This window comes from Pseudooctadecabacter jejudonensis (assembly GCF_900172275.1).
Taxonomy (GTDB): domain Bacteria; phylum Pseudomonadota; class Alphaproteobacteria; order Rhodobacterales; family Rhodobacteraceae; genus Octadecabacter; species Octadecabacter jejudonensis.
In genome coordinates this window covers 109,775-166,652 of record NZ_FWFT01000005.1, presented here as the reverse complement: position 1 = coordinate 166,652, position 56,878 = coordinate 109,775, and the positions used below count along the sequence as shown (strand labels likewise).

At 60.5% G+C, this 56,878-nt stretch carries 57 protein-coding genes and 1 tRNA gene (2 of these 58 cut by a window edge); 45 read left to right on the top strand and 13 right to left on the bottom strand.

Annotated features, from left to right (window positions below):
* The 12 genes from PSJ8397_RS14385 to trmD form a co-directional block, all read left to right on the top strand.
* Positions 1–111: the 3' end of a hypothetical protein gene (locus PSJ8397_RS14385; protein WP_143515487.1), read on the top strand. 387 nt of this gene lie to the left of the window's left edge; the window shows 111 of its 498 coding nt (coding positions 388–498); its start codon lies off the left edge, out of view; it ends in the stop codon at positions 109–111.
* A 67-nt stretch (positions 112–178) separates the two neighbouring features.
* Positions 179–700: a hypothetical protein gene (locus tag PSJ8397_RS14380; protein WP_085865319.1), complete on the top strand. Its 522-nt coding sequence runs from the start codon at positions 179–181 to the stop codon at positions 698–700.
* Positions 701–899: 199 nt separating this feature from the next.
* Entirely contained in the window at positions 900–2,402 is a 1,503-nt protein-coding gene (gene ffh / locus PSJ8397_RS14375; RefSeq protein WP_085865318.1) for a signal recognition particle protein, read from the top strand.
* Complete coding sequence (locus PSJ8397_RS14370) at positions 2,399–2,731, top strand: NIPSNAP family protein (protein WP_085865317.1); 333 nt, start codon at positions 2,399–2,401, stop codon at positions 2,729–2,731. The genes ffh and PSJ8397_RS14370 overlap by 4 nt, the downstream gene beginning before the upstream one ends.
* Before the next feature lie 115 nt (positions 2,732–2,846).
* Positions 2,847–3,269 carry a YeeE/YedE family protein gene (locus tag PSJ8397_RS14365; protein ID WP_085865316.1) on the top strand — a complete coding sequence of 141 codons (423 nt, stop codon included), beginning with the start codon at positions 2,847–2,849 and terminating at the stop codon, positions 3,267–3,269.
* Complete coding sequence (locus tag PSJ8397_RS14360; protein WP_085865315.1) at positions 3,269–3,697, top strand: DUF6691 family protein; 429 nt, start codon at positions 3,269–3,271, stop codon at positions 3,695–3,697. Before PSJ8397_RS14365 ends, PSJ8397_RS14360 begins: the two co-directional genes overlap by 1 nt.
* Complete coding sequence (locus PSJ8397_RS14355) at positions 3,694–4,248, top strand: GNAT family N-acetyltransferase (RefSeq protein ID WP_085865314.1); 555 nt, start codon at positions 3,694–3,696, stop codon at positions 4,246–4,248. The genes PSJ8397_RS14360 and PSJ8397_RS14355 overlap by 4 nt, the downstream gene beginning before the upstream one ends.
* Before the next feature lie 82 nt (positions 4,249–4,330).
* Positions 4,331–4,633 (top strand): chorismate mutase, encoded by a 303-nt coding sequence (locus PSJ8397_RS14350; protein ID WP_085865313.1) that lies wholly within the window; start codon positions 4,331–4,333, stop codon positions 4,631–4,633.
* 13 nt (positions 4,634–4,646) lie between these two features.
* On the top strand, positions 4,647–5,045 hold the full coding sequence (gene rpsP, locus PSJ8397_RS14345) for a 30S ribosomal protein S16 (protein WP_085865312.1): 399 nt from the start codon (positions 4,647–4,649) through the stop codon (positions 5,043–5,045).
* Positions 5,046–5,116: 71 nt separating this feature from the next.
* Positions 5,117–5,635 carry a ribosome maturation factor RimM gene (gene rimM, locus PSJ8397_RS14340; RefSeq protein WP_085865311.1) on the top strand — a complete coding sequence of 173 codons (519 nt, stop codon included), beginning with the start codon at positions 5,117–5,119 and terminating at the stop codon, positions 5,633–5,635.
* Positions 5,635–6,429 (top strand): hypothetical protein, encoded by a 795-nt coding sequence (locus tag PSJ8397_RS14335; RefSeq protein WP_085865310.1) that lies wholly within the window; start codon positions 5,635–5,637, stop codon positions 6,427–6,429. Before rimM ends, PSJ8397_RS14335 begins: the two co-directional genes overlap by 1 nt.
* Complete coding sequence (trmD, locus tag PSJ8397_RS14330; RefSeq protein WP_085865309.1) at positions 6,426–7,250, top strand: tRNA (guanosine(37)-N1)-methyltransferase TrmD; 825 nt, start codon at positions 6,426–6,428, stop codon at positions 7,248–7,250. Before PSJ8397_RS14335 ends, trmD begins: the two co-directional genes overlap by 4 nt.
* On the opposite strand, the gene PSJ8397_RS14325 is transcribed toward trmD, so the two are convergent.
* On the bottom strand, positions 7,247–7,567 hold the full coding sequence (locus tag PSJ8397_RS14325; RefSeq protein WP_085865308.1) for a PilZ domain-containing protein: 321 nt from the start codon (positions 7,565–7,567) through the stop codon (positions 7,247–7,249). The two genes, trmD and PSJ8397_RS14325, sit on opposite strands and share 4 nt — an antisense overlap.
* A gap of 78 nt (positions 7,568–7,645) precedes the next feature.
* Entirely contained in the window at positions 7,646–9,085 is a 1,440-nt protein-coding gene (locus PSJ8397_RS14320; RefSeq protein ID WP_085865307.1) for an FAD/NAD(P)-binding protein, read from the bottom strand.
* Positions 9,086–9,473: 388 nt separating this feature from the next.
* Here PSJ8397_RS14320 and rplS point away from each other — a divergent pair, with 388 nt between their 5' ends.
* The 4 genes from rplS to PSJ8397_RS14295 all read left to right on the top strand — a co-directional run bounded on the left by rplS (position 9,474) and on the right by PSJ8397_RS14295 (position 11,204).
* Positions 9,474–9,860 carry a 50S ribosomal protein L19 gene (rplS, locus tag PSJ8397_RS14310; protein ID WP_085865305.1) on the top strand — a complete coding sequence of 129 codons (387 nt, stop codon included), beginning with the start codon at positions 9,474–9,476 and terminating at the stop codon, positions 9,858–9,860.
* 11 nt (positions 9,861–9,871) lie between these two features.
* On the top strand, positions 9,872–10,093 hold the full coding sequence (gene rpmE, locus PSJ8397_RS14305) for a 50S ribosomal protein L31 (RefSeq protein ID WP_085865304.1): 222 nt from the start codon (positions 9,872–9,874) through the stop codon (positions 10,091–10,093).
* Positions 10,094–10,285: 192 nt separating this feature from the next.
* On the top strand, positions 10,286–10,594 hold the full coding sequence (locus tag PSJ8397_RS14300; protein WP_085865303.1) for an ArsR/SmtB family transcription factor: 309 nt from the start codon (positions 10,286–10,288) through the stop codon (positions 10,592–10,594).
* On the top strand, positions 10,581–11,204 hold the full coding sequence (locus PSJ8397_RS14295; RefSeq protein WP_200811324.1) for a YdeI/OmpD-associated family protein: 624 nt from the start codon (positions 10,581–10,583) through the stop codon (positions 11,202–11,204). The genes PSJ8397_RS14300 and PSJ8397_RS14295 overlap by 14 nt, the downstream gene beginning before the upstream one ends.
* 125 nt (positions 11,205–11,329) lie before the next feature.
* Here the strand turns inward: PSJ8397_RS14295 and PSJ8397_RS14290 are convergent, their stop codons facing one another.
* The gene (locus PSJ8397_RS14290) at positions 11,330–12,649 is read right to left on the bottom strand and encodes a DEAD/DEAH box helicase (protein ID WP_085865302.1); all 1,320 of its coding nucleotides are present in this window, start codon (positions 12,647–12,649) and stop codon (positions 11,330–11,332) included.
* Between the two features lie 342 nt (positions 12,650–12,991).
* Here PSJ8397_RS14290 and PSJ8397_RS14285 point away from each other — a divergent pair, with 342 nt between their 5' ends.
* Entirely contained in the window at positions 12,992–13,801 is an 810-nt protein-coding gene (locus tag PSJ8397_RS14285) for a division plane positioning ATPase MipZ (protein WP_085865301.1), read from the top strand.
* Between the two features lie 63 nt (positions 13,802–13,864).
* Here PSJ8397_RS14285 and PSJ8397_RS14280 read toward each other — a convergent pair whose 3' ends face one another.
* Both PSJ8397_RS14280 and PSJ8397_RS14275 read right to left on the bottom strand, forming a co-directional pair.
* Positions 13,865–14,941, bottom strand: a complete 1,077-nt coding sequence (locus PSJ8397_RS14280) for a class I SAM-dependent methyltransferase (RefSeq protein ID WP_085865300.1) — start codon at positions 14,939–14,941, stop codon at positions 13,865–13,867.
* 21 nt (positions 14,942–14,962) lie between these two features.
* On the bottom strand, positions 14,963–17,113 hold the full coding sequence (locus PSJ8397_RS14275; RefSeq protein ID WP_085865299.1) for a heavy metal translocating P-type ATPase: 2,151 nt from the start codon (positions 17,111–17,113) through the stop codon (positions 14,963–14,965).
* 181 nt (positions 17,114–17,294) lie between these two features.
* Here PSJ8397_RS14275 and PSJ8397_RS14270 point away from each other — a divergent pair, with 181 nt between their 5' ends.
* The 11 genes from PSJ8397_RS14270 to PSJ8397_RS14220 all read left to right on the top strand — a co-directional run bounded on the left by PSJ8397_RS14270 (position 17,295) and on the right by PSJ8397_RS14220 (position 31,883).
* The gene (locus PSJ8397_RS14270) at positions 17,295–18,683 is read left to right on the top strand and encodes an aminotransferase family protein (RefSeq protein WP_085865298.1); all 1,389 of its coding nucleotides are present in this window, start codon (positions 17,295–17,297) and stop codon (positions 18,681–18,683) included.
* A 101-nt stretch (positions 18,684–18,784) separates the two neighbouring features.
* Positions 18,785–20,761, top strand: coding sequence for a trypsin-like serine peptidase (locus PSJ8397_RS14265; RefSeq protein WP_085865297.1), 1,977 nt, complete (start codon positions 18,785–18,787; stop codon positions 20,759–20,761).
* 111 nt (positions 20,762–20,872) lie between these two features.
* Positions 20,873–22,336, top strand: a complete 1,464-nt coding sequence (gene pdxR, locus PSJ8397_RS14260) for a MocR-like pyridoxine biosynthesis transcription factor PdxR (protein WP_085865410.1) — start codon at positions 20,873–20,875, stop codon at positions 22,334–22,336.
* Positions 22,337–22,511: 175 nt separating this feature from the next.
* Complete coding sequence (xsc, locus tag PSJ8397_RS14255) at positions 22,512–24,290, top strand: sulfoacetaldehyde acetyltransferase (protein ID WP_085865296.1); 1,779 nt, start codon at positions 22,512–22,514, stop codon at positions 24,288–24,290.
* Positions 24,291–24,362: 72 nt separating this feature from the next.
* Positions 24,363–25,301, top strand: a complete 939-nt coding sequence (locus PSJ8397_RS14250; protein WP_085865295.1) for a phosphate acyltransferase — start codon at positions 24,363–24,365, stop codon at positions 25,299–25,301.
* 3 nt (positions 25,302–25,304) lie between these two features.
* The gene (locus tag PSJ8397_RS14245) at positions 25,305–26,378 is read left to right on the top strand and encodes an acetate/propionate family kinase (RefSeq protein ID WP_085865294.1); all 1,074 of its coding nucleotides are present in this window, start codon (positions 25,305–25,307) and stop codon (positions 26,376–26,378) included.
* Entirely contained in the window at positions 26,378–27,139 is a 762-nt protein-coding gene (locus PSJ8397_RS14240) for a sulfite exporter TauE/SafE family protein (RefSeq protein ID WP_085865293.1), read from the top strand. The genes PSJ8397_RS14245 and PSJ8397_RS14240 overlap by 1 nt, the downstream gene beginning before the upstream one ends.
* 16 nt (positions 27,140–27,155) lie before the next feature.
* A complete protein-coding gene (locus PSJ8397_RS14235; RefSeq protein WP_085865292.1) occupies positions 27,156–29,993 on the top strand; it encodes a molybdopterin oxidoreductase family protein in 2,838 nt (945 codons plus the stop codon).
* Positions 29,990–30,220, top strand: coding sequence for a hypothetical protein (locus PSJ8397_RS14230; protein ID WP_143515486.1), 231 nt, complete (start codon positions 29,990–29,992; stop codon positions 30,218–30,220). The genes PSJ8397_RS14235 and PSJ8397_RS14230 overlap by 4 nt, the downstream gene beginning before the upstream one ends.
* On the top strand, positions 30,217–30,987 hold the full coding sequence (locus tag PSJ8397_RS14225; RefSeq protein ID WP_085865290.1) for a 4Fe-4S dicluster domain-containing protein: 771 nt from the start codon (positions 30,217–30,219) through the stop codon (positions 30,985–30,987). The genes PSJ8397_RS14230 and PSJ8397_RS14225 overlap by 4 nt, the downstream gene beginning before the upstream one ends.
* Positions 30,987–31,883: a dimethyl sulfoxide reductase anchor subunit family protein gene (locus tag PSJ8397_RS14220; RefSeq protein WP_085865289.1), complete on the top strand. Its 897-nt coding sequence runs from the start codon at positions 30,987–30,989 to the stop codon at positions 31,881–31,883. The genes PSJ8397_RS14225 and PSJ8397_RS14220 overlap by 1 nt, the downstream gene beginning before the upstream one ends.
* Positions 31,884–31,966: 83 nt before the next feature.
* Here PSJ8397_RS14220 and PSJ8397_RS14215 read toward each other — a convergent pair whose 3' ends face one another.
* Together PSJ8397_RS14215 and PSJ8397_RS14210 are read right to left on the bottom strand one after the other, a co-directional pair.
* Positions 31,967–33,028, bottom strand: a complete 1,062-nt coding sequence (locus tag PSJ8397_RS14215; RefSeq protein ID WP_085865288.1) for an ABC transporter ATP-binding protein — start codon at positions 33,026–33,028, stop codon at positions 31,967–31,969.
* A gap of 14 nt (positions 33,029–33,042) precedes the next feature.
* Positions 33,043–33,831: an IclR family transcriptional regulator gene (locus PSJ8397_RS14210; protein ID WP_085865287.1), complete on the bottom strand. Its 789-nt coding sequence runs from the start codon at positions 33,829–33,831 to the stop codon at positions 33,043–33,045.
* Between the two features lie 134 nt (positions 33,832–33,965).
* Here PSJ8397_RS14210 and PSJ8397_RS14205 point away from each other — a divergent pair, with 134 nt between their 5' ends.
* The 11 genes from PSJ8397_RS14205 to PSJ8397_RS14155 all read left to right on the top strand — a co-directional run bounded on the left by PSJ8397_RS14205 (position 33,966) and on the right by PSJ8397_RS14155 (position 46,301).
* Positions 33,966–35,225 (top strand): ABC transporter substrate-binding protein, encoded by a 1,260-nt coding sequence (locus PSJ8397_RS14205; protein WP_085865286.1) that lies wholly within the window; start codon positions 33,966–33,968, stop codon positions 35,223–35,225.
* Positions 35,226–35,344: 119 nt separating this feature from the next.
* Positions 35,345–36,259 (top strand): carbohydrate ABC transporter permease, encoded by a 915-nt coding sequence (locus PSJ8397_RS14200; protein ID WP_085865285.1) that lies wholly within the window; start codon positions 35,345–35,347, stop codon positions 36,257–36,259.
* 104 nt (positions 36,260–36,363) lie between these two features.
* Positions 36,364–37,212, top strand: a complete 849-nt coding sequence (locus PSJ8397_RS14195; protein WP_085865284.1) for a carbohydrate ABC transporter permease — start codon at positions 36,364–36,366, stop codon at positions 37,210–37,212.
* Positions 37,213–37,345: 133 nt separating this feature from the next.
* Complete coding sequence (locus PSJ8397_RS14190; protein ID WP_235000786.1) at positions 37,346–39,388, top strand: alpha-galactosidase; 2,043 nt, start codon at positions 37,346–37,348, stop codon at positions 39,386–39,388.
* Positions 39,385–40,278 (top strand): 2-dehydro-3-deoxygalactonokinase, encoded by an 894-nt coding sequence (locus PSJ8397_RS14185; RefSeq protein WP_085865282.1) that lies wholly within the window; start codon positions 39,385–39,387, stop codon positions 40,276–40,278. The genes PSJ8397_RS14190 and PSJ8397_RS14185 overlap by 4 nt, the downstream gene beginning before the upstream one ends.
* A 3-nt stretch (positions 40,279–40,281) precedes the next feature.
* A complete protein-coding gene (locus PSJ8397_RS14180) occupies positions 40,282–40,890 on the top strand; it encodes a 2-dehydro-3-deoxy-6-phosphogalactonate aldolase (protein WP_085865281.1) in 609 nt (202 codons plus the stop codon).
* Complete coding sequence (locus tag PSJ8397_RS14175; protein ID WP_085865280.1) at positions 40,887–41,711, top strand: SMP-30/gluconolactonase/LRE family protein; 825 nt, start codon at positions 40,887–40,889, stop codon at positions 41,709–41,711. Before PSJ8397_RS14180 ends, PSJ8397_RS14175 begins: the two co-directional genes overlap by 4 nt.
* 67 nt (positions 41,712–41,778) lie before the next feature.
* Entirely contained in the window at positions 41,779–43,710 is a 1,932-nt protein-coding gene (locus PSJ8397_RS14170; protein WP_085865279.1) for a beta-galactosidase, read from the top strand.
* Positions 43,707–44,651: an aldose epimerase family protein gene (locus PSJ8397_RS14165; protein WP_085865278.1), complete on the top strand. Its 945-nt coding sequence runs from the start codon at positions 43,707–43,709 to the stop codon at positions 44,649–44,651. Before PSJ8397_RS14170 ends, PSJ8397_RS14165 begins: the two co-directional genes overlap by 4 nt.
* A gap of 70 nt (positions 44,652–44,721) precedes the next feature.
* Positions 44,722–44,798 (top strand) — tRNA-Met (locus PSJ8397_RS14160).
* A gap of 117 nt (positions 44,799–44,915) precedes the next feature.
* Positions 44,916–46,301, top strand: a complete 1,386-nt coding sequence (locus PSJ8397_RS14155) for an FAD-binding oxidoreductase (RefSeq protein ID WP_085865277.1) — start codon at positions 44,916–44,918, stop codon at positions 46,299–46,301.
* 44 nt (positions 46,302–46,345) lie between these two features.
* On the opposite strand, the gene hemC is transcribed toward PSJ8397_RS14155, so the two are convergent.
* Positions 46,346–47,311, bottom strand: coding sequence for a hydroxymethylbilane synthase (gene hemC / locus PSJ8397_RS14150; RefSeq protein ID WP_085865276.1), 966 nt, complete (start codon positions 47,309–47,311; stop codon positions 46,346–46,348).
* A gap of 94 nt (positions 47,312–47,405) precedes the next feature.
* On the opposite strand from hemC, the gene hemE reads away from it, so the two are divergent.
* Both hemE and PSJ8397_RS14140 read left to right on the top strand, forming a co-directional pair.
* Positions 47,406–48,434, top strand: coding sequence for a uroporphyrinogen decarboxylase (hemE, locus tag PSJ8397_RS14145; RefSeq protein ID WP_085865275.1), 1,029 nt, complete (start codon positions 47,406–47,408; stop codon positions 48,432–48,434).
* Between the two features lie 92 nt (positions 48,435–48,526).
* Positions 48,527–49,759, top strand: a complete 1,233-nt coding sequence (locus PSJ8397_RS14140) for a lytic murein transglycosylase (protein ID WP_085865274.1) — start codon at positions 48,527–48,529, stop codon at positions 49,757–49,759.
* A 101-nt stretch (positions 49,760–49,860) separates the two neighbouring features.
* Here the strand turns inward: PSJ8397_RS14140 and hemF are convergent, their stop codons facing one another.
* Positions 49,861–50,757, bottom strand: coding sequence for an oxygen-dependent coproporphyrinogen oxidase (gene hemF / locus PSJ8397_RS14135; protein ID WP_085865273.1), 897 nt, complete (start codon positions 50,755–50,757; stop codon positions 49,861–49,863).
* 106 nt (positions 50,758–50,863) lie between these two features.
* On the opposite strand from hemF, the gene PSJ8397_RS14130 reads away from it, so the two are divergent.
* The gene (locus PSJ8397_RS14130; RefSeq protein ID WP_085865272.1) at positions 50,864–51,253 is read left to right on the top strand and encodes a hypothetical protein; all 390 of its coding nucleotides are present in this window, start codon (positions 50,864–50,866) and stop codon (positions 51,251–51,253) included.
* A 10-nt stretch (positions 51,254–51,263) separates the two neighbouring features.
* Here PSJ8397_RS14130 and PSJ8397_RS14125 read toward each other — a convergent pair whose 3' ends face one another.
* From PSJ8397_RS14125 to clpS, 3 genes are read right to left on the bottom strand one after another with little or no spacing between them, the layout of a single operon-like run.
* Positions 51,264–52,067, bottom strand: a complete 804-nt coding sequence (locus tag PSJ8397_RS14125; protein ID WP_085865271.1) for an SDR family NAD(P)-dependent oxidoreductase — start codon at positions 52,065–52,067, stop codon at positions 51,264–51,266.
* A 43-nt stretch (positions 52,068–52,110) separates the two neighbouring features.
* A complete protein-coding gene (locus tag PSJ8397_RS14120) occupies positions 52,111–53,049 on the bottom strand; it encodes a class I SAM-dependent methyltransferase (RefSeq protein WP_085865270.1) in 939 nt (312 codons plus the stop codon).
* A 21-nt stretch (positions 53,050–53,070) separates the two neighbouring features.
* The gene (clpS, locus tag PSJ8397_RS14115) at positions 53,071–53,412 is read right to left on the bottom strand and encodes an ATP-dependent Clp protease adapter ClpS (protein ID WP_085865269.1); all 342 of its coding nucleotides are present in this window, start codon (positions 53,410–53,412) and stop codon (positions 53,071–53,073) included.
* A 105-nt stretch (positions 53,413–53,517) separates the two neighbouring features.
* Between clpS and PSJ8397_RS14110 the strand changes: the two genes are divergently transcribed.
* The 3 genes from PSJ8397_RS14110 (at position 53,518) to PSJ8397_RS14100 (ending at position 56,567) form a co-directional block, all read left to right on the top strand.
* Complete coding sequence (locus PSJ8397_RS14110; RefSeq protein WP_085865268.1) at positions 53,518–54,213, top strand: HAD family hydrolase; 696 nt, start codon at positions 53,518–53,520, stop codon at positions 54,211–54,213.
* Between the two features lie 239 nt (positions 54,214–54,452).
* On the top strand, positions 54,453–55,862 hold the full coding sequence (locus PSJ8397_RS14105) for a D-alanyl-D-alanine carboxypeptidase family protein (RefSeq protein WP_085865267.1): 1,410 nt from the start codon (positions 54,453–54,455) through the stop codon (positions 55,860–55,862).
* Positions 55,863–55,880: 18 nt separating this feature from the next.
* A complete protein-coding gene (locus PSJ8397_RS14100; RefSeq protein WP_085865266.1) occupies positions 55,881–56,567 on the top strand; it encodes a fumarylacetoacetate hydrolase family protein in 687 nt (228 codons plus the stop codon).
* A 21-nt stretch (positions 56,568–56,588) separates the two neighbouring features.
* Here PSJ8397_RS14100 and PSJ8397_RS14095 read toward each other — a convergent pair whose 3' ends face one another.
* Positions 56,589–56,878, bottom strand: partial view of an ABC transporter ATP-binding protein gene (locus PSJ8397_RS14095; RefSeq protein ID WP_085865265.1) — the final stretch only. The gene runs 1,294 nt beyond the window's last position; 290 of the gene's 1,584 nt are visible here — the last part of the coding sequence; the start codon falls outside the window, past its right edge; its stop codon occupies positions 56,589–56,591.

The window sequence follows — 56,878 nt, the reverse complement described above, 5'->3', positions numbered from 1 at the left end:
GACGGCGGCATGGACGAGGGCAGCTACAGTCTAAACACTTACCCCCTCGCCCGTACAAAACTCGACCCAATCGTGGATGCGGCCAACACATGGCTGGACCGCACCCCATGAAGCTGACGCAATCGACGGACGACACGTTTGTCATCAACCTGCGCGGCGGGCGCAGGGCCTCCCCCCCATGAGGGTCGTTCACAACACGCCCGACCGCCTGGTCATCAACGGCCTGCGCTGGAAAAGGGCGCTGGTCTTCGCCCTTCTGACATTGGGCGCCCTTTGGGTGGGCTGGCACATCACCACGTTGCCAGATGGAACCATCGGTTGGCTGTTGCTGTGGTTGCTCTTGACTGTGTCATGGCTGCTGCCCCTTGCGCTGTTTGCCGCTGAACGGTCTCAACTGGTGCTTGATGCGCCCAGCAACACCGCCACCCTCGTACACCGCTCCGTCATGGGCCTGCACCGCAACACCTGGCCTTTGGCTGAGGTCCAGTCGACCCGCGTGTTGCGCCACCGCCCCCGCGGCCCCGCAGATGAAGACCCAAAACGCCACATCACCCTCTACGTGCGCCAAGGCATGGACAAGGGGCGCCACCGTCTGTCCAATCACCTCATGCCGACCCAAGACGCGATCGCGGTCTCCACCACCGTCAGCGACTGGATGCGCAACTGGCGCGCGCTTGACTCCGCCGCCTCTGCACCCTAAACGCCACCCAAACCATCCGGACAGCACCAGCCGTCCGGTCCTTGACCACCCAAGGATCGCCCCCCGTCAGCGCGTTGCGCCCACGGGGGCCAAACTTGTTTGGTCGTGCCCTTCGACCATCAACGGGGGGGCAGTACCGCAATGAACCGTCAGGCCCTATATAGGTCGGACAAACGACAACGACGCGAAAGGTGCGCATATGTTTGAGAACCTGTCAGAACGCCTCGGCGGCGTCTTCGACCGCCTCACCAAACAAGGTGCGCTGTCTGAGGATGACGTCAAAACCGCCCTGCGTGAGGTCCGCGTCGCCCTGCTTGAGGCAGACGTCTCCCTCCCCGTGGCCCGCGATTTTGTCAAAGCCGTGCAGGAAAAGGCCACCGGCCAATCCGTCACCAAATCCGTGACCCCCGGCCAGCAGGTCGTCAAAATCGTGCACGACGAACTGGTGCATGTCCTCAAGGGCGACGATGACGCCGGCACCCTGAAAATCGACAACCCACCTGCCCCCATCCTGATGGTCGGCCTGCAGGGCTCCGGTAAAACCACGACAACAGCCAAACTGGCCAAACGTCTGAAAGAACGGGACGGCAAAAAGGTTCTGATGGCGTCGCTGGACGTGAACCGCCCCGCCGCGATGGAACAGCTGCAGATCCTTGGCGTGCAAATCGGCGTCGACACCCTGCCCATCGTCAAGGGCGAAGATCCCGTCGCAATCGCAAAACGCGCCAAAACGCAAGCAAACCTTGGCGGCTACGATGTCTACATGCTCGACACCGCCGGCCGCCTCAGCATCGACGAAGAACTGATGCAACAGGTTGAGGCTGTGCGCGACGTCGCCAACCCCCGCGAAACCATGCTAGTGGTCGACGGCCTGACAGGTCAGGACGCCGTGCACACCGCGGAAAACTTCGACGACCGCATCGGCATCACCGGCGTGGTCCTCACCCGAATGGACGGTGACGGCCGCGGCGGTGCAGCCCTGTCCATGCGCGCCGTTACAGGCCGCCCCATCCGCTTTGTGGGCTTGGGCGAAAAGATGGACGCGATTGAGGAATTCCACGCCGACCGCGTCGCGGGCCGCATCCTCGGCATGGGCGACATCGTCTCTCTCGTCGAAAAAGCCCAGGAAACAATCGAGGCCGAACAGGCCGAAAAGATGATGAAGCGCTTCCAGAAGGGCCGTTTCAACATGAACGACATGAAAATGCAGCTGGACCAGATGCTCAAGATGGGCGGCATGGAAGGCATGATGGGCATGATGCCTGGCATGAAGAAAATGTCGAAACAGGTCGAAGAAGCAGGGTTTGACGACAGCGTCCTCAAACGTCAGATCGCGCTGATCAACTCCATGACCAAAAAAGAACGCGCCAACCCCCAGCTTTTGCAAGCCAGCCGCAAAAAACGCATCGCCGCAGGCGCAGGGCTTGAGGTCCGCGAACTTAACCAGCTGATCAAAATGCACCGGCAAATGTCCGACATGATGAAAAAGATGGGCAAAATGGGCAAAGGCGGCATGCTGAAACAGGCCATGAAAGGCATGTTCAGCAAAGGCGGCATGCCCGACATGAACGACCCCGCAGCCATGGAAGAGGCCGCCAAGAAAATGGGCGCGCAGCTTCCCGGCGGAATGGGGGGGCTGCCAGGCCTCGGCGGCGGTGCCGCCCTTCCCCCTGGTCTTTCGGGGTTCGGAAAAAAGAAATGATCACATGCACCCTGCGATATGAGATCGATCCAGATCAACTGGACGCGTTCGAGGTCTACGCCAAAGCGTGGATCCATCTTGTCGACAAACTCGGCGGGACACATCACGGCTATCACCTCCCTCACGAAGGCCCGAACGATATCGCCTACTGCCATTTTTCATTCCCGTCGTTGGCGGCCTATGAAGACTACCGCACCCGCATGGATCAAGACCCCGCCTGCCGCCGCGCCTACGCGCACGCGCAAGCCACCAAATGCATTCGCCGCTTTGATCGCTCCTTCACCCGCCCCGTCCTGACCGGCGCCTCGGTTGAGGAGCTCGGCCTGTAATGCGCGTCCTCTTCATCTGTCCCAATAAACTCCCGCCGGAGGCCAAAATCTTTCAAAGATTTTGCACCCAAAAATTCTGTGAATTTTTGGGCCCGCCCGCCGCAGGCGCAGACACATGATCCCGACGGACTGGATATTCGGCCTCATCGGAGGTCTGATGATCGGCAGCGCAGCCGCGCTCTATCTGCTGGTGAATGGCCGCATCATGGGCGCGTCCGGCATTCTCGGCAGCATCGTCGACGCCACCGGCCCCACGTGGGAAAAGGCGTTGTTCATCGCGGGCCTGATCGCGGCTCCGCTTCTTTACGGTTTCGCATTCGGCTATCCGGCTACAAATCTCACCTCCAACCCTGCGCTTCTTGGTGTTGCCGGCCTCTTGGTGGGCTTGGGCACCCGTATGGCAAATGGCTGCACCTCCGGCCACGGCGTCTGCGGCATATCTCGGTTCTCGGCCCGCGGGATCACCGCCACCGTCGCCTATCTTGTCGCGGGCTTTGCGGCCATGTTCGTCGGACGCCATCTATTGGGGGTGTTTTGATGCGGGGTCTGTTCGCCCTTCTTGCTGGCGCCTTGTTTGGCGCGGTCCTCACCGTGTCGGGCATGACCGACACCGCAAAGGTGCAAGGATGGCTGGACCTGTTCGGCAACTGGGATCCGACGCTGGCCTTCGTGCTGGGCGGCGCCATTCTGCCCATGCTGCTGGCATGGCGGATTGCTGCGCGCCTTGAAAAGGCCGTGCTTGGCACCGCAATCCCCACCCCGTCCGAACCCGTCATTGACCGCCGTTTGATCGCAGGCTCGGCCCTGTTTGGCACCGGTTGGGCCATTGTGGGCCTGTGCCCTGGTCCCGCCATGGCCGTCCTTGGTTACGGCGGCGGTGACGCACTGTTGTTCTTTGGCGCGATGGCCGCAGGCATGTTGGGCAACCGCCTGCTTGCCCTGCCCGCAAAGGCAGCAACACCATGACCCAGACCTACACCATCCCAACCCTTCAGACGGATCGTCTGACGCTGCGCGCACCCCGCGCTGATGATTTCGCGGCCTTCTCAAAATTTGCGCTCTCTGACCGCACCGATTTCATCGGCGGCCCGTTCACCATCAAGGACGCGAACCGCATGTGGGGAAGTCTGGCAGGCCAATGGGTGCTGCGCGGCTATGGCTCGTTTGTGGCCTGCCTGAAGGATGGCACACCCGTCGGCTCATTGGGCTGCTGGCACCCGATGATCTGGCCCGAACCCGAATTCGGCTGGACCCTGTGGTCCGCGAATCACGAAGGCAAAGGCTACGTCACCGAAGCCCTGCGCACGATCATGCCCTGGGCGTGGGACGTAACGGGCTTCACCACGTTCGTCTCCTACATCGACGCCTCCAACCTCCCGTCCGCTCACGTCGCCCGCGCCTTGGGCGCAACCTTTGACCAAGCGGCAACCGACGCCCTGAATGGGCCAGACTCGTTGTTCTATGACCCTGACGAAGAAGACGTCCACGTCTACCGCCACGTGAAAGGGGCCGCCTGATGCCAGCCCTGTTACCATACGCGTGCCATACGCCAGCCATACGCAAACCAGCACCCAGTGGAGGCTCGAAATGACCCCCGACATGATCGACGCGACAACCCGCGCCGCCGACGTCCTCAAGGACCACCGCGACAGCATCGACCGCCTCGATGCGATCCTCGTCTATACCTTGGGTGAGCGGTTCAAACATACTCAGGCCGTGGGGAAACTCAAGGCCAACCACGACCTTCCCCCGTCCGATCCCACCCGCGAAGCGGCGCAGATCGCACGGCTCGAAGATTTGGCAAACCGGGCCGATCTGGACCCCGAATTTGCCAAGAAGTTTCTCAACTTCATCATCGCTGAAGTCATTCAGCACCATCAAACACACCAATCAAAACCCTAAAGGATTCAATATCATGGCTATGAAAATTCGCCTCGCCCGTGGTGGCTCCAAAAAGCGCCCCTTCTACCGTATCGTGGCTGCAGACAGCCGCATGCCACGTGATGGCCGCTACGTTGAAAAGCTGGGCACATATAACCCCCTGCTGGCCAAAGACAGCGAAGAGCGCGTGAAGATGGACATGGAACGTGTTCAGTACTGGCTCGATCAGGGCGCCCAGCCCACCGACCGTATCTCCCGCTTCCTCGAAGCTGCTGGCGTGACCGAGAAGAAAGAACGCGCCAACATGAAAAAAGCCGTTCCAGGCAAAAAAGCCCAGGACCGCGCCGAAGAGAAAGCCGCCAAAGCCGCCGCAGCCGCAGAAGCAGCCGCCGCCCCCGCGGAAGAGGCAGCTGCAGACGACGCAGCGGAATAATCCGGCCCTTGGTGGGGCGGGTGGCGACATCGTCGCCGTTCGCCCCACCCCCTCCCACTCAAAGGCACACCATGTCAGATGACCCAATCATCGTCGGCTCCATCTCGGGCGCATTTGGCGTCCATGGCGACGTGCGTTTGAAATCCTTTTGCGCCGATCCCGAGGCACTGGCGGACTACACCCCTCTGACGCGCTCCGATGGCAAAACCATCACCACGATTGTGGTGAAGGGCCAGACAAAGGGCGCGTTGATCGCCCGCATCGACGGCATTACCACCAAGGAAGAAGCCGACGCCCTACGCGGGGTGGACCTCTTGGCGGATCGCACGAGCTTGCCGTCTTTGCCAGACGATGAATTCTACCATACTGATTTAATGGGCCTTTTGGCTGTGGACACCGGCGGTGCCGAATTGGGTCGCATCAAGGCGGTGCAGTCCAACGGGGCTGACGACCTGCTTGAAATTGTGGCGCCCGGCCTCAAGGACAGTGTTCTTGTGCCCTTCACCCGCGCCATTGTTCCAACCGTGGATTTGGCAGCGGGCCGCGTCGTGATTGACCCTCCCGGCGGGCTGTTTGCGGACGCGGACTGATGGCGCCCCGCCGTATCATCGTCCACCCCGGGTTTCACAAAACCGGAACCACCACCGTCCAAACCTATCTGCGCGAAAACGGCAAACACATCTGGCCACGCAGTGCCCTTGTTTTGCCAGGCCGGACCCGCGGTGGTGCTGCGCGAATGGCTGTGCGGTATTCGCGGTTTGGCACGGCGGACCTGTTGACCGGTTTTCGGGACGAACTGCACCGCACGCTGTCGGCCCTTGATGTGGGCACATCTCGCAAAGTCCTGATCTCAGACGAAAATCTGCTGGGCCGGATGCCGGGACGCGACGGACAACAAGGCTACGGCGCGGCCCCCGCCCTGATGGCTGCGGCCGAAGATGTCATTCACATGGTCTTTGGCAACGACGCTGAGGTCAATTTTCATCTCTCGACGCGCGGCCCCGAAAGCTGGCTGCGCTCAACCTTTCGTCACAACCTTTTTCACAGCCGCGTTGTGCTGGACTTCGACGATTACCGCGCGTTGTTTGGTGCCGCGTCGGACCTGAAATCTGTGGCCCAGGATATCGCAGGCGCGGTCAAGGGCCGCGTTCAAATCCGCGACATCGACGGGTTGGACGGGCCAGAAGGGCTGGCCGCGCCTTTGATCGACCTTCTTAACTTGCCCAGACATTTGCGGGGCAGGCTGACCCTGAAGGACCACATGAACGCAGGTCCGCCCGAAGCCTTGGTGGATGAACTTTTGGCGATCAATCGGTCGGCCATTTCGGATCGCGCGGCGCAAACGGCCAAGGCAAACCTGCTTGAGGAAGACAAAACCCCATGACGGACACCCCAGATAAACCGGCCCCTCTCGGCAAGTCCATCGGTCGAAAATCCATCCAGCTCAGCGCGAAACCGCAAGAGCTGATGACCGACAAGCCCAGCCTTGCCAAAGCGTGGACGGCGCAAGTGATCACGCTGTTCCCCGATGCGTTTCCTGGTTTGTTGGGGGAAAGCCTGACGGGCCGTGCGCTGAAAGACGGGCTTTGGCAATTGCAAACGACTGATTTGCGCCGGTTCGGCGTGGGCAAACACCGCAATGTGGATGACACACCGTCAGGTGGCGGCGCGGGTATGGTTCTGCGTGCCGACGTGGTGGCGAACGCCTTGGGCGATGCGCGCCGTCGCGCGCGCGGGCGGATGCCGCTGTTGTACCTCAGCCCGCGCGGCGTGCCCTTCACCCAGAAAATCGCCCAAGACCTGAGCCAGCAAGACGGTGTGACGTTGCTGTGCGGTCGGTTCGAGGGCGTTGATCAACGGGTTTTGGATCATCACCAGATCATGGAGGTGTCGATGGGGGACTACGTTCTTACAGGGGGAGAATTGCCCGCCATGACGCTGATTGACGCCTGCGTCCGGCTGCTGCCCGGTGTGTTGGGCAATGCCGAAAGTGCTGTGGAAGAAAGCCATTCCAACGGCTTGCTGGAACACCCCCAATACACCCGCCCCGCCGAGTGGGAAGGCCACACAATTCCTGATGTCCTGACCTCGGGTGATCATGGCAAAGTGGCGCGGTGGCGTCGCGAGATGAGTGAGGCAATCACCCGCGAACGTCGCCCAGATCTATGGGAGCGCCACCAGCGTAAAGGCCCGCTGACGGATTAACCCGCGAAACCGATTTTGCGCGGTCGCGTGTGGCCCCCGATCTGGTTGACCCCAAACCTGATCCGATCAAGCGCGGGTTTGGACAGCGGCGGCGAAAAAGCGATCCCCGCCTTGTCCTCCGTCGCCCATTTCACCTTGGCCACGTGGCGCGTGTTGGTATGGCGCAAGGTCAGCATCTGGCCGGTTTTGGGCGCTGGCTGCATGTTCAAGCAAGCCCCGGAAGAGCTGATACTGGTGATCACGGCTCTCACGCCCGTCCCCCCGATATCGACCGTGACGGGAAAGCGGGTTGGGTAACGATGTGCACGATATTTCATTCCGAACCTCCGAAAAGTTGGAGGGAGGATCGGGGAGAATCAGAAATAAAACCTTAAAAGCCCACTAAATTTATCATGCTATTGTGTGGTTTTCGCCTGCGCCCGCCGGACATAGGTGCGCAGCATGTGCGCATCATAAAGTGGCATCGCCATAACCTCGTCACCGATCTCGGTGACGCTGGGCGCGAGGAAACGAACGCGCGCATCTTTGGTCTGGCACCCCGCACCGACCTTCAAACCGCGGTTGATGGGGGCCACCCCGACCATACCGTCGCGCAGCAACCCTTCGGTCAACGGATCATAAACCGAGTGGGGGCCCGCGCCTGCGCAATTGACGACAAATCCGGTGTCCATTGTGGTTTCGCGGCCATCGACGTCCAGCAGCCGCACACGCGCGCCGGTGTCCAGATGATCAACCCCCGCGACCATGCCTTGTACCATCCGCACCACACCCGCATCGATCAAGCGGTGCATGTCCCAGATGGTGTCGCGCGTGCCGCCGCGCAGCCAGTGCCGCAAGGTTCCAGGCACGCGACGTGCCTCGTTGATATCAGGCACAAAACTGTGCAGGGGATTGGCCAGAAAGTGCGCGCGAAACCCTGCGCGGATCTCACGTGTTTCATCGCCTGCAGCCTTCGCTGCATCAATTTCCCGCGCGACTTCGGACAAGAAACCATCGGCGGTTTCATGCCCGGTGGTCAGGTTTGGCTGGGTCATACGGCGCGGCATGCGCGGGACAAGCGGCGGCGGAACCTGTCCATCTGGTGCGCAGACCACAAACTTGATCTGATCGTCGGGGATGAGGCTTTGGCACAAACGCAGCACATCCAGCATGGCTGCGTTGCCGCCAATGCAGCAAATCTCGGCCCCCGCCTTGATGTGCTCCGCAATGCGGTGTTCGTGGCCAAAGACGCTGGGCGCCGCAAAGGGGCCATCATGACCTTCGATGTCCATCGTAGAAGGGCCGCCGGGCGCGACGTCGACATGATGGGCATAGGCCACGTCACCGGTCGCTGTCTCAACCTCGATCGCGGTGGGGGTGGTCCGCAGGGCCACGGCGTCGCAATCATGCAAGGTCACGCAGACGCCCTGTGTTTCTAACTCCGCTCTGCGGACGGCCAAAACTTCGGCCATGAAGTCCCCGTAGAATTCACGCGGCGCGTTCACTCCGTAGATGTCGCCCGCGTCAACCAAGGGTCCAGCGGCGGCCAGCCAGTTCGGTGACCGCCCTGACATCGTCGCGGCAATTTCGTCCCACTTGTCCGCAAGCCATTTGGCAAAGGCAGGGTCGATATCATCCGCCGGGGAATTCAGCAGATACGCGAACCGCCACGGCGTTCCAGCCTCTCCTGCGGCATAGGCAGCCCCACGCCCCAGTGACGTGGCCGCGCGCCCCATGACGATCACATGATCGCCCTGCGCAAAGGTGCCGGTTTCAAGAAAGGCAAGGGCCGTGATGCCATCCCCCACGATCACATGGGCCGGCCGATCCTTGGTCAGATCAGTAAGCTGGGTCATTCAAATATCACTTTTGGTTTGGCGACCACGTAGCTTGCCTATAGCGAGAGGTCAAACACCGGCGCCCCGTCTATCGCGCCCGCAAGCAGGCAACGTGGGGTCATGTAAAACGGGGCGCCGGATGCCATCCCCGTCGGTGAGACATTGCCCTTGATCACATGGCCCCTGCCCCGTATACGCCGCCTGTCCGCGTCTTGAATGAGTCGCAGGGCCTGTTTGGTATTGGACGCGACCTCTTCACCGTGAATCCGCCAGATAGCATAGCACAGGCCGTGAACCCTCCGGTGGGCGACCCAGTCTTTGATAAGACGGGCGACCCTATGAAGACCGAAGCTCTGGCAGCCAATCACATCCGCGGGCAAACCGCGCGTTATAGAGGAGAAGGTCAATGAACCTGATCGCTGAACTTGAGGCGGAACAAATCGCCGAACTGGGCAAAGAGATCCCAGATTTCAAAGCGGGTGACACCATCCGTGTTGGTTACAAAGTGACCGAAGGCACCCGCACCCGTGTGCAGAACTACGAAGGTGTCTGCATTTCCCGCAAGAACGGTAAGGGCATCGCTGGCTCTTTCACGGTGCGCAAGATTTCTTTTGGTGAAGGCGTGGAACGTGTGTTCCCGCTGTATTCCACCAACATCGACAGCATCACAGTTGTGCGCCGTGGCCGTGTGCGCCGCGCCAAGCTGTACTACCTGCGCACCCGTCGTGGTAAGTCCGCACGTATCGCTGAAAAGACAAACTATCGCCCGCTGTCCAGCGGCGCAGACGCATAAGGACGGACGACATGAAAAAAGACATCCATCCCGATTACCACATCATCGACGTCAAAATGACCGATGGCACTGTGTACCAGATGAAATCCACGTGGGGCGCCGAAGGCGACCAGCTGGCGCTGGACATTGACCCAACTGTGCACCCCGCATGGACCGGCGGCGGCGCACGCCTGCTGGACACCGGCGGCCGCGTGTCCAAGTTCAAGAAAAAATACGAAGGTCTGGGCTTCTAAGCTTTGGCACTTTGCAAATAGAAACGCCGCCCCTCGGGGCGGCGTTTTTCGTTGGGGGCGTGGCGCGCAGAAACTCTCAGGTTTGAGCCCAACTTGCTCATTGGTCAGAGTGTAGCGAACGACCGCTTGCCCATAACTTAGGGGTATTCCTTCGTGTATTGATCGGGCGTGTCCTCTCTTTTACTTAGGCATATGTCTAAGTATGATACCGTCCTTGATCCTTACTTCGCAGCACTTGGCGATCCGACACGGCGCATGATCCTTCAGCGCCTTGCGCGGGGCAAGGCGTCGGTCAGCGAACTGGCCAAGCCTCACAACATGGCGATGCCATCGCTGATGGAGCATCTGAAAAAATTGGAAACCGCCAACCTCATCACATCGAAGAAGGAAGGGCGCACCCGGATATGCGAATTGGCTCCAAAGGCTTTCACGCCTGCACAGAACTGGTTGAGCGAGCAATGCGCGATCTGGGAAGAACGGCAGGCCTATGATGATCTCTGACATTGAGGACTATTTTGCGAAGGGCTGTGGACGTTGCCCTCGGTTTGAAACCAAAGACTGTTCGGCCAAATTCTGGGCAAACGGTCTGGCCAGGCTTCGTGCAATTTGCCTGTCAGTTGATCTGATTGAGACGGTGAAGTGGGGACATCCCTGCTATATGCACGCGGACCGCAACATCGTTATCATCGGTGCGTTTCAGGACAACTTCCGTCTCAGCTTCTTTAACGCGGCCTTGTTGCAAGACCCCGACGGGGTGCTGGAGACGCAGGGCCCGAACACAAAACACCCAGACATGATCCGCTTCACCTCGCATAACGGACCGGACGCGATGGAGGCGACGATCCGGGCCTATCTGTTAGAAGCGAAAGGTTATGCCGTTGAGGGAAAGAAGCCGCCACGGGATGATAGCGTACTGGAACTGCCTGAGGAACTTGTCGAGGCGCTGGATGCCGATCCCGAGCTTGCCGAGGCGTTCCATGCCCTGACGCGCGGACGACAGAACAGCTATGTCATCAACCTGAACGGCGCGAAAAAGCCCGAGACACGGGTGAGCCGGATCGAGAAATTCCGCGACAAGATCATCCAGGGTAAAGGTGTGCACGATCGCTGACGCTGTCGTCCGAACATGGCCGAGAGCGCAACTGCGAAGCAGACATCGACACAGTCGCCACTGACATCAGTTTTGCCCCGCAAAGCTGAAGGCCAGCACTTCCGCCCAACCGACGTCCGTTTTTCTCACCCTGCCTTCGGCTTCCGCCGCCGCCCGCCACCAGGTTTGCCACCACCGGGCTTGCCGCCGCCACCGGGGCGGCCACCGCCACCGCCGGGTTTGCCTTGACCGCGCGGGCCGCCTCGGCCTCCACCGCCGCCGCCGCCACCACGACGGCCACCGCCGCCGCGCTTGGGTTTGGCTTCTTCCTCGTCGCGGGCCCAGGGGCGGCCACCGGCCACGGGGATGTCGGCCTTCATGGCCTTTTGGATATCGCGCAACTCGCCCATCTCATCGGGTGCACAAAAGGCCACGGCCATACCGTCCGCACCCGCACGCGCCGTCCGGCCAATCCGGTGGACATAGTTTTCCGGCACATTGGGAAGGTCGTAGTTGTAGACGTGTTTGACCTCAGGAATATCCAGACCACGGGCCGCCACATCGGTGGCCACCAGCACCGTCACCTTGCCTGCCTTAAAGTCCGTGATCGCGCGGTCGCGTTGGCCTTGGGACTTGTTGCCGTGGATCGACGCAGAGGCAAAACCCTTCTTCTCAAGCAGCTTATGCAACTTTTCAGACCCGTGTTTCGTGCGACCAAAGACAATCGCCCGTTCATCGCGGTGCTTGTCCATCAGTTCGATCAACAAATCAGTCTTGGCCGCCTTGGCCACGAAATGCACCGATTGTTCGATCCGGTCCACCGCCTTGCCCGGCGCGTTGACCTGCACCCGCATCGGGTTGTTGAGATAGGCCTGAGCCAATTCGTTCATCTGCTTGGGCATGGTTGCCGAAAACAGCATGGTCTGGCGATCCGGCGCCAAGAGCGGCGCAATTTGACGCAGCGCATGGATGAACCCCATGTCGAGCATCTGATCCGCCTCATCCAGCACCAGAAAATGCGTCTCATCCAGCCGCACGGCCTTACGGTCCAGCAGATCAATCAGACGGCCCGGTGTGGCCACCAACAGATCACACCCCCGTTCAAGTTTGCGCATCTGGCCCACGATGCCAGCCCCACCCACGACCAACATGGTCTTCAGATGCGTGCCGGTGGTGTAGGCGGCCAAATTCTCCTGAATCTGTTTGGCCAACTCACGCGTGGGCGCAAGGATCAGCGCGCGTGCCGTCTTGGGCGCGGGCTTGCCCTGCTCTTTCAGAAGCATGTTGATCATCGGCAGACCAAAGGCCGCTGTCTTACCACTGCCCGTCTGGGCCAGACCCATCACATCGCGCCCGTTCATGGCATGGGGGATCGCTTGCGTCTGGATCGGGGTGGGGTCGGTGATGCCCTGTTTTTCAAGGGCGGCAATCAGGCGGGGCGCAAGGCCCAACATATCAAAATCCATCAATCGTCTTTCTACGGACCACAAGGCCCGACATAAACCAAGGGGCATAGGCCCGATGGCATCGGCACACGGGCCGATCAACTTGCGGGAACTGCCCGCCACAGAACGCCTGGCCCGAATGGCCAAAGGCACCCCTGCGTGAGTTTGGGAACCAATCTGATCAGGCCTCTTGCGCAAAAAACTGCGCCTGCTCACGCGGCAGCCGGCCTTGATCCGTTGCACAGGCACATGGGGCGTGCAGCGGGGCAAGTCAATCCCTCTTTGCCTTGCGCCCGTCAGCCGGTAAGGTTACGCGAGCGGTCCGGACAGCCGATCCGGAGGACAACAAAAGGGGCCAAGGCAGTGGCGCATATCATCGTCGTGGGGAACGAAAAGGGCGGCGCGGGCAAATCGACCGTGTCGATGCACGTGGCCACCGCATTGTCGCGGATGGGGCACAAGGTTGGCACGCTTGATCTGGATTTGCGCCAGAAAACGCTGGGCCGCTACGTGGACAACCGCACCAAGCATCTGGCCGAACAGGGCCTGGATCTGCCCACCCCCACCTATCACGACCTGCCGGAGGTCGATCCCGCGTCCCTGCGCGAAGGCGAAAACATCTTCGATCACCGCCTGTCCGCCGCTGTGGCGGGGTTGGAGCCCGACAACGATTTCATCCTGATCGACTGCCCGGGCAGCCATACACGGCTGTCTCAGGTGGCGCATTCGCTGGCGGACACGTTGATCACGCCGCTGAACGACAGTTTCATCGACTTCGATCTGCTGGCCCACATCGACAGCGACGCCGAAACGATCACCGGCCCGTCCGTCTATTCCCAGATGGTCTGGAACGCGCGGCAGCTGCGCGCGCAGGCGGGGTTCGAACCGATTGACTGGGTCGTTGTGCGCAACCGGATGGGCGCACAGAACATGGTCAACAAACAAAAGATGGAAGCGGCGATTGATAAACTCAGCCGTCGCATCGGATTCCGCACAGCGCCCGGGTTCAACGAACGCGTCATCTTCCGTGAACTCTTTCCCAGAGGGCTGACCCTGCTTGATCTACGCGATCTGGGGGTAAAGGGGCTGAACATTTCAAACGTCGCCGCACGGCAGGAACTGCGGGAGCTGATCAAGGCCCTGAATCTCCCCGGTGTGACGGTGGACTTTTAGTCCGCCTGGCCTCGCCGCACAGCAATCTGACCCTCGCCCTCGCTCTCGCCCTCGACTGCGCGTTTAATCAAACGCGGGATTGCGCCAGTATTGGGCGCCATCCTTCAGCACCAACGGCCATGTCCGGCCCGTTTGCGTATAGGCATCACCAAAATGCATCTCGCAGGCCTTTTCTTTCATCAAGACCCACCCGCGCCCCATCAAAGACTGCGCAACCTCCCACTCAACCGACCTTGAATGGGTTGCGACGTACATCCGCCGACAGAACTGATCCAACTCATCAAGTGCAGCCGCGATCACCATGGCTTCCGAATTTTGGATGTCCACATGCAGGAAATCGACAATCGGACCGTCCTTCAAAAGGCCAGGCAGCCCCTTTGAGGCGACTTTGATATGCTCCCGATGTGCGCCGCGGTAGTCCTTGCCGATGGTCGCCGGATCGTCACGATCAAAAATCGCGGCAAAGCCCATATCATGGGTGCTATCGGGCAAAACAGGAAAAAGGGCCGTCCCATCAAACGGACCAACAACCGCGTGGTGTGCCGTCAACGGCACATCGTCAACGCCATTATCCTTGCGGTGGCGGGTGATGAATTCAAATCGCTGACGGTCCCCCTCGACGGCTGTGACATGAATGTTCGAAAGACCTTGGCGCTTTGCGAAAACAGCACCTGCTGTGATCCACGGGCCCCAACCCGCCCCAAGTTCCATGATGTGAAAGGTGTCATTGGGTTTCGATACCCTGATGCTGTCGAGCAAGGCAAACCACTCCATCGCGTCGTGTTCGAAACACCCGCGAAACGTCCAAGGCTGCACTGTGCCGTCCAATGGGGCCCATTTGGTCGCTGTATCGGTTTGTGTCCGGATCCCGAAACAGTCGGTCACATAACCGTCCGCCGCCGTGGCGTTCGGGTCAATGTGGTCTGTGCAAAACAAATGATCGTTCAGGCCAAGCCCCGCTGGAAGGTGAAAATCCTGCGACACGGCCCATGCAAATCTGCGGTCATTGCGCACCGACGCGACAAGGTCTTCCAACGATGTGCTCGCCTCGGCCAAGGCGCGCAAATCCGCCGTGTCTTCCGGCGGAAGATCCCCAAAGGAGGCCATGAAGTCGATCACATCAACTGCGAGTGGGGTCATGTTGGTCTCCGATGTGTTGGGCTAGGATTTGCGCCCCACCAAACGCAATCGCAACGCATTTGTCACCACTAAAACACTGGAGGCTGCCATGGCGAGGGCCGCCAGCTGTGGGGACAACAGGCCAAGTGCCGCGACAGGGATCAGCACGACGTTATACCCAAACGCCCAACCGAGGTTTTGCCAAATGTTGCGCAAGGTCGCGCGGCTGACCTCAATCGCGTGCATCACGCCCATGGGATGACCGGACATCAGCACCACATCTGCGGCCTCAATCGCCACGTCGGTTCCGGTGCCCATGGCAATGCCGACATCGGCGGCCGCCAGCGCAGGGGCGTCGTTGATCCCGTCGCCCACAAAGGCGACCGGCCCGCCCGTTTGCAAGACAGCCAAAGCCTGTTGTTTTCCGTCCGGACGCACATCCGCCACCACGTTTGTGATGCCAAGGTCAGACGCGACGGCTTGCGCGGCCTGCGCTGTATCGCCAGAGATCATCGCAACGTCCATACCGCCCGTCGACAGCCCAGCCACGGCCAGTGCCGCGTCCTGTTTCACCGGATCGCGCAGGCCGAGGTAGCCTGCATAAACACCGTCGATCGCCACATAGACGGGGGTGTCAGACGTATCGGATATTTCAGTGATTGTGATGCCCTCGCGCGCCATCATGCCCGCATTGCCCGCAACAATGCGCGCGCCGTCCACCCTCCCCGTGACACCCAAGCCGGGGACGGTTTGGACGTCTTTCGCTATTCCAATATCGCGGCCTGCGGCCTCAACAATTGCAGCGGCCAACGGATGGGTGGATGCTGCCTCAAGGGCCGCAACACGGGCCAGATCGGCGTCGGACAGCGTCCGCGCCACAACCTGCGGCGTGCCTTGTGTCAACGTGCCGGTTTTGTCGAAGGCCACGACATCGACACCCGCCAAAGCCTGCAACGCATCGCCGCGCCGAAACAGAACCCCCAGTTCTGCCGCCCGTCCTGTGCCGACCATGATCGACATGGGCGTGGCAAGGCCCATGGCACAGGGGCAGGCGATGATCAGAACACTGACACCCGCAACCAACGCCTGCGGCACTGAGCCTACCAACATCCAGACAACCACCGTCAGCGCCGCGATGCACATAACCGCAGGCACAAACCACAATGTGATCCGGTTCACCAAATCCTGCACGGGCAACCGCGCGCCCTGCGCCTCGGCCACCATATCAATGATCCGCGCCAGGGTCGTATTCGCCCCCACGGCCTCCGCTTGCATGACCAGGGCCGTTGTCCCGTTGATTGTGCCCGCTGTAAGTGGATCGCCTTCGGCTTTTTCGACCGGAACAGGCTCACCCGACAACATCGCCTCATCCACGACGCCCGCCCCCTGACGCACCACGCCATCGACGGGCACCCGTGCGCCCGCGGACAGATGCACGATGTCGCCCACGACAACGTCAGCCAAGGGCACGTCAGCCACGGCGCCGTCCCGTTCCACCCGCACCACATCGGGCCGCAGGCCAATCAAACGGCTGATGGCCGCACCGGACCTCCCCTTGGCGCGCGCCTCTAGCAGACGCCCCAAGAGGATCAACGTCACGATAACCGCTGCGGCCTCAAAATAGACCTGTACCGCACCGTCGGGCAAAACCGCGGGCACAAAGGTCGCCACGGTGGAATAGCCAAAGGCCGCGCTCGCCCCCAGCACGACAAGGCTGTTCATATCCGGCGCACCGCGCAGCAATGCAGGCACCCCAAGGCGGTAGAACACGCGTCCGGGGCCCGCCAGAACGGCCCCCGCCAAAACGAATTGCACCATCCACCACGCGCCAAGGCCAAAGGTCCCCGCGATCCAGTGGTGCACCGCAGGCACGGCGTGTCCGGCCATTTCAATGATAAAGATGGGCAATGTCAGCACAGCGGCGATCCAGACCGACCGGCGCAAGGGGCCTTCATCCGCCTCTGACAAGGTCGCTTCACCCTCGGGTGCGCGCAAAGTCGCGGGGTAGCCTGCCTCCGCCGCGGCGGCGGCGACCACATGGGCCGGCACGCCCTGCGCCGTAACCGTTGCCGTGTGGTTGGCGAAGTTCACCGCCGCCGATGTCACACCGGCAACGCCGCCCAACGCCCGTTCGGCCCGCGCCGCACAGCCGCCACAGGTCATCCCGCTGATATCGAATTTGTATGTGGCCATAACGCGCCCCTTCTTCCCCTTCTATAAAGGCGTCAGCGCAGCCTTGGTCAAGCGGCAACCCATGCGGCAAAACTGGCGATATTCGGCCGAACTCTCTGGCCCTATCTGGGATGCCCGAAAATCGTAATAGTATGGCATCGCGCACACTGCGCCCCTTTGATTCGAGCAGGAGGTCCGAGCGATGGACGGAATGACAGCAAACGATATTACTCACGTCGTCGACGCCGACCGCGCCCACGTCTGGCACCACCTTATCCAGCACAAGCCGTTCGAGACCGGCGAGCCGCGCATCATCGTCGAAGGCAAAGGCATGCGTGTCTGGGATCAGCACGGCAAGGAGCACCTTGATGCCGTCGCCGGTGGCGTCTGGACCGTCAACGTCGGTTATGGCCGTGAAAGCATCGCCAACGCGGTGCGCGACCAGATCCTGAAAATGAACTTCTTTGGCGGCACCGTGGGCACCATTCCGGGCGCGCTTTTTGCTGAAAAGCTTATCGCGAAGATGCCGGGCATGACGCGGGTGTATTACTGCAACTCTGGCTCTGAGGCGAACGAGAAGGCGTTCAAGATGGTCCGCCAAATCGCCCACAAACGCTATGGCGGCAAAAAGACGAAGATCCTGTACCGTGACCGCGACTACCACGGCTCCACCCTCGCGACGATGTCGGCAGGCGGGCAGGACGAACGCAACGCGCAATACGGCCCCTTCGCGCCTGATTTCATCCGCGTGCCGCACTGCATGGAATACCGCAAGCACGAACAGGACGGCGCACCCGATCAGAACTACGGCGAATGGGCCGCCGGCCAGATCGAAGAGGTGATCCTGCGCGAAGGTCCCGACACCGTCGGTGCCCTGTGTCTTGAACCTGTCACCGCAGGCGGTGGCGTCATCACCCCGCCCGAGGGCTATTGGGAACGTGTGCAGGAGATTTGCGAAAAGTACGACATTCTGTTGCACATCGACGAAGTCGTCTGCGGCATGGGCCGCACGGGTGTCTGGTTCGGCTATCAGAACTACGGCGTGAAACCTGATATTGTGACCATGGCCAAGGGTGTGGCCTCTGGCTATGCGGCAATTTCGTGCTGTGTGACCTCCGAAAAAGTGTTCGAGCTGTTCAAGGACGACGCAAGCGATCCCATGAATTACTTCCGCGACATTTCCACCTTTGGTGGCTGCACCGCAGGCCCTGCGGCGGCACTTGAAAACATGCGCATCCTTGAGGATGAAGATCTGCTGGGCAACACCCTGACGATGGGTGCACGCATGGTCGACAACCTGCAGGCGCTGGCCGAAAAGCATCGCGTGATCGGTGATGTGCGCGGCAAAGGCCTGTTCTGCGGCGCCGAACTGGTCACAGACCGCGACACCAAAGAACCGATGCACGAAAAGATGGTGCAGGCCGTTGTCGCGGACTGCATGCAGCAAGGCGTGATCATCGGGGCAACCAACCGGTCGATCCCCAGCAAAAACAACACGTTGTGTTTCTCGCCCCCGCTGATCGCCACAGCCGATGACATTGATGAAATCACCAATGCCGTCGACGGTGCCTTGGGCCGCGTCTTCGCGTAAACGCACCTAGACAAAAACAAGGGCGGGCTGGGTTCACTGTGGACCCAGCCCTTTCTTTTTGGAAAGATGGGATCACATTTTTGTCATAAGGCCCTTTTTCTATGCTTCGTTCTGCCCTTGCCCTGCTGTGTTTGATCCTCGCCCTACCCGCTGCGGCGCAAAACTCGTGCGATTATGCCAATGACAATGAATGCGATGAGGCTCGATTTGGCGGACAGGGCTATTGCGAACCCAACACCGACGGAAATGATTGCGTTCTTGTGGCCAAAGGCATCGCCGACAACAGCTGTTCGTTTGCCTTTGACGGCCAATGCGATGAATACCGCCATGGCGGGACGGGGTCCTGTCTTGATGGCTCAGACACCGCCGATTGCGCCGACTGGATTGTGCAACGGGAAGCCGATTTTCTGATGCGCGCCAATGCGCTGGGCCTTGATACGACGTCTATTGGAAATCTGGGCGACAACACCTGCCGCTGGTCAAACGATGGCGAATGCGATGACGCAGCCTTTGGCGGGTCTGGCCTGTGCGATGCAGGCACCGATGCGATGGACTGTCTGATCAACGTGCAAACCACGGCTGATCTGCCCCCTATGGATGAGGCGGACAGTTGCGTGTTCGCAAACGACGGCGCCTGCGATGAGGCCCGCTACGGCGGTCAAGGGTTCTGCGCAGATGGCACGGACACCACCGATTGCGGTGCGCCGACAGCCGCGCCAGCCGTAGCCGCCGGGGACGACAGCTGCGAATGGTCCGGCGACAACGAATGCGACGAAGCGCGCTACGGGGGCGGTGGTTATTGTGCCGATGGCACCGACGCGACCGACTGCGCCCTTCTGGCCGCGGGGATTGCGGACGACAGCTGCGCCTTTGCCAATGACGGCGAATGTGACGAGCTGCGCTACGGCGGCGGCGGCGCTTGCGTCGACGGCTCAGACGCGACGGATTGCAACCTTTATGGCGATTCCCCTGCGGCCCTTGAACGTCTGCTGGCGTTGGTTCCTGCCGATCTACGCGGCCAGTTGGGCGACGACAGCTGCCAATATAGCAATGACGGAGAATGCGACGATGCCACTTTCGGGGGCACCGTCTATTGCACCCCGGGCACCGACGCCACGGACTGCCGCGCGCTGGCTCTGGGTGGCGAAGACAGTTGCCGCTGGGCCAACGATGGCGAATGTGACGAACCGGGCATCGGCACGGACAATTGCACCTCAGGCACGGACGTGACCGATTGCGCCGCCGTGGCCTATCTGCGCAACCGCACCGATACCTGCAACACCGCGTTCGATGGCATCTGCAATGAGGCCTCGGGCGGAGACGGCACGTGTGAAGCGTTCAGCGACACAGCCGATTGTCTGGGCCGGTCCCGTCCTGCAGGCCTTGAAAACCACTTCTTTGGCCGCGATGACCGCCTGCTGGTCGATGCGACACAAATGCCATGGGCCGCTATCGGATCGCTGGAACTGCAGGACGGCGGGTGCACGGGCACCCTTGTGGGCCCTTCGCTGGTTTTGACGGCGGCCCACTGCGTCACGGATACGGGCGAGGAAACCCTCACCCCTGTAAGCTTTACCGCCGGTCTTTCGGTCGGCCAATCCATGGGGGAGGCTCGCGTGACAGGCGCGGTGTTTGACCCCAACTATACCCCCGACGCACAGCCCGCTGGCGGCGGCAATGGCCACGACTGGGCGCTGGTCACACTGGATCGCCCGTTGGGGAATGAAGTCGGCTATCTGGATGTCCATGAACTCACCTCCGCTGACCTCAGCCAGATTGGGCGGTCTGGTCTGATCGTCAATCAGGCGGGCTACAGCTGGGACACCGGCGACAACCTGTCAGGCAACGTCGGCTGTCGCGTGGTTGAGGCGTTTGATGACAATTCGATCCTGCACGAATGCGACACAGCGCAGGGCGACAGCGGATCACCATTCTTGCTGAATGTTGATGGCGCATGGAAAATCATCGCCGTGGACAGCACGTTCTTTAACCCCGACGACGACAAATCGCCCTTCGCGCAGGCCAACTTGGCGGTGGACAGTCGCGCCTTCGCACGGATGGTGGCACAACAGCAGTAAGCGGCGCCGCCAAATCCTCTTCGAGGATTTGTCACCAATTTCTCGATGAGAAATTGTCTGCGCCCATAAGACCAGTTCACTTCCCCCATGGGTCCAGCTATTCTGCGCCCCATGGCCCTTCCTGTTGAAACTTTTTTTCTAAAACCCGATGCCGAAGGCACCCTGCAAACGCAGATCCGCCAGCTTGTGGCAGAGGGTATTTTGGCGGGCCGGTTTCGGCCGGGGGAAAAGCTCCCCTCCTCGCGCAAACTGGCCGAACATCTGGGCGTCAGCCGCATTACCGTCACACTCGCGTTTACCGAACTGTTGGCCGACGATTACATCGTGGCGCGCGGGCGGTCTGGGTATTTTGTGTCCGACAACGCACCGGAACCACCCCATTTTCCGGCCAAGGCCGCAGGGGCCAGCACCGTGGATTGGTCCCGCGCGATCGGCCAGCGGTTCACCTCACTGGATAGTTTTTCAAAGCCTGCGGACTGGGCCGACTACCGCTATCCCTTTATCTACGGTCAAGCCGACCCGACCTTGTTTGACAGTGCGAACTGGCGCCTGTGCGCACTTGAGGCGCTGGGCCGCAAGGATTTCGATGCGCTCACGGCGGATTATTTCGACAGTGACGACCCCAAACTGCTGGATTTCATCGCCCGCCAGACCCTGCCGCGCCGGGGCATCCTTGCCAAACCCGATGAGATTTTGCTGACCTTGGGGGCACAAAATGCCCTGTGGCTGACAGCGCAGGTGCTGCTGACCCAACGGCGCACGGCAGCCATCGAAGACCCGTGTTATCCGGCCCTGCGCGGCATCCTTGAACAATCGCGCTGTCATCTGCATGCCATTCCCGTGGACGGCGACGGCCTGCCGCCCGCCAATCTGCCCCACGGCACCGACGTGGTGTTCACCACCCCCAGCCACCAGTGCCCCACAGCGGCGACCATGCCCATGTCGCGGCGCCATGAACTGCTCGAAAGGGCTGAACGCGACGATTTTCTGATTGTCGAGGATGACTACGAATTTGAGATGTCGTTCCTCAAACCGCCGTCTCCTGCGCTCAAATCCCTCGATAAGAACGGGCGGGTGATCTACGTGGGCAGCTTTTCCAAATCGCTGTTTCCGGGGCTTCGTTTGGGCTATCTTGTCGGCCCCGCGCCCTTTATCCGCGAAGCCCGCGCCCTGCGCGCCTCTGTCCTGCGGCACCCACCGGGACACATCCAGCGGACCGTCACCTATTTCCTCAGCCGTGGTCATTATGACGCTCTGGTGCGCCGCATGAGCCGCGCGTTTCACGACCGCCGCACTACCATTGACCGCGCTGTCAACGCACATGGGCTGACCGTCGCAGGACGCGGCAGCTTTGGCGGGTCCTCGCTGTGGATGCGGGCGCCGGATCACATCGACACACGCGACCTTGCCGCAAGACTGGCCAAGTCATCGGTTCTGATTGAACCCGGCCACGCGTTTTTCGGAGACCCGAATCCGCCCAAGAACTTTTACCGGCTTGCCTACAGCTCTATTCCGACGCCGCGCATCACCGAAGGTGTCGCACTGCTGGCACGCACCTTGGCCGAAATGGGTTAACGACCCGCCGATGCCGCACGGGGGTGAAATCGCGACTCGACAAAACCTTTCATAAATGAGACTTCTGGTCTTAATTCTCAAAGCACTGGCAGTAAGACCTACAACCAACTGGACCTAACGGGCCGTTCGACAAACCCGTAAGTTCAGCCCAAATTTGATCAGAGGGGATTCCCAAATGAAAATGACGACCGAAGAAGCCTTCGTAAAAGTTCTACAGGCCCATGGCATCGACAATGCCTTCGGGATCATTGGTTCCGCCATGATGCCCATTTCTGACATCTTCCCTGATGCGGGCATCACCTTTTGGGATTGTGCGCACGAAGGCTCAGCCGGGATGATGGCCGACGGCTACACCCGTGCCACCGGTGCCATGTCCATGATGATCGCCCAAAACGGCCCCGGTATCACCAACTTCGTGACCGCCGTCAAAACCGCCTACTGGAACCACACCCCCTGCCTGCTGGTGACACCGCAGGCCGCCAACAAGACCATCGGTCAGGGCGGCTTTCAGGAAATGGAACAGATGAACCTGTTCGCTGACTGTGTGGCCTATCAGGAAGAGGTGCGCGACCCCACCCGCGTGGCCGAGGTTCTGACCCGCGTCATCGCCAAGGCCAAGCGCCTGTCCGGACCTGCGCAAATCAACATCCCGCGTGACTTCTGGACCCAGGTGGTCGACATCGAAATCCCCGAGCCGATTGAATTCGAAGTCTCCGGTGGCGGCGAAAACTCCGTCAAAAAAGCGGCTGAGCTGATCTCCGGCGCGAAAAACCCTGTCATCCTGAACGGTGCCGGTGTGGTCCTGTCCGAAGGCGGGATTGAGGCGTCCAAGGCGCTGGCCGAAAAGCTCGATGCGCCTGTCTGCGTGGGCTACCAGCACAACGACGCTTTCCCAGGCTCCCACCCGCTGTTTGCAGGCCCGCTGGGCTACAACGGGTCCAAGGCTGGGATGGAATTGATCAAGGACGCTGATGTGGTCGTCTGCCTCGGCACGCGCCTCAACCCGTTTTCCACACTGCCCGGTTACGGCATGGATTACTGGCCCACAGACGCCAAGATCATTCAGGTCGACATCAACCCAGACCGCATCGGTCTGACCAAAAAGGTCACCGTGGGTATCGTCGGTGACGCGGCCAAAGTGGCCAAAGGCATCCTCGAAAACCTCTCCGCGGATGCAGGCGACGCAGGCCGTGACGCCCGCAAAGCCAAGATCGCAGAAACCAAATCCCGTTGGGCGCAACAGCTGTCTTCCATGGACCACGAGGACGACGATCCAGGCACCACCTGGAACGAACGTGCCCGCGCGGACAAGCCTGACTGGATGTCCCCCCGCATGGCATGGCGCGCGATCCAAAGCGCACTGCCCCGTGAGGCGATCATCTCCTCCGACATTGGCAACAACTGCGCCATCGGCAACGCCTACCCTGACTTCGACGAAGGCCGCAAATATCTGGCCCCCGGCCTCTTTGGCCCCTGTGGCTACGGCCTGCCCGCCATTGTGGGCGCCAAGATCGGCCAGCGCGATGTGCCTGTGGTTGGCTTTGCAGGTGACGGTGCCTTCGGGATCGCGGTCAACGAACTGACAGCCATCGGTCGTGGCGAATGGCCAGCGGTGACGCAGATCGTCTTCCGCAACTACCAGTGGGGCGCGGAAAAGCGGAACTCCACCCTGTGGTTCGACGACAACTTCGTGGGCACAGAACTGGACACCCAAGTGTCCTATGCAGGCATCGCCAACGCCTGTGGCCTGAAGGGTGTGATTGCCCGCACGCAGGAGGAGCTGACAGACGCCCTGAACCAGGCCATCAAAGACCAGATGGAAAACGGCATCACCACCTTGATCGAAGCCATGATCAACCAGGAACTGGGTGAGCCCTTCCGCCGCGACGCGATGAAAAAGCCTGTGGCCGTGGCCGGTATCTCCAAGGACGACATGAAGCCACAACTGGCCTAATGTCTGTCTGAACAGATTGGCCGAGGCGGGGATCTCCCTCGCCTCGGCCCGACCATTTTTAAGGGGACCGCAATGACGCAGAGTTTTTTGCCTGATGGATTTCTGTCTGACGCCGTGGCTGAGGCACCGCAAAACATCATCAAACTCGCCCAAGATTTGCCCTCCCCCCGCGTGGCCATTGCCCGCGCGGGTGCCCCCCTGCCCATGAAAGCCGCGAAAGAGGCCGTTGAGGCCAACATGATGGTTCCGCTTTTCACCGGCGAGCGCCACATGATCGAGGATGAGGCCGCCAAGCTGGATTGGGACATCTCTGGGTTTGAAATCATCGACGCCGACGGCGAAATTGAAAGCGGGATGGCCGCGGCAAAAGCCTGCGGAGAGGGCCGCGCAGACGTTCTGATGAAAGGCCAGCTGCACACCGATGCCTTCATGCGCGCGGCAGTGTCCCGCGACAACGGCCTGCGCACCGGAAGCCGCTTTGTCCACATCTTTCACATCACCAAAGGCGACAGCGCCATCACCATCAGCGATGCGGCCGTCAACGTGTCGCCTAACCTAGATACCCGCAAAGATGCGACGGTTGAGGTGGTTAAGCTGCTGCACAAGATCGGCAACACCCGCCCTAAGGTCGCGTTTCTCAGCGCAACAGAATCCGCCATCGAAAGCGTGCCCTCGTCCATGGACGCCCGCGCCCTGCGCGACTGGGCGGAGGAGAACATCGACGACGCCGATTTCTCAGGCCCGCTCGCTTTTGATCTGATCATGTCGCCAAAGGCCGTGCAGGCCAAGAAACTCACCGATGATCCCGTGGCAGGGCGTGCCGACGCCATCATCGTGCCGGATATTGTCAGCGGCAACGCGCTGTTCAAATCCTTCGTCTATCTGACGGGTGGCTGCGCCGGTGGCATCGTCATGGGCGCCAAGGTTCCGATCCTTCTGACCTCCCGCGCCGATCCGGCGGCGGCCCGCCTGTCCTCCATCGCCCTTGGCGCAATCGTGGCGGCAGGCTAGCGCATGATCCTTGTCGTCAACGCCGGATCCTCATCGATCAAGGTGGCCTTGTTCCAGACAGGGCCAGACGGCGCGTTGACCCAACACCTGGCCGGTCAGGTCAGCGGCATTGGCGGCCCGTTGGCGCATCTGGACCTTGGGACCGATGACAAAGACATCGCCGCCCCTGACCACGACACGGCCCTAGCCGCGATCCTGTCCAGCCTTGCCGCGCAAGGCGTCGCCCTGTCCAACCTGACAGCAGCCGCCCACCGCGTGGTCCACGGCGGCACCACGCTTGTCGCACCCTGCCGCGTCACCGATGACGTCATCGCGGGCATCGAGGCCGCAACGCCGCTTGCCCCGCTGCACAACCCCAACAACCTTGCAGCCATTCGCGCGCTGCAATCGCTGGCCCCGGACCTTGCGCAATACGCATCCTTCGGGACAGCCTTTCACGCCACCAACCCCGACGTCGCCACAACCTACGCAATCCCAGCCGAAGACCGCGCGATGGGCATCCGACGCTATGGGTTCCACGGCCTCAGCTATGCGTGGATCGTGACGCAATTCGGCGCAGATCTACCCAAACGGCTGCTGGCGCTGCACCTTGGGTCTGGCGCGTCGCTCTGTGCGATCAAGAACGGCCGGTCTGTTGCGACCTCCATGGGCTATTCCCCCCTGGACGGGCTGACCATGGGCACGCGGTCCGGCGCGATTGACGGCATGGCCGTGCTGCGGATGGCCGAAATCCACGGGCCGGATGAGGCCGCGCGGCGGCTGAACAAAGACAGCGGCCTCAAGGGATTGGGCGGGGCCAACGACATGCGCCTGTTGCTGGCCGCCGATACGGACAAGGCCAACTTCGCCGTTGATCATTTCTGCTACTGGGCCGCACGGCACGCGGGATCAGCGGTGGTCGCCATGGGCGGCCTCGATGCCGTGGCCTTCACCGGTGGCATCGGCGAAAACTCCGCTAAGATCCGCGACCGGATTATGGCCCATCTGGCCTTCCTTGGCGATGTGCCTGTGCACGTGGTCAAAGCGCAAGAAGAACGTCAGATCGCCCTTGATGCGCTGACCCTTGGGGCGGTGTGATGGAATGGCTGCTGTCGCTTACCGCATTCACCGCTGGCGAATTTCTAGCCCTTCTGGCGATCACCTTCGTCGCGGGCCTCGTGCGTGGGTTTTCAGGCTTTGCGCTGTCGGCGCTGGTGATGGCCTCCGCCGCGACCTTCATTGCGCCCATCGTGCTGATCCCCATTCTGTGGTTTCTGGAAATGTCCGCCAGCCTGTTGATGGCCCGCGCAGGCATCCGCGATGCCGACCGGCGCATCGCCCTGCTGCTGGTCATCGGATCGACCATCGGTTGGCCGTTGGGGCTGATGCTGACGATGTCATTGCCCGTCGAGACGTCCCGTATCGTGGCGCTGGCGTTGATCGTGGCACTGGCCGTCCTGCAACTTCTCAAGGTGCAGTTTCCCGGCCTGCGCACACCCGGCGGCACGGTCGTCGCGGGCATCGTCGCGGGCATCGCGGCGGGCCTTGCCCATGTGGGCGGCATGGTGATCGCCCTTTATGTGTTGTCACTGGGCACGGCCGCCGCCTCAATGCGCGGCACACTCGTGCTTTACCTCTTTGCCTCCGGCGTCTTTTCCCTGTTTATCCAGCTGGGCTTTGGCACCATGGACGGCACCGCGGCCCTTCGGGGGCTGGCGCTTATTCCGCCGACACTTCTTGGCGTCTGGCTTGGCACAAAATTCTTCACGCCACGCCTGCAACCCTACTACAAACCTTTTTGCCTGTTTCTGCTGATCGGCCTTGCCCTGCTCGGCCTGATCAGAACCCTTGCCGCCTGACCTGAAAGGACACGACATGCCCAAAGATCAACCGATCCTCGACACATCGCCCAAGGTCTCGGACGAGGTCCGCAAAACGACCTGCTACATGTGCGCCTGCCGCTGCGGCATCAACGTCCACATGAAAGACGGCAAAGTCGCCTACATCGAGGGCAACAAGGACCACCCCGTGAACCAGGGCGTCCTTTGCGCCAAAGGCAGCGCGGGCATCATGCAGGTCAACGCGCCCTCGCGCCTGAAGGCACCTTTGAAACGTGTCGGCCCTCGCGGATCGGGTGAGTTCGAAGAGATCTCTTGGGAAGAGGCCCTCACAATCGCCACTGACTGGCTAAAGCCCGTCCGCGAAAAGCACCCCGAAAAGCTGGCGTTCTTCACGGGCCGCGACCAGTCGCAATCCTTTACGTCGCTTTGGGCGCAGGGCTTCGGCACGCCCAACTACGCAGCCCACGGGGGCTTTTGTTCCGTGAACATGGCCGCCGCTGGCATCTACACCATGGGCGGCGCGTTCTGGGAATTCGGACAGCCCGATTGGGACCACACCAAGATGTTCGTGTTGTTCGGGGTCGCCGAAGACCACGACAGCAACCCCATCAAAATGGGCATCGGCAAGATCAAAGCCCGCGGCGCTCGTGTTGTGGGCGTGAACCCAATCCGCTCTGGCTACAACGCGGTGGCCGACGATTGGTTCGGCATCACGCCCGGCACCGACGGCCTTCTGATCATGTCGCTGATCCATGAGCTGTTTAAGGCCGGCAAGCTTGACCTTGACTACCTTGCCCGCTTCACCAACGCGTCGTGTCTGGTCAACGAAGACCCCGCCAGCGATCAACAAGGCCTGCTGCTGCGGGACAGTGACGGCCAGCCGCTTGTCATCGACAGCCGCACCGGGGATCTGGCCCCGTGGAACGGTGAAGGCGTGGAACCTGACCTGCGCGCCACCCACCGCCACGCTGGCGTCACCCACCGCCCCGTCTTCCACTTGATGGCTGAACGGTTCCTCGATGTAAAATACGCGCCGGAAAACGTCGCCGCGCAAACCGGCATCGAAGCCAGCCGCATCAAACGTCTCGCCGCCGATATGGCGCGCGTGGCCTTTGACGAAGCCATCGAACTGGACCGCCCGTGGACAGATTTCCGCGGCAAAAAGCACGACAAAATGGTGGGCCGCCCAGTCTCCATGCACGCCATGCGCGGGATTTCCGCGCATTCCAACGGCTTCCAAACCTGCCGCGCACTGCACACGCTGCAAATCGTCCTCGGTGCCGTAGAAACACCCGGCGGCATGCGGTTCAAACCGCCCTACCCCAAGCCCGCAACAGCCCACCCCAAACCCCATGGCAAAGTCACCCCTGGGGAGGCGCTGGACGGCCCACATTTGGGCTTCACCCATGGGCCCGATGATCTGTTGGTCAAAGACGACGGCTCGGCCGTGCGGATCGACAAAGCCTTCACGTGGGAAAATCCCCTGTCGTCCCACGGCATGATGCACATGGTCATCGCCAACGCCCACGCAGGCGATCCCTACAAAATCGACACCTTGTTCATGTATATGGCCAACATGTCGTGGAACTCCTCCATGAACACCAAAGCGGTGATGGAGATGTTGACCGACACGGATGATGAAACCGGCGAATACGTCATCCCGCGCATCATTTATTCGGATGCCTATTCGTCCGAAATGGTGGCCTTTGCGGACCTGATCCTGCCAGATACCACCTACCTGGAACGTCACGATTGTATATCGCTCCTTGATCGTCCGATCTGTGAGGCCGACGCCGTGGCCGACGCCATCCGCTGGCCCGTGGTGGAACCTGACCGCGACGTGCGCGGCTTCCAATCCGTGCTGTGTGATCTGGGCGCCCGCCTTGGCCTGCCCGGCTTTGTGAACGAAGACGGCAGCCAAAAATACGACGACTACGCCGACTACATCACCAACCACATGCGCCGCCCTGGCGTGGGCCCGCTGGCCGGTTGGCGCATGGGCGAGAACGGCCTGACCGAAGGCCGCGGCCAGCCGAATGAAGCGCAGCTTGACGCCTATATTAAAAACGGCGGCTTCTGGATGAGCCACGTCCCCGAAGAGGCGGCCTACTACAAACCGTTCAACATGGCCTATCAGGATTGGGCGGTGGAGATGTCGTTCTTTGACAGCCCCCAACCCTATATCTTCACGCCCTACGTCGAACCCCTGCGCCGGATGCAGCTGGCCGCCGAAGGCGTCGGGCGCGTGCAACCGCCAGATCATCTGCGCGCCCGCATCAAGGACACGATGGACCCGCTGCCCATCTGGTACGCCCCCTTGTCGGATGAGAGGACAGACACGTCCGAATATAACGTCCACGCGCTGACCCAACGTCCGATGGCAATGTATCACAGCTGGGGCACGCAAAACGCTTGGCTGCGGCAGATCCACGGTGTGAATCCTCTCTACGTGCCCACGAAAATCTGGGATGAGCACGGCTTTGCCGAAGGCGACTGGGCCAAAGTCACCTCTCCTACAGGTGTCATTACAGTGCCTGTGGCCCACATGGCCGCGCTCAATGAAAATACCGTCTGGACATGGAACGCCATCGGCAAGCGCAAAGGCGCCTGGGCGCTGGACAACGACGCGCCTGAGACCACGAAAGGGTTCCTGCTGAACCACCTGATCCATGAACTTCTGCCCGAACAGGACGACGGTATGCGCTGGTCCAACTCCGACCCGATCACAGGTCAGGCCGCTTGGTTCGACCTGCGTGTCAAAATCGAAAAAACGACAGCACCCAAAGGCCAGCAATCCCAGCCCGCCTTCGATCCGCAGGCCGCCCCCGTGTCCAAAGGGCCAAAGGACCTGACATGGAAGGTGGGCAAATGAATAAAACCCTCGCCCTGATCTTTGCGGCCCTTGCGGTGATGATCGGATCCTTCATCTGGTTTGTGGCCACATGGGACCGCGACGCAGAAGAACCGATCACCTTCATCTGGCCCGAAAAACTCCCCCCGGAGGGTCGGTCTGCCCCGCACGCCACCCTCCGTCATATGGCCACCCAGCCATACGCGAGCCATACGCCAGCCATACACAAACCATACGGTGTCTCATGACCACATTGCCCACTTCAACTGACCGCAAACTCGGCCTAGTGATCGACCTCGACACCTGTGTCGGCTGCCACGCGTGCGTGATCTCCTGCAAAGGCTGGAACACCGAAAACTATGGTGCACCTCTGGCCGACACCGACGCTTATGGCGCCAACCCCTCAGGCACGTTCCTCAACCGTGTACACTCCTATGAGGTGCAGCCCGCGAACGACGCGCCCGCCCAACTCATCCACTTCCCCAAATCCTGCCTGCACTGCGAAGACGCGCCCTGCGTCACCGTCTGCCCCACGGGCGCCAGCTACAAACGTGTCGAAGATGGCATCGTGCTGGTGAATGAGGCGGATTGTATCGGGTGCGGGTTGTGCGCCTGGGCTTGCCCCTATGGGGCCCGCGAAATGGACGCAGTCGAAAAGGTGATGAAGAAATGCACCTTGTGCGTCGACCGCATCTATAACGAAAACCTGCCCGAAGAAGACCGCGAACCCGCCTGCGTGCGCACCTGCCCCGCCGGTGCGCGGCATTTCGGGGATTTCGCAGACCCGGACAGCAACGTCAGCAAACTGACCGCTGAACGTGGCGGAATGGATCTGATGCCTGAAATGGGCACCAAGCCGGTGAACAAATACCTGCCCCCGCGTCCCAAAGACCGCGACCGCAGCGAAGACGTCGACATCCTCGCCCCATTTCTTGAACCCGTCGCAGCAGAACCCACAGGGTTCCTCGGCTGGCTCGACAAAGCCCTCACCACAATGCCAGGAGGTAAGTCCTAATGCATCCCGCACCCTCCGTTATCCTCTTTTCCACCCTGTCTGGCCTGGGCTTTGGCCTGTTGGCTTTTCTAGGGCTGGGCGTGTTGCAACCCACCGGCATGGGCGCGTTCATCTGGTTTTTCATTGCCTATGCGCTGGCCGTGGGCGGGCTGATCTCGTCTACGTTCCACCTGGGCCGTCCCGAACGGGCGCTGAAGGCATTCAAACAATGGCGGTCCAGCTGGCTTAGCCGTGAAGGCATCTGTGCGGTCGTGGCACTGCTGGTGATGGGTCTTTATGCGATCGGCGCGATCTTTTTGGGCACGCATTGGACCGTGCTGGGCGTTGTGGGTGCCGTGTTGTCGGTGTTGACCGTGTTCACCACCGCGATGATCTATACCCAGTTCAAGACCGTACCGCGCTGGCACAATATAACCACACCCGCGATGTTTCTTAGCATTTGCATCGCCGGTGGCGCGCTGCTGGCCGGTCAGGTGACGCTGGCCATCCCGTTGCTGATCCTTGCGGCACTGGCGCAACTGGCCCACTGGGTGGTGGGCGACAAAGCGTTGGAAGCCTCCGGCACCGATATGGGCACCGCCACCGGCTTGGGTGATCGCGGCACCGTCCGCGCATTTGAGCCGCCCCACACCGGCACGAATTATCTGCTGAAGGAATTCGTCTACGTCATTGGCCGCAAACATGCGGCCAAACTGCGCATCGTGGCGATGGGATTGATGGTCGTGGCGCCGATTGTGCTGCTGGCTTTGACGCAACTTGCCAGCGTGTCTGGCACCGCCGACCATGTTCTGGCGGCACTTGCTGTTATCAGCCACCTTGTCGGCGTGTTCGCGGCCCGCTGGCTGTTTTTTGCACAGGCCGAACATGTCGTGGGCCTCTACTACGGCAAACGCTAAAAGGAAGGGCCCTGCGATCAGTCACAGGGCCCAAATTCTTCCAAGAATTTGACACCAGACTTTTTGAAAAGTCTGGCCACCCGTCACGTACGGATGCGCATTTCTGTCTCCGCGTCGAACAGATAAACGCGCTGGGTCTCAAACGTGAGGCCCACCATCTGGCCCTCGCTCACCCGGTCGTCCCCCCGTTCTTCGACGACAATACGGTCACCCGCAGGGCTTTCCAGATAGGCGTAACTGACCCCGCCGAGGCTTTCGACCAGATCCACGCGCAGATCGCCCCCTGCAGGATCAATCGCCAAATGTTCGGGCCGCAAGCCTACATCCACTGACTTGCCTTTGTATGCCGGCGCAATGCCGATCTCGATCGTCTGCCCAAGCCCCGGAACCTCAACCGCACCGTCGCCCGCTGTGCCCTTGATAAAATTCATCGCAGGTGAGCCGATGAACCCCGCCACAAACTTATTGTCGGGATCACGGTACAAATCCATGGGCGCGCCGACCTGTTCGATATGGCCCAATCGCAACACGACGATCTTATCGGCCAGCGTCATGGCCTCGACCTGATCGTGGGTCACGTAGATCATCGTGGCCCCGATTTCCTTGTGCAGTCGGGCAATCTCTACCCGCATCTCAACGCGCAATTCGGCATCGAGGTTGGACAGCGGCTCATCGAACAAGAACACTTCGGGACCGCGCACAATCGCACGACCAATCGACACCCGCTGACGTTGACCACCGGACAAGGCTGCGGGTTTACGTGACAGATAGTCATCCAGCTTTAGAATCCGGCTGGCCTCTGCGACTTTTTCCTCAATCTCCTTTTTGGGGTGATTGTTCATCTTCAGGCCAAAGCCCATGTTTTCCTTCACCGTCATATGCGGGTAAAGCGCATAGGTCTGAAACACCATCGCCACACCGCGCTGTGCAGGGTCCATATGGGTGACGTCCCGTGTGCCGATGCTCATCGACCCGCCCGTTGTCTCCTCAAGGCCCGCGACCATCCGCAACAAGGTGGATTTGCCGCAGCCCGACGGGCCCACAAACACGCAGAATTCGCCGTCCTCGATCTCAAGGTCGATCCCGTGGATCACCTGCACGTCGCCATACTTCTTGATGACCTTGTTCATAGTAACGCCGGACATGGGCTTTCCTTTTCTTAGTGTGGGGTGACAGTCGCCGGAAAGTGCCATTGGCTGGCTTCTTTCGAAATAGCGTCCGCCGTCGTCTGAATGCGCGGGACAAGGCTTTCCAGCCCCGCGAGGTTTGTTCGGGTTGTGGTGCTGGTGACGGATAAGGCCCCCAACACCCGATTGGTGTCGGTCAGAATAGGCACCGCCACGCAGATGATGCCCGGCTCATGTTCTTCGCGGTCAAACCCGTAACCATTGGCGCGAATGTCGGCCAACTCTGCCTGTAGGCTTTCGGCGGATGTGTGCGTCGTGGGAGTGAACTGATGATAGCTTTGCTGGCCCAAGACATCGTGCAACGCGGCCTCAGGCAGATAGGCCATCATCGCTTTGCCCACTCCGGTGCAATAGGCAGGACCGACCTTGCCGGACTGGCTGAACATCTGCACCGGTTCGGCGGCATTGCGTTTGTCGACGTAAATCACCTGCGCATGATCCAGCTGCGCCAGATGCACCGTTTCACCGACCTCAGCCGAAAGCGCGTCAATCTCATCGCGGGCGATCGGCGCAAGTGATGCTGTTTGCCACGCCGCATGGGCCAGGCGCACCAGACGCACGCCGGGCGCGTACGTCCCGCGGTCTGGATCAAACGACAACATCCGTTGATTCGTCAGCGTTTGCACGAACCGGTACAACGTCGCCTTGGGAAAGGGCGAGTGTTCCAGAAGTTCGGTAAAACGCACAGGCCGTCCGAAGGACGCAACCTGATCGAGGACGTCCAACGCTTTGCCTACAGTACCGTCACCTGACGCGGTCACAAAAATTCCTCCATTTCGGGCCGTCCTCCAACGCCGCTGTTGACAACCATGGGCGAGTCGCGATTAAATTTCAATATTCAAAACTAAGTTTCAAATAATGAAACTAGTTGAGATGGAAGCTAAGGGAGGAAACCATGCATTCCATTATGAAAGCGACCGTTGCGTCGCTCGCTTTGGGTGTCGCATCGACATCCGCATTTGCAGACGGCCACTCGAGCCTCGAAGGCACGCTGCGTATCATGTCCGACATGTCCAACCCGGCACCACGTGCTGCGATGGAACAAATGGCGGCAGACTTTGACGCCCTGCACCCCAACCTGACGGTTGAGCTGGAAATCATCGACCGCGAAGCCTGGAAAACCCAGATCCGTAACGCACTGACGGCAAACCCACCCGACGTTGTGAACTGGTACGCCGCCACCCGCATGACGCCTTACGTTGATGCAGGTCTGTTCATGGACATCTCTGATCTGTGGGCCGAACCAGAGTTCGATGCACTGGCTTCCACCAAGGGCGCGATGACCCTCGATGGGGCGCAGTGGGGCGTGCCATACACATACTACCAGTGGGGCGTCTACTACCGTAAAGACATCTTCGAAGAGCTGGGCCTCGAAGAGCCAGCAACCTGGGAAGAAGAGCTGGCAAACTGTCAAGCGATCCTCGACAGCGGTCGCAAGTGCTACACCATCGGGTCCAAGTTCCTGTGGACCGCTGGCGGCTGGTTTGACTACATCAACTCCCGCACCAACGGCTATGAGTTCCATATCCAGCTTGCCAATGGCGAAATCCCATGGACCGACCAGCGTGTGCGCGACACCTTTGCCAACTGGCAGCAGCTGATCGACATGGGCGCCTTCATTGACGACCACCAGACCTACAGCTGGCAGGAAGCCCTGCCCTTCATGATTGACGGCGAAGCAGCCGCTTACCTGATGGGCAACTTCTCTGTGTCCCATTTCCGTGATGGTGGCCTGACGGACGACCAGCTGGACTTCTACCAGTTCCCGACGATCAATCCTGACGTCGCACCGGCAGAAGACGCACCGACCGATACGTTCCACATCGCCTCTGGCGCACAGAACGTCGAAGCTGCAAAGGAATTCCTGCGTTACGTGACCTCCGCTGAGGTTCAGTCCGAGATCAACGCAGGCGATGCCCTGGGCCAGCTACCCGTGAACGCCAACGCCTCTGTTGCCGATGACAAGTTCATCCAGCAGGGCTTTGAGATGCTGTCAACCAACGCGACCGGTGGCATCATGCAGTTCTTTGACCGCGACTTCCCCGCTGAAATGGCATCCGCCGGCATGGAAGGCCTGCAGGAGTTCATGGTGTTCCCTGAGAACCTGGATGACATCCTGGAGCGCCTCGAAGAGACCCGCCAGCGCGTCTACTAAGACCGATCGGTGTAGGGCGGGACCAGTCCCGCCCTACACCGCCTTTCGCCACAGTTCATTTGCAAGCCGCAGTCGACCTTTGCGGTTTTCAAATGATCTGACCCAGCCGGAGTTTCCCAATGGTCACAGCTGCTCAAAATCGAAGCTGGTACAAGCGGAACGAGATCGCCGTAACACCTTGGCTTTTCTTGCTCCCCGGGATCGCGTTTTTCCTGCTTTACGTCATCATTCCGATCTTCCAGTCGTTCTGGATTTCGTTCCATGAATGGGACGGTCTGGGCGAAAAAACATGGGTCGGCCTTGCCAACTACGAACGTCTGCTCGGCGGGGATCGCAAGTTCGAGGTCTCGTTCTGGAACAACGTCCGCTGGCTGGTGCTGTATCTGCTCGCTATTCCGCTGGGCCTGTTTATCGCGCTGTTTCTCAACCAGACAGTGCGAGGCATTAGGCTGTATAAGTCGCTATTCTTCTTTCCCTTCGTGATTTCACAGGTCGTGGTCGGCCTTGTGTTCACCTGGTTCTACCTGCCCAACTCGGGCCTGTTCGACGTGATCACCGGCTGGTTCGGGATTGATATTCGGGGCGGCGTTCTCGGCAATCCGAATACCGCGACCTATGGCATCATCGCCGCGGGTTTGTGGCCCCAAACGGCCTATTGTATGATCCTGTATCTCACAGGGCTTAATGCCGTGGACCCCGAGCAGGTCGAGGCCGCCCGACTGGACGGCGCCAAGGGCCACAAGATGCTCTGGTACGTGATCATCCCGCAGCTCAAGCCTGCGACATTCATCGCCTTCGTGGTGACGATCATCGGCGCGCTGCGGTCGTTCGACTTCATCGCCGTGATGACCAACGGCGGGCCGTTCGGGTCCACCCGCGTTCTCAGCTTCTACATGTTCGAGGAATCCCTGTCCGAATTCGGCTTCCGCATGGGCTATGGCGCGGCCATCGCCGTAGTGCTGTTCTTCATCATGCTGCTGTTCATCACCTACTTCCTGTGGTCGATGTACCAAGACGAAAAAGGGGCCCGCTGATGAGTGTCGTTTTTGCCCCCGCCCCGGACCTGATCCGGGGCCTCACCGCAGACTTTTTTTTCAAGAGGTCCCGGGTCAAGCCCGGGACGCGGAGGACTTAAGCCATGTTCCCGGCACCGATTCAGAAATCGTCCCGACGCTGGCGCATCACGTATCAGGTGTTGCTGCCCTTTGCCCTTCTGGTGTGGCTACTGCCGCTGTTGGGGGTCATGCTGTTCTCCGTGAAACCGGCGAGTGACTTTGCATCGGGCAACTACTGGACAATTCCCGCCAGCTTCGAGCTGTTCAACAACTACGGGCGGGTATTCTTCGAAAGCGACATGCCGAAGTATCTGTTCAATTCTTTCGTTATCACGATTCCAACTGTCATTGGGGCTGTCGCCCTTTCGGCCATGACCGGCTTTGCCTTAGGGGTTTACCGGTTCCGCGGCAACCTGCTCATCTTCTTCATCTTTATCGCCGGCAACTTCGTGCCGTTCCAGATCCTGATGGTGCCGGTGCGCGACCTAACACTTGGCCTTGGCCTATACGACACGAAACTGGGCCTGATCCTTTTCCACGTGGCCTTTCAGACAGGGTTTTGCACGCTGTTCATGCGGAACTTCATCCGCGCGCTCCCTTTCCCGCTGATCGAAGCCGCCCGGGTCGAAGGCGTGGCCGAATGGCGCATCTTCGTCTTTGTGGTCCTGCCCTTAATGAAACCGGCATTGGCGGCTTTGTCCGTGCTGATCTTCACCTTCATCTGGAATGACTACTTCTGGGCCGTGGTGCTGACACAAGGACCCAACGCCCAACCGGTGACCGCGGGGATCACTGCCTTTAACACCCAATTCGGCGTCGCGTATCACATGATGAGCGCCAGCTCGATCATCGCGGCACTCCCACCCGTTGCGATGTTCTTCTTGATGCAGAAGCACTTTATCGCGGGCCTGACATTGGGCGCTGTTAAGTAGGACCGGAACGAACATGACGACACCGACGACTTCTGCGGCGGCAGCCCCCGCCGCGGCCCTCCCTATTGACGATACAGGCGTCGCGCGCCGCCCCGTAGATCACACGTGGCGGTTGGATGATGGCCGCCAAACCATGGTGATCACCGCCACCGGCGAACGCCTGCCACAGGTTGTCTATTGGGGCGCCCGCCTGCCTTTGCGCGAAGATCTTGAGACGTTGCACAACGCCCATATGATCGACGTCACCGGCGGCATGCTGGACGAAAACCCCGACCTCAGCCTGTGCCCCGAGGCGTCGCGCACGTTTCCCGGACAACCCGGTCTTATTGTGCGCAGTCAAGACGGCACACCCCTCTTGCCAAAGTTCTGCTTTGATAGCGTCGAGACGGGCAGGGATCTGCAGATCCGTTACCGCGATGAAGGCAATGGCCTGACTCTCTCGTTCGAATTTACGACCGACGCAGAGACCAACATGATCGTGGCGCGCACAGTGCTGAACGCGGACAACCCGATCCATCTGCATTGGCTGGCCGCCCCAGTGGTGCCCGCCCCGCAGGCCAGTGATGAAATGATCGATTTCACCGGTCGTTGGTGCGGCGAATTCCAAACCAATCGCACCGCTTGGTCGCCTGGCATCCGCTACCGCGAAAACCGGACAGGCCGCACGGGACACGAACATTTCCCGGGCCTGATTGTGCCCTGCACCGGTGCCACCAACACCCAAGGGGAGGCCTATGCCTTTCACTATGGCTGGTCCGGCGGGCACCGCATGGTGGCCGAAGAACTGCCCGATGGGCGTCGCCAGATCCAATGGGGCCACGCCGCCCGCATGGAACACGAAGCTGCGACAGAATTCGCGACAGCACCCCTTTACATGACGTATTCCGCAGACGGGCTGAACGGCTGCGCCGTCTCTTTCCAACGTCACGTCCGCGACCGGATCGTCACCTGGCCCAAACCCGACCGCCCGCGCCCGGTGCATTACAACTGCTGGGAAGCGGTGTACTTTGACCACAAGCTCGACGTCCTCAAAGACATCGCAAACCGCGCGGCAGCCCTCGGCGCGGAACGGTTTGTGCTGGACGACGGCTGGTTCGGTAACCGCGACGACGACACCCGCGCCCTGTCCGACTGGGAGGTTGACGTCCGCAAATACCCTGACGGACTTGGCCCGCTGATCGATCATGTCCACGCCCAAGGCATGGCGTTCGGCATCTGGTTTGAGCCTGAGATGATCAACCCGGACAGCGACATTCACCGCGCCCACCCAGACTGGGCGCTGGGGTCCGAAGACCAGCTTTTAGGCCGACAGCAAAAGGCCCTGAACATGGCGCTGCCCGCTGTGCGCGATTACCTTTATGACCGTATTGCCCGCGTTTTGCAGGATCACCCGATCGACTACATCAAATGGGATCACAACCGCGTCCTACCGATGCCCGACGCGGCACAGACCCGTGGGTCTTACGCCTTGATTGACCGGCTGCGCGCCGATTTTCCCCATGTGGAAATCGAAAGCTGTGCCAGCGGAGGGGGCCGCATCGATTTCGGCATCCTCAAACGCACCCAACGTGTGTGGTTGTCAGACAGCAACGACGCGTTGGAGCGGCTGAACATCCAGCACAACGCGGCCTTGTTTCTGCCCCTGTCAATCACCGGCAGCCACGTGGGCCCCCGCCGCTGTCACACGTCGGGCCGGGTTTTTGACATCTCGTTCCGCGCATGGGTCGCCGCCCAGCGCCATATGGGGTTTGAAATGGACCCCCGCGAACTGGATGACTACGAAACCCGTGTCCTGACCGAGGTCACAAGCTGGTGGAAACACAACCGCGACTGGATGGAAGACGCCGATATCCTGCGCCTCGACAGTTCTGACCCAGCGGTGATCTGCGAACAACAAATGACCCGTGAGGGCGACCGCTTTGTGGTGTTTGCCGGCAAAGCCGCAACATCCGCGCAAATCTCACCTCGTCCGCTGCGACTGACCAATCTGGACCCCACGGCGATGTATGAAATCAACCTCGCAAACCGCTTGACGGCCTCGCACCTGTCGCGCGGCGTTCCGGCCTTGAAAGACGGCCCCGTGGCGGTGTCTGGCGCCTATCTGATGCACCATGGCCTGACCTTGCCGTGGTCGTTCCCGGACACCATGTGGGTCGTGGAAGGAACACGCCTATGACGACACCGACGTGGCTTGCCGCTGACTGGGGGACCTCAAACATGCGCCTGTGGGCCATGGGGGCCTGTGGCGCGGTTCTGGGCGAACGCACATCCGACAAGGGCATGGGCGACCTGAACCCCAACGCTTTTGAGGGCGTGTTGATCGACGTGGCCGGTGATTGGCTGACCAGCGCACGCACCGTCGTGGCCTGCGGTATGGTCGGATCCCGTCAAGGCTGGGTCGAAGCGCCGTACCAAACCGCTCCCTGTGCCGTCAGCCCCGACACAATGGTGCAGGCGCCCACTACCCACGAAGACCTCATCGTCCACATCATCCCGGGCGTGCGTCAAACCAACCCCGCCGATGTCATGCGCGGCGAGGAAACCCAGATCGCAGGCTTTCTGGCCCAGAATGACGGCTGGGACGGCGTGCTGTGCCTGCCCGGCACCCACACCAAATGGGTGCATGTGTCCGCCGGTGAGATCGTCAGCTTTCGCACCTTCATGACGGGTGAAATGTTCGCGCTCCTCTCCGGTCACTCTGTCTTGCGCCACTCCATCGCGGACTGTGGCTGGAACGAAGACACCTTTTTGACCGCCCTGTCTGATGCGATGTCCAAACCCGAAGCCCTCGCCGCACGTCTGTTCTCAATCCGTGCCGGTCAACTGGTCGCGGGCACCGACACGGTCACAGCCCGCGCACATTTGAGCGGCCTGCTCATCGGGGCTGAACTCGCTGCGGCGAAACCCTACTGGCTCGGCCAGCGGGTGGCCATCATCGGGGCCGATGCAGTCTGTGCGCCGTATGTGTCCGGCCTCACCGCCCAAGGCGTCCCCGCCCCGCGCGCCGATGCCACCACCATGACGCTGGCCGGTATCAAAGCCGCCCATGCCCTGTTAAAAGGCTGACCTATGACCACCCGCAACATCATCGCCATCCTGCGCGGCATCACCCCGGCTGAGGCCGCCGCCGCCGCCGCCGCCCTCATTGACGCAGGTATCACCACGATCGAGGTGCCGCTGAACTCCCCCGATCCTTTCGACAGCATCCGTGCCATGGCAGACGCACATGGCACGCAGGCCCTGATCGGAGCAGGCACCGTGCTGAGCGTGGAGGACGTGAACCGCGTGGCGCAGGCGGGTGGCAAACTCATCGTTTCGCCCAACGTGGATCCGCGCGTGATCCACGCCACCAAAACCGCCGACATGCAAAGCTGGCCCGGTGTGATGACCCCCACCGAATGCTTCGCCGCCCTGAAAAACGGCGCCGATGGCCTGAAAATCTTTCCCGGTTCGCTGCTTGGGCCAGACGGGCTGAAAGCGATCCGCGCGGTCCTGCCCAAAGGTACACAGGTCTACGCTGTAGGCGGCGCAGGACCCGAAAATTTCAAAACGTGGATGGACGCCAGCGCTGACGGCTTTGGCATCGGCTCCGCGCTTTATAAACCCGGCATGTCCACCGCCGACATCGCCACGCGCGCGACAGACATCCTGGCCGCCTACGATGAGGCCCGCGCATGATCTACGACGACACTCGATGCACCTTGGGCGAAGGCCCCCTTTGGCACCCCGAACGGGGAGAGCTTTTCTGGTTCGATATCTTGCGGAAACGCCTCCACATCAAAGGGCGGCACTGGCAGTTCAACCACCACGTCTCAGCGGCAGGCTGGATTGACGACGACACCCTGCTGATGGCTGATAGCATCGGCCTGCATATCTTGCATCTTGCGTCCGGCAAAACCGAACAGGTCGCCGCGATCGAGGATGATAACCCGATCACGCGCTCAAACGATGGTCGTGCCGATCCCTGGGGCGGCTTTTGGATTGGAACGATGGGCCTCAATGCCGAAGCAAATGCAGGCGCCATCTACCGTTTCTACAAAGGCGAAGTGCGCAAACTGCACGGCAACATCACCATCACCAACGCCATCTGTTTTGCCCCCTCAGGCACGCACGCCTACTTTTGCGACACCGTCACACGCAAAATCATGCGCCAAAAACTGGGCGAAGCCGACGGTTGGCCCATGGGCGACGCTGAGGTCTGGATGGACTTCGGCCAAACCGATTGGGGCCCCGACGGTGCCGTGGTCGACGCGTCTGGCAACTTCTGGAACGCTCAATGGGGTGCCAACCGCGTGGCGTGCTATGCGCCCGACGGCACATTGACCCAAACCGTAGCCTTTCCAGGCGTCCAAACCTCCTGTCCGGCTTTTGGTGGTCCTGACCTCAAAACACTCTTTTGCACCTCCGCCGCAGATGGTCTGATCGGGGACGACGATGGAAAAACGTTTGCCACACCCGTTGACGCCGTGGGCCAAGCCGAACACCGTGTGATCCTCTAGGCACCACGCCCCTCTTCATCTGACCAAAAAAACTCAAACCCGACCCATCCCCTTTCACAGGTCCCTCATGAAACGCACCCTTGGCGTCTGTTATTACCCTGAACACTGGCCCGAAGATCTTTGGGCCGACGACGCCACCCGCATGGTCCGCGCCGGCCTGTCGTGGGTGCGCATCGGGGAGTTTGCGTGGTCGCGCATCGAACCCAAGCCAGAAACGTTCGACTGGGAGTGGCTTGATCGCGCCATAGACACGTTGGGAGAGGCGGGCCTCAAGATCATTCTGGGCACGCCCACGGCCACACCGCCGCGATGGATGCTTGAAAAGCACCCCGATATGCTCGCCGTCGATGAACAAGGCCGCCCCCGCGGCTTCGGCTCACGGCGTCACTATTGTTTCAGTCACCAAGGCTACCGCGCCGAAAGCCGTCGTATCACCGCGATCCTCGCCGAACGCTACGGCGCAAACCGCCACATCGCCGCATGGCAAACCGACAATGAATACGCCTGTCACGACACCACGCGCAGCTATTCGTCTGCGGCCTTGGCGGGTTTTCAAACATGGCTGGCCCAGAAATACCAAAGCACTGACGCGCTGAACCGGGCATGGGGCAACGTGTTCTGGTCCATGGAATGCGATGACTTCACGGACATCGGCCTGCCTAACCTGACGGTCACAGAACCCAACCATCCCCACGTGCTGGATTTCTACCGCTACTCATCGGACATGGTCGCTGACTTCAATCGCGAACAGGTCGCTGAAATCCGCGAACGCTCCACCGCGCCGATCATCCACAACTACATGGGCCGTGAAACGTCGTTTGATCACTTCAAAGTCGGCGCTGACCTCGATATCGCAAGCTGGGACAGCTACCCGATCGGCTTTTTGTCCGACCGGCTTGAGGGCGCGCCGGATTTCAAAGCCCGATTCATGCGCCAAGGCCACCCCGACAATCAGGCCTTTCACCACGATCTTTACCGCGCCGTGGGCCGTGCAGGCGGTGCTCCATCGCCAGCGGGGGGGCGTTGGTGGGTGATGGAACAACAACCCGGCCCCGTAAACTGGGCCCCCTACAACCCCGCACCCCTGCCCGGCATGGCCCGCCTTTGGGCGTGGGAGGCCTTCGCCCATGGTGCTGAAACCGTCTGCTATTTCCGCTGGCGACAGGCCCCTTGGGCGCAAGAACAAATGCATGCCGGCCTGCTGCGCCCCGACAACGAAGACGCGCCCGCCTTGGCTGAATGTCTGCAGGTCGCCCGTGAAATCGAAACCCTGCCGGACGTCGGAACCGCCCGCGCCGACGTGGCGCTTGTGTTCGATTATGAAAGCGCCTGGGCATGGGAGGCACAGCCCCAAGGTGCTGATTTCGACCAGTTCCGCCTTGCCTTCGCCGCCTACCGTGCCTGCCGCCGTCTAGGGTTGAATGTCGACATCCTGCCGCCAGATGCGGCCGACCTCAGCGCCTATAAAATCACGCTCGCCCCCGGTATTATGTCCGTCAGCGCCCCACTAAAACAGGCCCTTGCTGCAACGCCAGAGGGCCACGTGGCCCTTATTGGCCCGCGCACGGACACCAAGACAGAGCATCTATCGATCCCCACACCGATGGGCCCCAACATCGACCCGCTGGATCTGGCCGTGACACTGACTGAATCGATCCCGCCACAGGCCAGCATCCCATTGGAAAATGGTGGGCAGTTCCTGCATTGGCGCGAAGTTCCCGAAGGCTCGGCACCGGTGCTGCTGCGCTGCGCCGATGGTCTGCCTGCAATCGCAGGCGGCCCCTTGCGGTACCTTGCGGGTTGGCCCGACGACCCCACGTGGGACACCATCCTGCGGGGTGTCTGCGACGAGGTCGGCCTGACGCATCACACCCTGCCCGACGGCCTACGCATCCGCGATACAGACACACATCGTTTTGTCTTCAACTATGCGCCGGAACCGCTCCTTTGGAATGGCACCGCCATCCCCCCTGCAGGTGTCCACTGGGAGGCATTATGAAACACTTTGGAACAACACAGCGCGGCCGCGACGTCGATCAACTGACGCTGACGGCGCATGGCCTGACGGTCTCTCTCCTGACGCTGGGTGCCATTGTTCAAGGCGTTTGGCTGGACGGGATCGAACAGTCTCTCACTGTCGGGTCAGACGATCTGACAGACTACGAAGGTGACATGCTTTATCACGGCGCGATCGTGGGCCCCGTGGCCAATCGCATCGGCGGCGGCAAGGCCGTCATTGATGGCATCGAACACCAATTGGAGCGCAACCAAGACGGCCGCCACACCCTGCATGGCGGCACACGTGGCCCCCACACCCGCATCTGGACGGTCAAGGATCACTCGGACAACAGCGCGACCCTTGCCCTTTCGCTGCCGGACGGCGATTGCGGCCTTCCGGGCAACCGCGTGATCACGGCCCATTATGCCATAACCGAAGGCCCCGCCCTGTCATTGTCGATCACCACCCAGACCGACACGGAAACATGGGCAAACCTGACCAATCACAGTTATTGGTGTCTGGATGGATCAGGCCACATGGCCAATCACACCTTGCAGATCACTGCAGATACCGTTCTGCCCATCGACGCTGACAGCCTGCCCACCGGGGACATCCTCCCCGTAGAGGACACCGCCTTTGATTTCCGCAGGCCCCGCGCGTTGATCTTGGGCGAAACACGCTACGACAACACCTATCCTGTCGCGCAGACCCGCCGTGCGCTGACGCCCGTGCTGAAACTGGCCACGGACAGTGTCGCAATGACGGTGTCCACCACGGAACCCGGCGCGCACATCTACGATGATGGACCTGCCTTCGCGGCGCTGGCCATTGAATGCCAAGGCTGGCCCAATGCCCCTGCGCATGCCCATTTCCCGTCGATCACAGTGATGCCGGACACCCCTTTGACACAAACCACCGAATGGCGGTTCGCACGAATCTAACGTCGGCAAAGTTTCTCGCAGAATCGGTTTGACAGCGCCGCCCGGTGCGACTAATTCGGCGTCTGTGCATGGCGTTATAGCTCAGTTGGTTAGAGCGAACGACTCATAATCGTTAGGTCCCTGGTTCAAATCCAGGTAACGCCACCACACCTCCACTCCTCAGCCTTCATCGACAAATTTGCGACAATCGTGGACCGTACGGGCGTGGCCTTTTGACTCCGTGCTGGTATCCACTACTGTCTGCGATCTGGGGGAGGATATTTAATGGCATTGGTGCAGGACTTCGCTGCCATCGTCGGGGCGGCAAACGCCCTCACAGGGGACGACACCGCTCGTTGGTCAAAAGACTGGACAGGCAAATATTGCGCCCAGCCTGGCGTGGTCTTGCGCCCCGCGTCCACCCGCGAGGTCAGCCAAATCATGGCGCTGGCGCACGCCAACCAGCAATCCATCACGCCCGTCTCTGGCCACACCGGCCTTGTCGGTGGCACCTATGCGCCCGGAGGCGTGCTGCTGTCGCTGGACCGGATGAACACGATCCACGCCATCAACCCTGCGGCCCGAACGGCCACCGTCGATGCAGGCGTGATTCTGTCGTCCCTGCACGATGCGGCCGAAGATCGGGGGCTGATTTTTCCGCTCACCTTCGGCGCACGAGGGTCTGCGATGCTGGGCGGTGTCATCTCAACAAATGCGGGCGGATCGAATGTGCTGCGCTACGGCAATACCCGCGGGCTGGTCTTGGGGGTTGAGGCCGTCTTGGCCGATGGACGCATCGTTGATCTGATGACGGCGCTCCACAAAGACAACTCGGGCCTGAACCTGGCGCAACTGCTGATCGGATCCGAGGGCACTTTGGCCGTGATCACCAAGGCAGTTGTCAAGCTGTCCGCCAAACCGCGTAATGTGGTCACCGCCATGGCCGCCCCGCGGGGTCTGGCGGACGCACTGGCGCTGCTAAACCGCCTGCAAGACGCAACCGGTGGCGCGGTTGAGGCCTTTGAATACATGCCCAAACATTACATCGACGTGCATTTGGGGCGCATCGCCAAATCCAAACCGCCCTTTGCCAAGTCTTATCCCCATAATCTACTGATCGAGGTCGCAACGACCACTGACATGAACGTCACGGAAGTTTTGGAAACCGAACTCGCCGCTTTGATAGAAACCGGTGCGGTCCTGGATGCCACCGTGGCGCAGAATATCGCCCAGCGCACCGAGATGTGGGAGAGACGAGAGGCCGCCGCCGAACTGACGTTCTGGCGCCATCCCATTGTGGACACCGACATTGCCGTGCCACTGGACCAAGTCGAGCCGTTCCTCGACAAAATCAACGCCCGCGTGGCGCAGATCGACCCCAAGGCCGACCCATTCTATATCTCTCATCTGGGCGACGGAAACATTCACTACGCGATTTATCCATCCTCGGACGACGCCGACCTGAAAGACAGACTGGTCGAAGCGGTTGAGGATGTCGTGACGACCCTCGGCGGGAGTTTTTCTGCGGAGCATGGAATCGGGCTGTCCAAACTGAATACCATGCGGCGACGTAAAGATGCGGTGGCCCTTGATATGATGCGCAAGATCAAAGGCGTGCTGGACCCTGACGCGATCCTCAATCCAGGGAAAATGATTCCCGACCAGTCCTAAAATTATATAATTTTAGGACCCCGCCAAAATTATGTAATTTTGGCTTACCCGTCGGCAACGGCGGCAAAAAAGTCCGGTCCGGCCTGCCCCAACAGCTCTGCCGCCAAATCCTGTCCCATAGCGGCACCTTGGTCCACCTGACCGCGCCGTTCGCCTTTGAACACTTGCGTTCCATCCGGCGACAGTATCTCTCCGCGCAACCAAAGGCTGTCCCCGTCAATCAGGGCCAAACCCCCAATCGGTGTCTCGCACGATCCGTCGAGTGCTGCCAAAAACGCCCGTTCCGCCGCAAGCCGCTGACCGGTTTCACCGTGATGAATGGCCGCCAACATCTGGGACGCACGGATGTCATCGGCGCGGTACTCAATCCCGATGGTGCCTTGTGCAATCGCAGGCAACATATCCTCGGGCGCGATGGCCGTCGCAGGCACGTCGGACATATCCATCCGGTTCAAACCAGCCATCGCCAAGAACGTCGCATCCGCCACACCCTCTTTGAGCTTTTTCAACCGCGTCTGCACATTGCCGCGAAATTCCACAACCGTCAGATCAGGCCTTTTCACCCGCAACTGCGCCCGCCGCCGCAGGCTCGATGTGCCCACAACAGCCCCCTTCGGTAAATCCGCCAAGCCGCCGTTTGTCAAAGACACAAATGCATCACGAACATCCTCACGCGGCAAAAACACATCCAGCACCAAACCCTCGGGTTGCTCCACCGGCATGTCTTTTGTCGAATGAACGGCAATATCAATCCGCCCTTCTAACATCGCCTCTTCGATCTCCTTGGTGAACAGTCCCTTGTTGCCGATCGTCTTCAACGCAATATCCGCGTCAATCAACACCCGGTCATCGCCCGTCGTCTTGATCACACATATCTCAAACGCCGCTTCATCCAGCGAAAACGCAGCCATCAGCCGCGCGCGCGTTTCATGGGCTTGCGCAAGGGCCAACGGCGATCCACGGGTTCCGATCTTGAGGGGTGCGGCGGGGGTGGGCAATTCGTATTCCATAGGTTCATCCTTAGACCTGTCAACCTAACCTGACAACTCTATTGACTCTGCCGCGCGCAAAAGAGACACCAAAGGGGACTGGAAAGGACCCTAAATGACCAAGACCATCCTGCGTGCCCTCAACGGGGAAACCCTGCCAACCCCCCCCATCTGGATGATGCGTCAGGCAGGTCGCTACCTGCCCGAATACCGCGCCACCCGCGCCGAAGCCGGCGACTTTCTGTCACTGTGTTACAATTCCGACCTCGCGGCCGAGGTCACTTTGCAACCCATCCGCCGCTACGGCTTTGATGCGGCGATCCTGTTCGCCGACATCCTGCTGCTGCCGCAGGCCTTGGGCGCGGATTTGTGGTTTGTCACCGGTGAAGGCCCACGCCTCAGCACGGTGACCACCCCGGATGACCTAAAGAAACTCAAACCCGCCACGGACATCCACGACCACCTCGCCCCCATTTACGAAACGGTCAAAATCCTGTCCCGCGAACTGCCGTCCGACACCACGTTGATCGGCTTTGCCGGCGCTCCTTGGACCGTCGCAACCTACATGATCGCAGGCCAGGGCACCCCCGACCAAGGTCCGGCCCACACGCTGAAGGCTGAAGATAAACCCACGTTTGAGGCCCTTCTCGATCTGATCACCGAAGGCACCATCGACTATTTGAGCAAGCAGATCGACGCGGGCGCCGAAGTCGTCAAAATCTTCGACAGCTGGGCGGGATCCCTGCAGGGCGACGATTTTTTGAACTATGCGGTCAAACCTGCCGCCAAAATCACCGCCGCCCTCAAGGCGCGTCACCCCGACACCCCCGTCATCGCTTTCCCGCGCGGGGCCGGAGACAAATACGTCGGCCTGCACGAGGCCATCGGGGCAGATTGCATCGCACTGGATGATGGTGTGACCGCCGAATGGGCCGCTGCAAACGTCCAGACCGGTGGCTGCGTGCAGGGCAATCTGAAATCCTCCCACATGGTTACGGGCGGCGACGCACTGGTGTCTGAGACCCGCAAAATCGTCGACGCCTTCAAAAGCGGGCCGCATATTTTCAACCTGGGCCACGGGATCACCCCCGATGCAGATCCTGAAAATGTAAAACTGATGATTGATACGGTGCGCAGCAGCTGACCCAACGACACTTGCAAACGGATACGGGCAACAATCCGCCCGTGTCCGTCCCCATTCTTGGCGGAGTTCCAAACAACGGCTAACCTCTGGCCATGTTGGTGCGTTGTCTCATGTGTCTCGCCCTTTTGGCCCCTGCCGCGCATGCGCAGACCCGCGCCGAAACCGAAGCCCTGTTTCAAACCTGGCTGCAAACCACAATCTGGCCTCGCGCCCATGCCGACGGCGTTTCGAAGCGCACCTTCAACGCCGCTTTCAGCGATGTCACTCTGAACTGGGATCTTCCAGATCTGGTCCCTCCCGGCACCACCCCACCGCAACAGCGCACACAAAGCCAAACCGAATTTCGCAGCCCCGCGCTCTATTTCCGCCCCAATTCTGTCGACGGCACCGCCAATCTGGGGCGTAGCTACGCCAACCGTTTCGCAACCACTCTGGCACAAACCGAACGCGCAACCGGCGTGCCCGCCCACATCATCCTCGCCATCTGGGGCCGCGAAAGCGGCTTCGGTCGCGTCGATATCCCTTACAACACGTTCCGCACTCTGGGCACCAAAGGCTTCATGTCCGCCCGCGCCGATTACTTTACCGATGAACTCCTCGCCGCCCTGCGGATCACGCAAGCGGGCCATATCGCACCCGATCAAATGCGCAGCTCATGGGCAGGTGCCATGGGCCAGCCGCAATTCATGCCGACGAGCTTCGAGGCCCACGCACGCGACGGGGACGGAGACGGTCGCGCCGATATTTGGCGGTCCGAGGCCGACACGATCCGCTCCATTGCATCCTACCTTGCAACAAACGGTTGGGACGGCAGGCGCGACTGGGGCTTTGAGGTCAACCTCCCCCCTTCTTTGCCCTGCACCGCAGCTGGACGCGACCAAATGCGCACTATCGCCGAATGGGAAGCCGTGGGCGTCACCCGCGTCTCAGGCCGCCCCTTCCCAGCGCATGAACGCAACGGCGACGCGGCCCTTCTGCTGCCAGCCGGCACAAACGGCCCCGCCTTTTTGGTCACGCCAAATTTTTACGTGCTGAAAACCTACAACAACTCCGATCTCTACGCGCTGTTCGTGGGCCACGTGGGTGATAAAATCGCGTTCAACGTCGGACCGTTCCGTACACCGTGGCAACCGGTCGATGATCTTCTGCGCTCTGACATCGCCGCGATGCAAAACAGGCTCATCGCGATAGGCTATGATGTGGGCGGGGCCGACGGGCTTGTGGGGTTTAAAACCCGCCGCGCCATCGGCCAATGGCAGACCGCCGCGGGCCAGACGCCCACCTGTTTTCCCAACCGTGAAACGGTCCGCGCCATCACAAACTAGATGCACGCCTACCCTTCATCTTGGCCAGTACAACTCAAGATTGGGACGGTGGGCGGGGCGCCTTGAGGCCTTCAGGCCTCAACAGCGACGCCCGACGGGCCTCAGTGCCATTTCGCCAGTGGTGGCAGGCTCATCAATACCGCATTGGCATCATGTCCCGTCTCAAGCCCAAACTTGGTCCCGCGATCATAAACAAGGTTGTATTCAGCATAAAGCCCACGATGCACCAGCTGCGCATCTTTCTCTGGCTCGCCCCAGCCTGTGTCACGCCGCCGCTCAACCAGCGGCACATAGGCTGGCAAAAAGGCGCGGCCAATATCCTGCGTCAGTTTGAAATCCGCCGCCCAATCGCCCGTGCAATAATCATCCATGAAAATGCCACCGACACCCCGTGCGCGGTTGCGGTGAGGGACGTAAAAATAGGTGTCAGCCCATTCCTTCAACTTAGGATAATGGTCTTCCCCATGGGGGTCGAGCCAGGCCTTTTGGGTGGCATGGAAATGCGCCGTATCCTCGTCGTATTCCAGACAGGGGTTCAAATCCGATCCGCCGCCAAACCACCACGCATGTGGCGTCCAGAACATCCGCGTGTTCATGTGCACGGCGGGGGCATGCGGGTTCTGCATATGCGCCACAAGGCTGATGCCGGAGGCCCAGAACCGCGGGTCGTCCTTCATGCCCGGAATGCCTTTGCGTGCAGCCATGGCCGCCTGCGCCCGCTCCCCCAAGGTGCCGTACACCGTTGAAATGTTGACGCCGACCTTTTCAAATACACGGCCACTGCGCATGACCGACATCAGACCACCACCGGCGTCTTCGCCTGCATCGCCTGTCCGCTTGGTCTCGGTGACTTCAAACCGTCCGGCAGGCTGCCCGGCAAAGGGGCCACCCACCTGTGTGTCCTCAAGGTTTTCGAATGCCGCAACGATGTCGTCGCGCAGGCTTCGGAACCACGCAGAGGCCTCTGCTTTTTGGGAAATCATCTCGTCCGTGGCCATCGGTGCACCTTTGTTATTGCCTATCAATGAGACCTATCACTAGTTTTGGCAGCAATCCAAGACCTGTCACACACATGAGACACTCAGCCTGTCCAAGGAATACTACATGACCCGTATCACCCTGTCCCTGCTTTGCCTTGCAGCCCTCGCGGCCTGTGCCACCCCGCGCGAACAATGCATCAACTCTGCCAATCGTGAACTCAGCACTCTGGATCGGCTGATTGCCACGACCCAAGGCAACATCAATCGCGGATTTGCCTTGGTCGAAGTGCAAGACGTTCGCGTTTTGCGCACCACATGCGAAGGCACAAATGAGGACGGCTCAACATTCCGATTTCCATGTGAAGAGACCGAAACATTCACCCGTCAGGAACCTGTGTCCCTGAACATTGCCGAAGAACGCATCAAGCTCGACCAACTTCAATCCCGGCGCGCATCCGTGGCGCGGGACGTTCAGGCCCGCGTGCAGCAATGCATCGCGGTTCATCCTGAATAGCCTGAAGGTCTCAGTGGGCGGGGGCTTCGACCGGATCGATCAGGGTCCGCCCCCCGTCCACCGTGATGATTTGGCCGGTCACAAAATTTGACGCATCGGCGGCAAGATATTGCACCGCATCAGACACCTCGCCAGGGCCGGCGATGCGGCCCAACGGGGTGTGATCAATGATCTCAGACCGGTAATCGTCGTGTTCCTTCAACTGGTGCTTCAAGCTCGACGACATGACAGATCCGAACGCCACCGCGTTCACGCGTATCCGATGCGGCGCCAAAGCCACCGCCATGGACCGTGTCATCTGGTCCAAGGCCGCCGTGGAGATCGAATAGCCCAGCAGATCTGCATGGGCCCGTCGCGCCGCGATTGAACTGAGGTTGATGATGGACCCGACCGGTCCCTCCTCTTGATCCTCGGCCTGTTTTATCATCCGCTTTGCCGTTGCCTGCGTCAGACGCAGCGCCGTCATAAGATTTTGATTCAAAAGGGTTTCAACATGATCTTCCTTGGGGTTCAACGGATCAGACGACACCATTTGCCGCGAAGCGTTCACCAAAATATCCACCCGTTCAAAACTGTCGACGGTCATCGACAGCAGGTTGTTGATCGACAGCTTTTGCCGCAGATCGCAGGCGAAGGTCCGGTAGCGTTCCGGTTCAACATCAGCCGACCCCAATTCGGCCTCCAGCCGGTCCTCATCCATATCCGCGAAGACGACGTTCGCCCCCTCAGCTACAAAGTGTCGCCCAATCGCAAGGCCCACCCCGTTGGCGGCGCCCGTAACAATCGCGGTCTTTCCGGCTATTGAAAATGTCATGTGACCTCCTCAAGGTCGCGCCCGTGACGACGGGGCGTCTGCGTCAGCGTTTCGGACGCGTCGCACGAAAGAGCTTGAACGCCCCTGATCCGTCGAGTTCCTCAACACGGCCAAATTTGGCCTCCAGCGTGGATTCGTAGGGCAAATGACGGTTCGCGACCATCAAGAACGCGCCGCGCGGCGTCAGCAAACGGGCGGCTGTGGCGATGAAACCACGTCCTAAATCTATATCGCCGTCGCGGCCCGTATGAAATGGGGGGTTGGACACCACGGCGTCAAACGGCCCGCCGTCAAAAGTTACCGCATCGGCCCAATGGGCCTTGACGCGGGGATCGCCCACGTTCTGCCGCGCGCAGTCCAGCGCCACACGGTCGGCTTCCACCAAATCAAGGGACGTCACCGCATCGCTTTGCAAAATAGCCCGCGACAGATATCCCCAGCCCGCGCCCAAATCTGCCACGCGTCCTTTGAGGGCCTTAACATGGGGGGCCAACAGGGCAGAGCCCGCATCGATTTTGCTTTCTGAAAACACACCCGGAGCCGTGACAAACCCATCGGGGGATTTGACCGACGTCGTCCAGTCCGGTGTCTCAGCCGCTTGAAACCAGAACAACCGTCCATGGCCTTTGGTGATGACACCCTCAATCGCTGCGACCTTGCGCACATCTTTATAAATGCTGTCCACACCATCGGTCTTTTGGCCATCCACAATGACCAACCCACCGGCGGCAATGGCGTCATTCACCATGACACGGGCCAGGGTCTTAGAGCGCGGCAAAACCACCAGCGTCGCCCCACGCGCGGCACCATCCCCTACTCGGCCAGCGGACGTCCAATAGGCGTGATCGGGTGCGAAGACCGTTTCAACGGTCGCATCGGTCAGACCAGCCAGATCATAGCCCGCAGGCGGACGCAGCACATGCAGCGGGCCATCAAGGGAAAGCCCGTCTTCAAGGGCGGTGGACAGGCGGGACTGTTTCATGGGGAAAGCAACGGGGGGCCGTTACTCTTTCTCCATCGTGCATTGCAGGGGATGTTGGTGACGCGCGGCGAAATCCATCACCATCGCCACTTTGGTCTCGGCAATTTCATGGCTGAACACGCCCACAACCGCGACGCCCTTTTGGTGCACCGTCATCATCAATTCGACAGATTGCGCGTGGGTCATACCAAAAAACCGTTCCAACACATGCACCACAAATTCCATCGGGGTGTAATCGTCGTTCAGGATCAATACCTTATACATCGGAGGGCGTTTGGTCTTCGGACGCGTTTCAAGTTTGACGCCGATGTCGCCATCGTCGTCTTTGTCATTGTCCGCCATCATCCACGTGCCATTCAGCATTGCCGGTCTCATCTACACTTTGCGGGTTGTGCCATATCCTGAGGCCTCAATATAGTCTCTACACCCCTTATGAAAAGGGGGATGCGTTGCGGCAAGAGGCCACAAATGATGAAAAAACAGTGGACCATTGCATTCGACGCCGATGACACTCTCTGGCACAACGAACGCGGGTTCCAAATGACTCAGGCCCGCTTCGCTCAGATGTTGGCAGAAGAAACGGACAGCGACACGCTGATGGCGCGTCTTTTGGCAGCCGAACAGCGCAATTTGGCGATCTATGGCTTCGGCGTGAAGGGCTTCGTTCTGTCGATGATCGAAACCGCGATTGAGGTGACGGACGGCCGCGTGTCCACCGACACGATCGCGGATCTGTTGGCGATGGGACGCGCCATGTTGGCCAACCCTGTTGAGCTGTTGGACGGGGTCCGCCCCGCGATTGAGGCCGTCGCGCCGCACGCGCATGTCCTGTTGATCACCAAAGGCGATTTGTTGGATCAGGAACGCAAGCTGGCGCAGTCAGGTCTGGGCGATCTGTTCGATCACGTCGAAATCGTCAGCGACAAGACCACCGACATCTACACCCATATCTTTGCGCGCTTTGACACGGCGCATCATATGATGGTTGGCAATTCAGTGAAATCCGACGTGATCCCCGCGCTGGCCGCGGGCGCGTGGGGCATTCATGTCCCCCACGATCTGACCTGGGCCTATGAGGCAGCCGAGCCGCCGGTGGAGCACCGCCGTTTCCGGCAAATCACCTCTCTCACTGAATTGCCCGCATTGGTTGCATCGTTGTCCTAGGTGGCGTGCATCCGCTGATGGCGCGGGTGCCACATTCCCGCCACATTCGCCCATCTAGCGTTTGAGGCGCATGTCGCACCCTAGATGTGGCACACCAGACGCCCGAAGTGCAGGGAAGCCACACTAAAAGCCTTTGTTTTATTGCTGTTTTCTGAAATTCGCCCACGTGCTAGCTTTGTTGAATAACAAATGAGACCCCACAAAAATCGGGGCTCACGAGGCAGTAAAGAGGCAGTGTCGTGACACGACGTATTAATCACCCCGCGTTGGCGGGCATTTTGCTATTGTTTACCCTTCTTCTCGCCGCGATTGCGCCGGCGCAGGTCAAAGCAGCGCCTTATGCTGCGATGGTCATGGATGCCCGCACGGGTGAGGTCTTGCATTCGCGCAATGCCGACACCCCGCTGCATCCGGCGTCTTTGACCAAAATGATGACGCTCTATATCGCGTTTCAGGCCGTTGAACGGGGCGAAATTGGGCTGGATGACATGGTGACGATAACGCCCCTCGCCGCGAATGAACCGCCCTCGAAACTCGGCCTTCGGTCCGGTCAGCGTATTCAGTTCCGTTATCTCATCCGTGCGGCCGCCATCAAATCCGCCAACGACGCCGCTACGGCCATCGGCATCGCACTAGAAGGCAACGAAGCCGCCTTTGCCCGCCGGATGACGGCCACAGCCCGCGCCATGGGCATGACCCGCACGACGTTCCGCAATGCCCATGGCCTGACCGAAGCAGGCCATATGTCCACCGCGCGCGACATGACGACCTTGGGCCGTCACATGATTTACGATTTCCCGCAGTATTATAACATCTTCTCGCGCCGTTCGACTGATGCCGGTGTCCGTGAGGTGGCGAACACCAATCGCCGCTTCCTCAACGCCTATCGTGGTGCGGATGGCATCAAGACTGGCTACACCCGTGCGGCGGGCTTTAACCTTGTGGCGTCTGCCGAACGGGGGCAGGAACGGATCATCGCGACGATGTTTGGGGGATCCTCCACCGCCGCCCGAAATGCCCGCGTGGCTGAGCTGATGGATATGGGTTTTGCCCGCGCGCCCAGCACCGCCCGCGTTGATCGCCCGCGCCCCGTAGGCCCTCAAGGGGCCGGAAGTGATGCCCCTGCCCCCGGCACAGCCGCGCGTACCGTCCGCGTGAATGGCCTTGTGGCGCGGTCACTGCGCCCACAGGCGCGTATGATTGAAACGCCTGACGATGCCCCGGCAGAGGTTCTTTTGGTCGACGCCGATGTCATTGAAAACGCGGTGAGCGAGGTTTTGCAGACCGCCGCCGCCCCAACAACCACAGCCGCCCCCCAGGCACGCCCCGGAGACGTCGTTCTGGCCGCTGTCCAACAAGCCAGCCCCGTGCCGACAGAACCTGAGGTCGTGACCCGCATTTCCACATCGGGCAGCCGTCTGTGGGGGATCAACGTGGGCCGCTATGCGTCACAATATCAAGCAGAACGGGTGTTGTTGCGCGTGGCGCTGAACGAGATGTCGACGCTGGATGGGTCGCTGCGCCGCGTCAACCGCTCCTCCCAAGGGTTTGATGCGAACTTTATGGGGCTGACGCGAGATGGTGCAGAATTGGCCTGCGCCCGCTTGCAAGCGCGCGGCACCACGTGTTTCATGATCGGGCCTGACTAACCCCAAAGGACCGATCCCATGCCCGCCGTTGTGACTGCCCCTGCCCGCCAGACTCTCAAGACCATATCCGGCGAGGTGGTCGAGGTGCACCGCATTCTGTGTGTGGGCAAAAACTACGCCGATCATGTGGCTGAGATGGGCGGCGATCCCAAAGCGGACCCGCCCTTGTTTTTCGACAAGCCGCCCAGCTGCGTTGTGCAAAGCGGCGCCACCATCCCCTATCCGCCCAACACCTCCGATCTGCATTTTGAGGCGGAGTTGGTTTTGGTCATCGGCACAGGTGGGGCCGAAATTGAAGAGGCCAGCGCGCTGGATCACGTCTATGGCTATGCGGTGGGCAACGATCTGACCCGACGAGACCTGCAAGGTCTGGCAAAAGGCAGCGGCACGCCGTGGTGCATGGCCAAGGGGTTCGACAATTCCGCTGTCATCGGCGCCGTTACGCCTGTCGCACAGGTCGGTCACCCGACCACCGGGGCAATCACCTGTCATGTCGATGGGGCGATGAAACAAGACGGCGATCTAAGTCAGATGATCTGGTCCGTGCCCGAGATTATCGCAACCCTGTCCCGCACAGTCACCTTGCAGCCGGGCGATGTCATCATGACGGGAACCCCTGCCGGGGTGGGGCCGCTGCAACGCGGGGAGACCTGCGTTTGTGCGGTCGAGGGGCTGGGAGAGGCTGTCGTGACGATTGCCGCCTGACGCCGCCAAAGGCGGGGCGCGTTATTCGAACGCTGCGGCCATCAACTCGCGGGTATAGTCTGTTTCGGGCCGTTCAAACACGGCCTCTGCCGCGCCTGTTTCAACCACGTCGCCGCGTTTCATCACCATCACCTTATGGGACAGCGCCCGCACGACCTTTAGGTCGTGACTGATAAACAGATAGGCCAACTGATGGCGACGTTGCAGATCGCGCAGCAAATCGACGATCTGCACCTGCACGGTCATATCCAACGCTGATGTGGGTTCATCGAGGACCACCAATTTGGGGCGCAAGATCATCGCGCGGGCAA

Coding starts and splice junctions, on each gene's coding strand:
- PSJ8397_RS14380 (WP_085865319.1), top strand. CDS start 179: ATGAGGGTCGTTCACAACACGCCCGACCGCCTGGTCATCAACGGCCTG.
- ffh (WP_085865318.1), top strand. CDS start 900: ATGTTTGAGAACCTGTCAGAACGCCTCGGCGGCGTCTTCGACCGCCTC.
- PSJ8397_RS14370 (WP_085865317.1), top strand. CDS start 2,399: ATGATCACATGCACCCTGCGATATGAGATCGATCCAGATCAACTGGAC.
- PSJ8397_RS14365 (WP_085865316.1), top strand. CDS start 2,847: ATGATCCCGACGGACTGGATATTCGGCCTCATCGGAGGTCTGATGATC.
- PSJ8397_RS14360 (WP_085865315.1), top strand. CDS start 3,269: ATGCGGGGTCTGTTCGCCCTTCTTGCTGGCGCCTTGTTTGGCGCGGTC.
- PSJ8397_RS14355 (WP_085865314.1), top strand. CDS start 3,694: ATGACCCAGACCTACACCATCCCAACCCTTCAGACGGATCGTCTGACG.
- PSJ8397_RS14350 (WP_085865313.1), top strand. CDS start 4,331: ATGATCGACGCGACAACCCGCGCCGCCGACGTCCTCAAGGACCACCGC.
- rpsP (WP_085865312.1), top strand. CDS start 4,647: ATGGCTATGAAAATTCGCCTCGCCCGTGGTGGCTCCAAAAAGCGCCCC.
- rimM (WP_085865311.1), top strand. CDS start 5,117: ATGTCAGATGACCCAATCATCGTCGGCTCCATCTCGGGCGCATTTGGC.
- PSJ8397_RS14335 (WP_085865310.1), top strand. CDS start 5,635: ATGGCGCCCCGCCGTATCATCGTCCACCCCGGGTTTCACAAAACCGGA.
- trmD (WP_085865309.1), top strand. CDS start 6,426: ATGACGGACACCCCAGATAAACCGGCCCCTCTCGGCAAGTCCATCGGT.
- PSJ8397_RS14325 (WP_085865308.1), bottom strand. CDS start 7,567: ATGAAATATCGTGCACATCGTTACCCAACCCGCTTTCCCGTCACGGTC.
- PSJ8397_RS14320 (WP_085865307.1), bottom strand. CDS start 9,085: ATGACCCAGCTTACTGATCTGACCAAGGATCGGCCGGCCCATGTGATC.
- rplS (WP_085865305.1), top strand. CDS start 9,474: ATGAACCTGATCGCTGAACTTGAGGCGGAACAAATCGCCGAACTGGGC.
- rpmE (WP_085865304.1), top strand. CDS start 9,872: ATGAAAAAAGACATCCATCCCGATTACCACATCATCGACGTCAAAATG.
- PSJ8397_RS14300 (WP_085865303.1), top strand. CDS start 10,286: ATGTCTAAGTATGATACCGTCCTTGATCCTTACTTCGCAGCACTTGGC.
- PSJ8397_RS14295 (WP_200811324.1), top strand. CDS start 10,581: ATGATGATCTCTGACATTGAGGACTATTTTGCGAAGGGCTGTGGACGT.
- PSJ8397_RS14290 (WP_085865302.1), bottom strand. CDS start 12,649: ATGGATTTTGATATGTTGGGCCTTGCGCCCCGCCTGATTGCCGCCCTT.
- PSJ8397_RS14280 (WP_085865300.1), bottom strand. CDS start 14,941: ATGACCCCACTCGCAGTTGATGTGATCGACTTCATGGCCTCCTTTGGG.
- PSJ8397_RS14275 (WP_085865299.1), bottom strand. CDS start 17,113: ATGGCCACATACAAATTCGATATCAGCGGGATGACCTGTGGCGGCTGT.
- PSJ8397_RS14270 (WP_085865298.1), top strand. CDS start 17,295: ATGGACGGAATGACAGCAAACGATATTACTCACGTCGTCGACGCCGAC.
- PSJ8397_RS14265 (WP_085865297.1), top strand. CDS start 18,785: ATGCTTCGTTCTGCCCTTGCCCTGCTGTGTTTGATCCTCGCCCTACCC.
- pdxR (WP_085865410.1), top strand. CDS start 20,873: ATGGCCCTTCCTGTTGAAACTTTTTTTCTAAAACCCGATGCCGAAGGC.
- xsc (WP_085865296.1), top strand. CDS start 22,512: ATGAAAATGACGACCGAAGAAGCCTTCGTAAAAGTTCTACAGGCCCAT.
- PSJ8397_RS14250 (WP_085865295.1), top strand. CDS start 24,363: ATGACGCAGAGTTTTTTGCCTGATGGATTTCTGTCTGACGCCGTGGCT.
- PSJ8397_RS14245 (WP_085865294.1), top strand. CDS start 25,305: ATGATCCTTGTCGTCAACGCCGGATCCTCATCGATCAAGGTGGCCTTG.
- PSJ8397_RS14240 (WP_085865293.1), top strand. CDS start 26,378: ATGGAATGGCTGCTGTCGCTTACCGCATTCACCGCTGGCGAATTTCTA.
- PSJ8397_RS14235 (WP_085865292.1), top strand. CDS start 27,156: ATGCCCAAAGATCAACCGATCCTCGACACATCGCCCAAGGTCTCGGAC.
- PSJ8397_RS14230 (WP_143515486.1), top strand. CDS start 29,990: ATGAATAAAACCCTCGCCCTGATCTTTGCGGCCCTTGCGGTGATGATC.
- PSJ8397_RS14225 (WP_085865290.1), top strand. CDS start 30,217: ATGACCACATTGCCCACTTCAACTGACCGCAAACTCGGCCTAGTGATC.
- PSJ8397_RS14220 (WP_085865289.1), top strand. CDS start 30,987: ATGCATCCCGCACCCTCCGTTATCCTCTTTTCCACCCTGTCTGGCCTG.
- PSJ8397_RS14215 (WP_085865288.1), bottom strand. CDS start 33,028: ATGTCCGGCGTTACTATGAACAAGGTCATCAAGAAGTATGGCGACGTG.
- PSJ8397_RS14205 (WP_085865286.1), top strand. CDS start 33,966: ATGCATTCCATTATGAAAGCGACCGTTGCGTCGCTCGCTTTGGGTGTC.
- PSJ8397_RS14200 (WP_085865285.1), top strand. CDS start 35,345: ATGGTCACAGCTGCTCAAAATCGAAGCTGGTACAAGCGGAACGAGATC.
- PSJ8397_RS14195 (WP_085865284.1), top strand. CDS start 36,364: ATGTTCCCGGCACCGATTCAGAAATCGTCCCGACGCTGGCGCATCACG.
- PSJ8397_RS14190 (WP_235000786.1), top strand. CDS start 37,346: ATGGTGATCACCGCCACCGGCGAACGCCTGCCACAGGTTGTCTATTGG.
- PSJ8397_RS14185 (WP_085865282.1), top strand. CDS start 39,385: ATGACGACACCGACGTGGCTTGCCGCTGACTGGGGGACCTCAAACATG.
- PSJ8397_RS14180 (WP_085865281.1), top strand. CDS start 40,282: ATGACCACCCGCAACATCATCGCCATCCTGCGCGGCATCACCCCGGCT.
- PSJ8397_RS14175 (WP_085865280.1), top strand. CDS start 40,887: ATGATCTACGACGACACTCGATGCACCTTGGGCGAAGGCCCCCTTTGG.
- PSJ8397_RS14170 (WP_085865279.1), top strand. CDS start 41,779: ATGAAACGCACCCTTGGCGTCTGTTATTACCCTGAACACTGGCCCGAA.
- PSJ8397_RS14165 (WP_085865278.1), top strand. CDS start 43,707: ATGAAACACTTTGGAACAACACAGCGCGGCCGCGACGTCGATCAACTG.
- PSJ8397_RS14155 (WP_085865277.1), top strand. CDS start 44,916: ATGGCATTGGTGCAGGACTTCGCTGCCATCGTCGGGGCGGCAAACGCC.
- hemC (WP_085865276.1), bottom strand. CDS start 47,311: ATGGAATACGAATTGCCCACCCCCGCCGCACCCCTCAAGATCGGAACC.
- hemE (WP_085865275.1), top strand. CDS start 47,406: ATGACCAAGACCATCCTGCGTGCCCTCAACGGGGAAACCCTGCCAACC.
- PSJ8397_RS14140 (WP_085865274.1), top strand. CDS start 48,527: ATGTTGGTGCGTTGTCTCATGTGTCTCGCCCTTTTGGCCCCTGCCGCG.
- hemF (WP_085865273.1), bottom strand. CDS start 50,757: ATGGCCACGGACGAGATGATTTCCCAAAAAGCAGAGGCCTCTGCGTGG.
- PSJ8397_RS14130 (WP_085865272.1), top strand. CDS start 50,864: ATGACCCGTATCACCCTGTCCCTGCTTTGCCTTGCAGCCCTCGCGGCC.
- PSJ8397_RS14125 (WP_085865271.1), bottom strand. CDS start 52,067: ATGACATTTTCAATAGCCGGAAAGACCGCGATTGTTACGGGCGCCGCC.
- PSJ8397_RS14120 (WP_085865270.1), bottom strand. CDS start 53,049: ATGAAACAGTCCCGCCTGTCCACCGCCCTTGAAGACGGGCTTTCCCTT.
- clpS (WP_085865269.1), bottom strand. CDS start 53,412: ATGCTGAATGGCACGTGGATGATGGCGGACAATGACAAAGACGACGAT.
- PSJ8397_RS14110 (WP_085865268.1), top strand. CDS start 53,518: ATGATGAAAAAACAGTGGACCATTGCATTCGACGCCGATGACACTCTC.
- PSJ8397_RS14100 (WP_085865266.1), top strand. CDS start 55,881: ATGCCCGCCGTTGTGACTGCCCCTGCCCGCCAGACTCTCAAGACCATA.